Annotated in this window: 45 protein-coding genes, 1 tRNA gene and 1 pseudogene (2 of these 47 only partly in view); 21 read left to right on the top strand and 26 right to left on the bottom strand. The window is 67.2% G+C overall.

Annotated features, from left to right (window positions below; translation table 11 throughout):
- The 3 genes in view from AC1DOQ_RS15580 to AC1DOQ_RS15570 are tightly spaced (at most 35 nt apart) and all read right to left on the bottom strand, a layout consistent with a single transcriptional unit that may run on beyond the window.
- Window positions 1-1,644: the 5' portion of a DUF885 domain-containing protein gene (locus AC1DOQ_RS15580; protein WP_477365814.1), read on the bottom strand. The gene continues 195 nt to the left of window position 1, outside the view; only the first 1,644 of its 1,839 coding nucleotides appear in the window; its start codon is at window positions 1,642-1,644; its stop codon lies off the left edge, out of view.
- Between the two features lie 35 nt (window positions 1,645-1,679).
- The gene (locus tag AC1DOQ_RS15575; RefSeq protein WP_477365811.1) at window positions 1,680-3,068 is read right to left on the bottom strand and encodes a heavy metal sensor histidine kinase; all 1,389 of its coding nucleotides are present in this window, start codon (window positions 3,066-3,068) and stop codon (window positions 1,680-1,682) included.
- Window positions 3,065-3,733, bottom strand: a complete 669-nt coding sequence (locus AC1DOQ_RS15570; protein WP_477365808.1) for a heavy metal response regulator transcription factor — start codon at window positions 3,731-3,733, stop codon at window positions 3,065-3,067. The genes AC1DOQ_RS15575 and AC1DOQ_RS15570 overlap by 4 nt, the downstream gene beginning before the upstream one ends.
- A gap of 120 nt (window positions 3,734-3,853) precedes the next feature.
- Here AC1DOQ_RS15570 and uraH point away from each other — a divergent pair, with 120 nt between their 5' ends.
- Window positions 3,854-4,258: a hydroxyisourate hydrolase gene (gene uraH / locus AC1DOQ_RS15565; RefSeq protein ID WP_477365805.1), complete on the top strand. Its 405-nt coding sequence runs from the start codon at window positions 3,854-3,856 to the stop codon at window positions 4,256-4,258.
- 3 nt (window positions 4,259-4,261) lie between these two features.
- Here uraH and AC1DOQ_RS15560 read toward each other — a convergent pair whose 3' ends face one another.
- The 6 genes from AC1DOQ_RS15560 to ccoN are packed head-to-tail and all read right to left on the bottom strand — an operon-like array spanning window position 4,262 to window position 9,400.
- Complete coding sequence (locus AC1DOQ_RS15560) at window positions 4,262-4,774, bottom strand: FixH family protein (protein WP_477365802.1); 513 nt, start codon at window positions 4,772-4,774, stop codon at window positions 4,262-4,264.
- A gap of 11 nt (window positions 4,775-4,785) precedes the next feature.
- The gene (gene ccoG / locus AC1DOQ_RS15555; protein ID WP_477365799.1) at window positions 4,786-6,174 is read right to left on the bottom strand and encodes a cytochrome c oxidase accessory protein CcoG; all 1,389 of its coding nucleotides are present in this window, start codon (window positions 6,172-6,174) and stop codon (window positions 4,786-4,788) included.
- Entirely contained in the window at window positions 6,171-7,115 is a 945-nt protein-coding gene (gene ccoP / locus AC1DOQ_RS15550; RefSeq protein WP_477365795.1) for a cytochrome-c oxidase, cbb3-type subunit III, read from the bottom strand. Before ccoP ends, ccoG begins: the two co-directional genes overlap by 4 nt.
- Complete coding sequence (locus tag AC1DOQ_RS15545; protein WP_477365792.1) at window positions 7,108-7,293, bottom strand: cbb3-type cytochrome oxidase subunit 3; 186 nt, start codon at window positions 7,291-7,293, stop codon at window positions 7,108-7,110. The genes ccoP and AC1DOQ_RS15545 overlap by 8 nt, the downstream gene beginning before the upstream one ends.
- Window positions 7,294-7,306: 13 nt before the next feature.
- A complete protein-coding gene (ccoO, locus tag AC1DOQ_RS15540) occupies window positions 7,307-7,921 on the bottom strand; it encodes a cytochrome-c oxidase, cbb3-type subunit II (RefSeq protein ID WP_477365789.1) in 615 nt (204 codons plus the stop codon).
- Window positions 7,922-7,939: 18 nt separating this feature from the next.
- Window positions 7,940-9,400 carry a cytochrome-c oxidase, cbb3-type subunit I gene (gene ccoN / locus AC1DOQ_RS15535; protein ID WP_477365786.1) on the bottom strand — a complete coding sequence of 487 codons (1,461 nt, stop codon included), beginning with the start codon at window positions 9,398-9,400 and terminating at the stop codon, window positions 7,940-7,942.
- A gap of 133 nt (window positions 9,401-9,533) precedes the next feature.
- Between ccoN and AC1DOQ_RS15530 the strand changes: the two genes are divergently transcribed.
- Window positions 9,534-9,932 (top strand): TraR/DksA family transcriptional regulator, encoded by a 399-nt coding sequence (locus tag AC1DOQ_RS15530; protein WP_477365783.1) that lies wholly within the window; start codon window positions 9,534-9,536, stop codon window positions 9,930-9,932.
- A gap of 16 nt (window positions 9,933-9,948) precedes the next feature.
- Here AC1DOQ_RS15530 and ccoS read toward each other — a convergent pair whose 3' ends face one another.
- From ccoS to AC1DOQ_RS15505, 5 genes are all read right to left on the bottom strand, one after another.
- Window positions 9,949-10,089 (bottom strand): cbb3-type cytochrome oxidase assembly protein CcoS, encoded by a 141-nt coding sequence (gene ccoS, locus AC1DOQ_RS15525; RefSeq protein WP_477365780.1) that lies wholly within the window; start codon window positions 10,087-10,089, stop codon window positions 9,949-9,951.
- Window positions 10,089-12,506, bottom strand: coding sequence for a heavy metal translocating P-type ATPase (locus AC1DOQ_RS15520; protein WP_477365777.1), 2,418 nt, complete (start codon window positions 12,504-12,506; stop codon window positions 10,089-10,091). The genes ccoS and AC1DOQ_RS15520 overlap by 1 nt, the downstream gene beginning before the upstream one ends.
- Window positions 12,503-13,267 (bottom strand): sulfite exporter TauE/SafE family protein, encoded by a 765-nt coding sequence (locus AC1DOQ_RS15515; protein ID WP_477365774.1) that lies wholly within the window; start codon window positions 13,265-13,267, stop codon window positions 12,503-12,505. Before AC1DOQ_RS15515 ends, AC1DOQ_RS15520 begins: the two co-directional genes overlap by 4 nt.
- A gap of 1 nt (window position 13,268) precedes the next feature.
- A complete protein-coding gene (gene hemN, locus AC1DOQ_RS15510; RefSeq protein ID WP_477365771.1) occupies window positions 13,269-14,702 on the bottom strand; it encodes an oxygen-independent coproporphyrinogen III oxidase in 1,434 nt (477 codons plus the stop codon).
- An 87-nt stretch (window positions 14,703-14,789) separates the two neighbouring features.
- Entirely contained in the window at window positions 14,790-16,340 is a 1,551-nt protein-coding gene (locus tag AC1DOQ_RS15505) for a methyl-accepting chemotaxis protein (protein ID WP_477365768.1), read from the bottom strand.
- 214 nt (window positions 16,341-16,554) lie between these two features.
- Between AC1DOQ_RS15505 and AC1DOQ_RS15500 the strand changes: the two genes are divergently transcribed.
- The 7 genes from AC1DOQ_RS15500 to AC1DOQ_RS15470 all read left to right on the top strand — a co-directional run bounded on the left by AC1DOQ_RS15500 (window position 16,555) and on the right by AC1DOQ_RS15470 (window position 30,536).
- On the top strand, window positions 16,555-20,580 hold the full coding sequence (locus AC1DOQ_RS15500) for a Pls/PosA family non-ribosomal peptide synthetase (RefSeq protein WP_477365765.1): 4,026 nt from the start codon (window positions 16,555-16,557) through the stop codon (window positions 20,578-20,580).
- A gap of 54 nt (window positions 20,581-20,634) precedes the next feature.
- Window positions 20,635-21,258 carry a 4'-phosphopantetheinyl transferase family protein gene (locus AC1DOQ_RS15495; protein ID WP_477365762.1) on the top strand — a complete coding sequence of 208 codons (624 nt, stop codon included), beginning with the start codon at window positions 20,635-20,637 and terminating at the stop codon, window positions 21,256-21,258.
- A 34-nt stretch (window positions 21,259-21,292) separates the two neighbouring features.
- Window positions 21,293-22,552, top strand: a complete 1,260-nt coding sequence (locus AC1DOQ_RS15490; RefSeq protein WP_477365759.1) for a metal-dependent hydrolase — start codon at window positions 21,293-21,295, stop codon at window positions 22,550-22,552.
- Between the two features lie 159 nt (window positions 22,553-22,711).
- Window positions 22,712-24,961 carry a TonB-dependent receptor gene (locus tag AC1DOQ_RS15485; RefSeq protein ID WP_477365757.1) on the top strand — a complete coding sequence of 750 codons (2,250 nt, stop codon included), beginning with the start codon at window positions 22,712-22,714 and terminating at the stop codon, window positions 24,959-24,961.
- A 14-nt stretch (window positions 24,962-24,975) separates the two neighbouring features.
- Entirely contained in the window at window positions 24,976-28,425 is a 3,450-nt protein-coding gene (locus AC1DOQ_RS15480) for a hybrid sensor histidine kinase/response regulator (protein WP_477365754.1), read from the top strand.
- The gene (locus tag AC1DOQ_RS15475) at window positions 28,422-29,345 is read left to right on the top strand and encodes a diguanylate cyclase (protein ID WP_477365751.1); all 924 of its coding nucleotides are present in this window, start codon (window positions 28,422-28,424) and stop codon (window positions 29,343-29,345) included. The genes AC1DOQ_RS15480 and AC1DOQ_RS15475 overlap by 4 nt, the downstream gene beginning before the upstream one ends.
- Before the next feature lie 174 nt (window positions 29,346-29,519).
- Entirely contained in the window at window positions 29,520-30,536 is a 1,017-nt protein-coding gene (locus AC1DOQ_RS15470) for an acyltransferase family protein (RefSeq protein ID WP_477365748.1), read from the top strand.
- Window positions 30,537-30,661: 125 nt separating this feature from the next.
- Here the strand turns inward: AC1DOQ_RS15470 and AC1DOQ_RS15465 are convergent.
- Window positions 30,662-31,614, bottom strand: a pseudogene (locus AC1DOQ_RS15465) (reverse transcriptase domain-containing protein); the annotation flags it as partial.
- A 98-nt stretch (window positions 31,615-31,712) separates the two neighbouring features.
- Window positions 31,713-31,783: transfer RNA gene (locus AC1DOQ_RS15460), tRNA-Cys, on the bottom strand.
- Window positions 31,784-31,908: 125 nt separating this feature from the next.
- On the opposite strand from AC1DOQ_RS15460, the gene AC1DOQ_RS15455 reads away from it, so the two are divergent.
- Window positions 31,909-32,310, top strand: a complete 402-nt coding sequence (locus tag AC1DOQ_RS15455; RefSeq protein WP_477365745.1) for a hypothetical protein — start codon at window positions 31,909-31,911, stop codon at window positions 32,308-32,310.
- Here AC1DOQ_RS15455 and AC1DOQ_RS15450 read toward each other — a convergent pair.
- On the bottom strand, window positions 32,300-32,554 hold the full coding sequence (locus AC1DOQ_RS15450) for a hypothetical protein (protein WP_477365742.1): 255 nt from the start codon (window positions 32,552-32,554) through the stop codon (window positions 32,300-32,302). The two genes, AC1DOQ_RS15455 and AC1DOQ_RS15450, sit on opposite strands and share 11 nt — an antisense overlap.
- A 57-nt stretch (window positions 32,555-32,611) precedes the next feature.
- Window positions 32,612-33,499, bottom strand: a complete 888-nt coding sequence (locus AC1DOQ_RS15445) for a LysR family transcriptional regulator (protein WP_477365739.1) — start codon at window positions 33,497-33,499, stop codon at window positions 32,612-32,614.
- Between the two features lie 96 nt (window positions 33,500-33,595).
- On the opposite strand from AC1DOQ_RS15445, the gene metE reads away from it, so the two are divergent.
- Window positions 33,596-35,896, top strand: a complete 2,301-nt coding sequence (gene metE, locus AC1DOQ_RS15440) for a 5-methyltetrahydropteroyltriglutamate--homocysteine S-methyltransferase (protein WP_477365736.1) — start codon at window positions 33,596-33,598, stop codon at window positions 35,894-35,896.
- Window positions 35,897-35,905: 9 nt separating this feature from the next.
- On the opposite strand, the gene paeA is transcribed toward metE, so the two are convergent.
- Both paeA and AC1DOQ_RS15430 read right to left on the bottom strand, forming a co-directional pair.
- The gene (gene paeA / locus AC1DOQ_RS15435; protein WP_477365733.1) at window positions 35,906-37,237 is read right to left on the bottom strand and encodes a polyamine export protein PaeA; all 1,332 of its coding nucleotides are present in this window, start codon (window positions 37,235-37,237) and stop codon (window positions 35,906-35,908) included.
- 64 nt (window positions 37,238-37,301) lie between these two features.
- Window positions 37,302-38,105 (bottom strand): TOBE domain-containing protein, encoded by an 804-nt coding sequence (locus AC1DOQ_RS15430; protein ID WP_477365730.1) that lies wholly within the window; start codon window positions 38,103-38,105, stop codon window positions 37,302-37,304.
- 88 nt (window positions 38,106-38,193) lie between these two features.
- Between AC1DOQ_RS15430 and modA the strand changes: the two genes are divergently transcribed.
- The 7 genes from modA (at window position 38,194) to AC1DOQ_RS15395 (ending at window position 43,441) form a co-directional block, all read left to right on the top strand.
- The gene (gene modA, locus AC1DOQ_RS15425) at window positions 38,194-38,937 is read left to right on the top strand and encodes a molybdate ABC transporter substrate-binding protein (protein WP_477365727.1); all 744 of its coding nucleotides are present in this window, start codon (window positions 38,194-38,196) and stop codon (window positions 38,935-38,937) included.
- Window positions 38,938-38,943: 6 nt separating this feature from the next.
- On the top strand, window positions 38,944-39,621 hold the full coding sequence (modB, locus tag AC1DOQ_RS15420) for a molybdate ABC transporter permease subunit (RefSeq protein WP_477365724.1): 678 nt from the start codon (window positions 38,944-38,946) through the stop codon (window positions 39,619-39,621).
- Complete coding sequence (gene modC / locus AC1DOQ_RS15415; protein WP_477365721.1) at window positions 39,621-40,697, top strand: molybdenum ABC transporter ATP-binding protein; 1,077 nt, start codon at window positions 39,621-39,623, stop codon at window positions 40,695-40,697. The genes modB and modC overlap by 1 nt, the downstream gene beginning before the upstream one ends.
- 143 nt (window positions 40,698-40,840) lie before the next feature.
- Window positions 40,841-41,404, top strand: coding sequence for a group I truncated hemoglobin (locus AC1DOQ_RS15410; RefSeq protein WP_477365718.1), 564 nt, complete (start codon window positions 40,841-40,843; stop codon window positions 41,402-41,404).
- Complete coding sequence (locus tag AC1DOQ_RS15405; RefSeq protein ID WP_477365715.1) at window positions 41,401-42,099, top strand: hypothetical protein; 699 nt, start codon at window positions 41,401-41,403, stop codon at window positions 42,097-42,099. The genes AC1DOQ_RS15410 and AC1DOQ_RS15405 overlap by 4 nt, the downstream gene beginning before the upstream one ends.
- A 65-nt stretch (window positions 42,100-42,164) precedes the next feature.
- On the top strand, window positions 42,165-42,749 hold the full coding sequence (locus tag AC1DOQ_RS15400; RefSeq protein WP_477365712.1) for a sigma-70 family RNA polymerase sigma factor: 585 nt from the start codon (window positions 42,165-42,167) through the stop codon (window positions 42,747-42,749).
- Entirely contained in the window at window positions 42,746-43,441 is a 696-nt protein-coding gene (locus AC1DOQ_RS15395; RefSeq protein WP_477365709.1) for an anti-sigma factor, read from the top strand. Before AC1DOQ_RS15400 ends, AC1DOQ_RS15395 begins: the two co-directional genes overlap by 4 nt.
- 145 nt (window positions 43,442-43,586) lie before the next feature.
- On the opposite strand, the gene AC1DOQ_RS15390 is transcribed toward AC1DOQ_RS15395, so the two are convergent.
- Window positions 43,587-44,747, bottom strand: coding sequence for a DUF418 domain-containing protein (locus AC1DOQ_RS15390; protein ID WP_477365706.1), 1,161 nt, complete (start codon window positions 44,745-44,747; stop codon window positions 43,587-43,589).
- Window positions 44,748-44,803: 56 nt separating this feature from the next.
- On the bottom strand, window positions 44,804-49,846 hold the full coding sequence (locus AC1DOQ_RS15385; protein WP_477365703.1) for a diguanylate cyclase: 5,043 nt from the start codon (window positions 49,844-49,846) through the stop codon (window positions 44,804-44,806).
- A gap of 147 nt (window positions 49,847-49,993) precedes the next feature.
- Here AC1DOQ_RS15385 and AC1DOQ_RS15380 point away from each other — a divergent pair, with 147 nt between their 5' ends.
- The gene (locus tag AC1DOQ_RS15380; protein WP_477365700.1) at window positions 49,994-51,199 is read left to right on the top strand and encodes an aminotransferase class V-fold PLP-dependent enzyme; all 1,206 of its coding nucleotides are present in this window, start codon (window positions 49,994-49,996) and stop codon (window positions 51,197-51,199) included.
- Here AC1DOQ_RS15380 and AC1DOQ_RS15375 read toward each other — a convergent pair.
- Window positions 51,193-51,804 carry an NAD(P)-dependent oxidoreductase gene (locus AC1DOQ_RS15375; protein ID WP_477365696.1) on the bottom strand — a complete coding sequence of 204 codons (612 nt, stop codon included), beginning with the start codon at window positions 51,802-51,804 and terminating at the stop codon, window positions 51,193-51,195. The genes AC1DOQ_RS15380 and AC1DOQ_RS15375 overlap by 7 nt on opposite strands.
- Window positions 51,805-51,917: 113 nt before the next feature.
- Here AC1DOQ_RS15375 and AC1DOQ_RS15370 point away from each other — a divergent pair, with 113 nt between their 5' ends.
- Entirely contained in the window at window positions 51,918-52,301 is a 384-nt protein-coding gene (locus AC1DOQ_RS15370; RefSeq protein WP_477365693.1) for a winged helix-turn-helix transcriptional regulator, read from the top strand.
- Between the two features lie 103 nt (window positions 52,302-52,404).
- On the opposite strand, the gene AC1DOQ_RS15365 is transcribed toward AC1DOQ_RS15370, so the two are convergent.
- The 3 genes from AC1DOQ_RS15365 to AC1DOQ_RS15355 all read right to left on the bottom strand — a co-directional run bounded on the left by AC1DOQ_RS15365 (window position 52,405) and on the right by AC1DOQ_RS15355 (window position 56,558).
- Window positions 52,405-53,172, bottom strand: coding sequence for a PEP-CTERM sorting domain-containing protein (locus AC1DOQ_RS15365; RefSeq protein ID WP_477365690.1), 768 nt, complete (start codon window positions 53,170-53,172; stop codon window positions 52,405-52,407).
- Between the two features lie 273 nt (window positions 53,173-53,445).
- Window positions 53,446-55,569: a sensor domain-containing protein gene (locus tag AC1DOQ_RS15360; protein WP_477365687.1), complete on the bottom strand. Its 2,124-nt coding sequence runs from the start codon at window positions 55,567-55,569 to the stop codon at window positions 53,446-53,448.
- A gap of 134 nt (window positions 55,570-55,703) precedes the next feature.
- Window positions 55,704-56,558, bottom strand: a complete 855-nt coding sequence (locus AC1DOQ_RS15355) for a helix-turn-helix domain-containing protein (RefSeq protein WP_477365684.1) — start codon at window positions 56,556-56,558, stop codon at window positions 55,704-55,706.
- Between the two features lie 226 nt (window positions 56,559-56,784).
- Here AC1DOQ_RS15355 and AC1DOQ_RS15350 point away from each other — a divergent pair, with 226 nt between their 5' ends.
- Window positions 56,785-56,856 carry the beginning of a fumarylacetoacetate hydrolase family protein gene (locus tag AC1DOQ_RS15350; protein ID WP_477365681.1) on the top strand. It continues 801 nt past the right edge of the window, so only the first 72 of its 873 coding nucleotides appear in the window; it begins with the start codon at window positions 56,785-56,787; the stop codon falls past the right edge of the window.

Genomic DNA, 56,856 nt, shown 5'->3' with positions numbered 1-56,856 from the left:
GGCGATGTAGCGCTCTACTTCCTGGGCGCCGATGCCGTAGTCGATCGCCTGCTGGCGGGTCCAGCCCTTGGTATGCAGGCCGGTGTCGACCACCAGGCGGCGGGCGCGGAACAGTTCGGAGCCGAGGGCGCCGAGCAGGCCCGGGACGTCGCCCTCATACCAGCCCTGCTCCACCGCCAGGCGCTCGGCGTACAGGCCCCAGCCCTCGCTGTGGGCGCTGCCGCCGCCGAAGATGCGCTGGGCGCGGAATTTCGGCAGGCCGGTCTGTTCCTGCTGGATCGCCAGCTGGAAGTGGTGGCCCGGCACCGCCTCGTGGTAGGACAGGCTGCGCATGCGGATCATGTCGAAAGTGGGGCCGCGCATCGGCACCCAGAAGATGCCGGGACGGCTGCCGTCCGGCGCCGGCAGCGAGTAGTGGGCCGAGGCCGAAGGCTCGGTCAGCGGCGGCTCGCGGCGCACCTCGACCGGGGCACGCGGCTTCAGCTTGAACAGGGTGTTGCTGCGCTGTTCGGCGTCCGCCACCATCGCCGCGTACTTCTGCAGGATCTCGGGACGCGGATCCCCTTCTCCCTTCGGCTGGAAGCTGGCATCCAGCTGCTTCATGCGCTGCTCGATGGTGCCGTCGGTATAGCCGAGCGAACGCAGGTGGCGGTCCATCTCGGCTTCGATGCGGGCGACTTCGCGCAGGCCGATCTCGTGGATCTGTTCCGCCGTCAGGTTGGTGCTGGTGTAGGTTTTCAGGGCTTGCTGGTAGGCCGCGAGCCCGCCCGGCAGGCGCGAGATGCCGGCGCTGTCGTTGGTCCGTGGATGGATCTCGGCCAGGAAGGCCTGGATGCGCTGGTAGGCCGGGCGGATCTTCGCGTCGACGATGCGCGCGGCATCCGCCACCGCCTTGCTGCGCGCCGCTTCCGGCACGTCCGGCAGCTTCGCCAGTCGCTGGTCGAGGGTGGTCACCAGCACGTTCTGGCCGGCTTCCGGCTTGAGGAAGAGGTCGACCTGGTACTGGCCGCGTTCGAGGATGAAGCGCGGCGGCAGCATGCCTTTCGCGGCCGCCTCCTTCGCGCGCACCAGGGCTTCGTCGAGGCGCGGACCCACCTGCTCCAGGCGCGCCATATAGCTGGCCAGGTCGGATGCGCGGCGCAGCGGATGCGTGGTGGTCATGAAGTTGACCAGGCCGACCTGGGCGCCGAACTGGCTGAACACGAAGTTGTAGTCTTCGTAGGGTTCGCTGTCGACGGTGTTGGCCAGGCTCCAGCGCATCACCGAGGCCGAGGTGCGCTGTTCCTCGCTCAGCGGGCCGGCCAGGAACTTGTCGAGGCGCGCCACGCCGGTCTTGGCCAGCGCGATCCGCTTCTGGCGCTGGGCGCGCGTCAGCGGGGTCAGCTGGCGGTCGAGGGCGTCCTGTTCGGCGCCCGTGAAATACTGGGTCGAGGTCGCCTCTTGCGGATTGGCGCGCACCCAGTCTTCGGCAAAGCGGTCGGCCCAGGCGTCGAAGGCCTTGTTCGGCTTGACGGCGGGCGCCGCGGCGGCGGCCTTGGCCGGCTTGCCGGCGGCAATGGCTTGCGGCATGGCGGTGGCCAGGGCCAGCGGGAGGAACAGCGAAGCGATGGTGGTGCGCAGGATGCGCTGGCGGGTCTGGGTCATGTCTCTCTTCCGTGTTTTTATTGACTAACGGAAATTTAACATGAAGCCCCTACGCTTGGAAACGTCAATACGAAACGGGTTCCTTCGGGGCCGCTCTCCGCGCGCACGCTGCCGCCATGCAGCTGCATGATGGAGCGCACGATGGCGAGGCCGAGGCCGCCCGATTCGCCGGGTCCGTGCCGCGCCGGATCGCAGCGGTAGAAGCGCTCGAACAGATGCGGCAGGTGTTCGGCCGCGATCGGCGCGCCGAGGTTGTGGACCGACAGTTCGATGCCGCCTCCCGTGACGCCGGCGGCGAGCGTGATCGCGGTGCCGGCCTCGCCATAGCGAAGGGCATTGGCCAGCAGGTTGGCCAGGGCGCGGCGCAGCAGCTCGCGGTCGGCCGCGAGGCTGCCCTGCATGCGGTTCAGCAGCGCCATGCCGCGTTCCTCGGCCATGCCTTCGAAGTAGTCGCACAGCTGGGCGGCCAGTTCGTGCAGGTCGACGGCTTCGCGCGCGATCGCGGACGAGGCTTCGGTGCGGGCCAGGAACAGCATGCTGTCGATCATGCGCGCCAGGCGCTCGTACTCCTCCTGGTTCGACACCAGCACGTCCTGGTAATCCGCGGCGGAGCGGGCCCGGCTCAGGGCTTGCTGGGTCTGTCCCATCAGGTTGTTCAGGGGCGTGCGCATCTCGTGCGCCAGGTCTTCGGAAAAGCGCGCCAGCTGGGCGAAGCCGGCTTCCAGGCGCTCCAGCATCTGGTTCAGCGCCGCGCGCAAGGCCCGCAGCTCGCTCAATTCGCTGGCGTCGACCAGGCGCAGCGACAGGTGCTGGACATCGATCGCGGCGGCGCGTGCGGCCAGCTCGCGCACCGGCCGCAAGCCACGGGTGGCGACCGCCAGTCCGAGCAGGTAGGCGAGGCCGGAACCGGCGGCCAGCGCCAGCCACAGCTTGAGGCGGTAGGCGCCCAGCATCTGTTCGCGCTCGGCCAGCAGCTTGCCGGCGATGAGGGTCAGGCTGCCGTCCGGGCCCGGCACCCGCATCCAGGCCAGGCGCACCGGCTGCCTGCCCTCGATGGTGCGCAGTACGAGCTTGCCGTCGCCGGGCGCCAGGGTGGAGAGCGATGAGGGCAAGGCCACGCCGGCCGGGTCGACCGCGATGCGTACCTGGCCGGCGGCATCGACGATCCACAGCGCGCTGTCGCGGTTGCCGAGCATATTGTCGTACAGGCGCGGACGGCGCCGCAGGACCTCGAGGTCGGCGCTGTCTTCGATCAGGGAACGCGTCCGCTCGATGCGCCCGGCCAGGGCCTGGTCGTCGCGCCAGGCGATCTCGCGTTCCAGCGCGCCGTACAGGAAGATGCAGATGGCGCCGAGCAGCAGCGCGCTGCCGAGCGCGAACAGCAGGGCCAGGCGCTGGCTGAGCGCGCGCGGCCAGCCGCTCAAGCGCGCGCCTCCAGCACGTAGCCGACCCCGCGCACGGCGTGGATCAGTTTCAGGGCATGGCCGTCGTCGATCTTGGCGCGCAGGCGGCGGATGGCGACGTCGACGACGTTGGTGTCGCTGTCGAAGTTCATGCGCCAGACCTGGGACGCAATATAGGTGCGCGACAGCACCTCCCCTTCGCGGCTGAGCAGCAGGTGCAGCAGCGCGAATTCCTTGTTGGTGAGCTCGACGCGCTCGCCGGCGCGGATGGCCTGGCGGCGCAGCAGGTCGAGTTCGAGGTCGGCGGTCTGCAGGCGTTCGGCGTCGCGCGCGGTGCGCCGCAGCAGCGTGCGCACGCGCGCCAGGAACTCGGCATACGAAAAGGGTTTGACGAGGTAGTCGTCGGCGCCCAGCTCGAGTCCCTTGACCCGGTCTTCGACGGCATCGCGCGCGGTCAGGAACATCACCGGCACCTCGGATTCGCGGCGCAGCAGGCGCAGCAGCTCCCAGCCGTCGAGGCCGGGCAGCATCACGTCCAGCACCACCAGGTCATAGCGTTCGCTTTCGATCAGCCTGCGTCCTTCGAACCCGGTGGCCGCCACCTGCACCAGGTAGCCGGACTCCTGCAGGCCCTTGCGCAGGTAGTCCGCGGTCTTCGCTTCGTCTTCCACAATCAGGATCGTCATGCCGCATAGCTTACCGCGCGCGCGCCACCGCTGGCTTACAAATTTGTAATCGAAGCGTCATCCATGCCTGCGACGCGGCTGGCTACCATGGCGCCATCGATACGACTGAAGAGGATTGCGATGAAGAGAATGGCCTGTCTGCTGGCCGCCGGCGCCCTGGCGGGCGCCGCCCATGCGGCCGCACCGAACCCGCTGAGCGTGCACGTGCTGAACCTGCAGGATGGACGGCCGGCGCCCGGCGTGGAAGTGGTGCTGGAAAAGCAGGAGGATGGTCGCTGGACCACGCTGAATACCGCTGCTACCGACGAACAGGGCCGGATCGGCGCCCTCTTCCCGGACGGCCGCGCATGGAGCGCGGGCACCTACAAGGTCACCTTCAAGACCGGCAAGTGGTTCGCCGGGCACCAGGCCGAGACCTTCTTCCCGGAGGTGCCGGTGATCTTCAGGGCGGACGGCAAGCTGCCGCACTACCACATCCCGCTGCTGCTCAGCCCCTACGGCTTCTCGACCTACCGCGGCAACTAGGGATCACGAACGGTCGGCCTCGATCGCCAGTTCCTGCTGGCGCGGCCAGGACCAGCTCTTCGCCAGCCGCCAGTCGCGCCGATTCCCTTCGATGACCACCTGCCAGTGGGTCTGCTCCAGCACCGGCAGCGGCACCGAGAACACGCCGTCGGCATCCGGCTTCACCAGCAGGCTCAGGTCGCGCTCCGGAAGGGTCGGATGCGCAAGCCGGATCGTGAAGGGCGCCGCCAGCGGCCGGCCGAGGCTTTCGATCCGCCCCGTCAGGCGCCCGCCCGCGTAGCGCATGTCCAGGACGATGCGCATCGCGCTGGCCACGCGGTCGCGGCGCAGGTCCTGGTTGATGGCCTTGCCCTGCTTGTAGTAGTCGTCGACCACCATGGCGTCCGGGTGGCCGAGCGCCAGCCAGGTGGCGAAGGAGCCGGCCACCACCACCGTGGCGGGGCCCAGCATCAGGAACCAGGGCCAGCGGTGCGTGTACCAGGGCGCGGCCTGGGCGGTATCGGGCGTGACGTGCATGTCGCTTCCTCTCATTTCGGAATGATGAAAACCGCCTTCTCGCTCACCTGCAGCGAGGGGTCGTCGAGGGCGCTGACCGTGAAGCGGATCGGGTGCGAGCCGCCGGCCGCCTTGCCCGGCTGGACTCTTACCCGCACCGGCACCGCGCGCGTCGAGGCGCCGGCCAGTTCGACCAGGTCCTCGTCGGCGATGCCGGCGGTGGCGATGCCGTCCACGTGGATGCGGTACAGGTGCTCGCGCTCGGCCGTATTCATGATCTGCAGGCGGTAGACGTTCTCGATCATGCCGTCCTCGACTTCGCGCCCCATCGCGCCGCGGTCGCGGATCACGTCCAGCTTGAGCGGGGTGCGCAGGGCCAGCGCGCCGGAGAAGGCGGCGGCGATGGCAAAGAACACCAGGCCGTAGCCGATCACGCGCGGGCGCAGCAGGCGGCGCCTGACCTGGGCCGCGGACCAGCCGCCGGCCAGCGCATTCTCGGTCGCGTAGCGGATCAGGCCGTGCGGCTTGCCCACCTTGTCCATCACGCTGTCGCAGGCGTCGATGCAGGCCGCGCAGCCGATGCATTCGTACTGCAGGCCCTTGCGGATGTCGATGCCGGTCGGGCAAACCTGCACGCACATGCCGCAGTCGATGCAGTCGCCCTTCTGCTCCGTCCTGGAGAGGCCGCGCGGTTCGCCGCGTGCCGCGTCGTAGCTGACGATCAGGGTGTCGCGGTCGAACATCGCACTCTGGAAGCGCGCATAGGGGCACATGTACTTGCAGACCTGCTCGCGCATCCAGCCGGCGTTGCCGTAGGTGGCGAAGGCATAGAACAGCACCCAGAAGGCTTCCCAGGGGCCGAGCGAGAAGCCCAGCGCTTCGTGGCCGAGCTGGGCTACCTCCGTGAAGTAGCCGACGAAGCTGAAACCCGTCCACAGGGCGACGATGCCCCAGGCCAGGTGCTTGGCGCCGCGCTTGCCCAGCTTTTCCGCCGTCCACGGCTGGCGGTCGAGGCGGATGCGCGCGCTGCGGTTGCCCTCGATGCGGCGCTCGATCCACAGGAAGATCTCGGTGTACACCGTCTGCGGGCAGGCATAGCCGCACCACACGCGGCCGGCGACGGTCGTCACCAGGAACAGGCCATAGGCGCAGATGATCAGGAGGCCGGCCAGGTAGATGAAGTCCTGGGGCCACAGCACCAGGCCGAACAGGTGGAACTTGCGGGCGCCGAGGTCGAACAGCACGGCCTGGCGTCCGTTCCATTGCACCCAGGGCAGGCCGTAGAACAGGATCTGCGTGAGCCACACGCAGGCCCAGCGCAAGGTGGCATAGCGGCCCTTCACCTCGCGCGGATGGATCTCCTCGCGCGCGGCGTACATCTTGACGACCGCTTCCTTCACCACGGGCTCCCGCGCATTCATTTTGCCGCCTCCGGCGCGTTCGGATCGTTCGGATCGTTCGACAGGCTCCAGACATAGGCCGCCAGCACGTGCGCCTTGCCCTCGCCGAGGAATTCGCCCCAGGCCGGCATGGTGTTGTTGCGGCCCTTGCGGATGGTCTCCATGATGGTTTCCGCACTGCCGCCGTAGAGCCAGACCTTGTCCGTCAGGTTCGGGGCGCCCAGCGCCGGGTTGCCGTGGGCGTCGGCGCCATGGCAGGCGGCGCAGGCGCCGAACTTCGGCTTGCCGAAGGCGACCTTGACCGGGTCCGCGGTCAGGCCGGACAGGCTGCGCACGTAATGGGCCACGTTCTCGACGTCGCTGTCGGCGCCGAGGGCCGCGCCCATCGGCGGCATCTGGCCGTTACGGCCCTTCATGATGGTTTCCTTGATGACGGAGGGTTCGCCGCCGTACAGCCAGTCCTTGTCCGTCAGGTTCGGATAACCCTTGTTGCCGCGCGCGTCCGAGCCGTGGCATTGGGCGCAGTAGTTCAGGAACAGGCGCTCGCCGATCGCATGGGCCTGCGGGTCGCGCGCCACCATCCTGATGTCCTGCTTCAGGTATTTGTCGAACAGCGGACCGTAGTCGGCATTCGCCTGCTTCACTTCGAGCTGGTAGGCGCCGCTGGACTTCCAGCCCAGCTTGCCCGCGTAGCTGCCCAGGCCCGGATACAGCACCAGGTAGACGACCGCGAACACGATGGTCAGGTAGAACAGCCCCATCCACCAGCGCGGCATCGGGGTGTTCAGCTCCGTCAGGTCTTCATCCCAGACGTGGCCGGTCGTTTTTTCCGGCTGGCCGTCCTCGCCGATCCTGACCTTGTGCTTGGACTGGGACCACAACAGGATCGCGCAGCCGGCGATACCCAGGACCGTGATCAGCACGATGTACCAGTTCCAGAAGCCGCTGGTGAAGTCAGACATAGTCTTCTCCCGGCTCGTTGTCCGCGTCCTTGTCGTCGGCGAACGGCAGCGCGGCGGCCTGGGCGAAATCCTGCTCCTTGCGCAGCACATAGGTCCAGGCCAGGATGCCGGCGAAGGTGGCGAAGCTGATCACGGTCATGATGCGGCTCGCGTCGTCGAAAATGTGTTGGAGTGCCATCTCGGTTCCTTGCTCAATTCCTCGTTTTGATTTGCGTGCCCAGGCCCTGCAGGTAGGCGATCAGGGCGTCCTGCTCGCTCTTGCCTTCCAGTTCGGCGGGAGCATCCTTGACCTCCTGCTCCGAGTACGGCACGTTCAGGCGCTGCATCGCGCGCATCTTCGGCACGATGGATTGCGGATCGAGCTTGTTGTTGGCCAGCCAGGGATAGCCGGGCATATTCGATTCCGGGACCACGTCGCGCGGGTTGTCCAGGTGGGTGCGGTGCCACTCGTCCGAGTAGCGGCCGCCCACGCGCGCCAGGTCCGGGCCGGTGCGCTTGCTGCCCCACTGGAACGGGTGGTCATAGACGAATTCGCCGGCCACGGAATAGTGGCCATAGCGCTCGGTCTCGGCGCGGAAGGGACGGATCATCTGCGAGTGGCAGTTGTAGCAGCCTTCGCGGATGTAGATGTCGCGGCCGGCCAGGCGCAGTGCGGAATACGGTTTCAGGCCGGCGACCGGCTCGGTGGTCGACTTCTGGAAGAACAGCGGCACGATCTCGACCAGGCCGCCGAAGGAGATCACGACCAGCACCAGGCCGATCAGCAGCCAGGGGTTCTTCTCGATCCACTCGTGGGTGAATTTCATGATGGTTCCTTGCTTTGTTTATGCGTGTTCGGGGGCGTGGTTCGAGGCCGGTGCCGGCTGGTGCGGCCGCAGGTCCGGGATGCGCGCATCGACGGAACGGGTGCCGCGCATCGTCAGCCAGGTGTTGTAAGCCATCAGGCACATGCCGCTCAGGTACATCAGGCCGCCGCCGAAGCGGATCACGTAATAGGGATAGGTCGCCTTGACGCCTTCGACGAAGGTATAGGTCAGGGTGCCGTCCGGGTTCACCGCGCGCCACATCAGGCCCTGCATCACGCCGGCGATCCACATCGCGGCGATGTACAGCACGATGCCGATGGTGCCGAGCCAGAAGTGGGCCTCGATCAGGGCCACGCTTTCCATCTGCTTCTTGCCGGCCAGGCGCGGGATCAGGTAATACAGCGACCCCATGGTGATGAAGCCGACCCAGCCCAGCGCGCCGCCGTGGACGTGGGCGATGCCCCAGTCGGTGTAGTGGGACAGCGAGTTGATGGTCTTGATCGACATCATCGGGCCCTCGAAGGTGGCCATGCCGTAGAAGGACAGCGAGACGATCATGAACTTCAGGATCGGATCCGAGCGCAGCTTGTGCCAGGCGCCCGACAGGGTCATCATCCCGTTGATCATGCCGCCCCAGGACGGCGCCAGCAGGATCAGCGAGAACACCATGCCGAGCGACTGGGTCCAGTCGGGCAGCGCGGTGTAGTGCAGGTGGTGGGGGCCGGCCCACATATAGGTGAAGATCAGGGCCCAGAAGTGCACGATCGACAGGCGGTAGGAATACACCGGGCGCTCGGCCTGCTTGGGGATGAAGTAGTACACCATGCCGAGGTAGCCCGCGGTGAGGATGAAGCCGACCGCGTTATGGCCGTACCACCACTGGATCATCGCATCCTGCACCCCGGCGTACATCGAGTAGGACTTCCACAGCGAGGCCGGCATCGACATGCCGTTCACGATGTGCAGCACCGCCACGGCGATGATGTAGCCGCCGAAGAACCAGTTGGCGACGTAGATGTGCTGCACGCGGCGCTTGACGATGGTGCCGAAGAAGACCACCGCATAGGCCACCCAGACGATGGCGATCAGGATCGCGATCGGCCATTCCAGCTCGGCGTACTCCTTGCCGCGCGTAAAACCCATCGGCAGCGTGATCGCGGCCGAGACCAGCACCGCCTGCCAGCCCCAGAAGGTGAAGGCGGCCAGCTTGTCCGAGAACAACCGCACCTGGCAGGTTCGCTGCACCACGTAGTAGGAGGTGGCGAACAGGCCGCAGATGCCGAAGGCGAAGATGACGGCATTCGTGTGCAGCGGACGCAGGCGGCCGTAGGTCAGCCATGGGATGTCGAAGTTCAGCGCCGGCCAGGCCAGCTGGGCCGCGATCCAGACGCCGGCGAGCATGCCGATCACGCCCCAGGCCACGGTGGCGATGGCAAACTGGCGCACGATCTTATAGTTGTAGTTTAGACTGGTGCTCAAGATGCACTCCCTAGAATAAATAAAGGACGACATCAGAAGCGTAAGTTTCTGAACGTGGAAAATCCTTGATGTGAATCAAAATGTCCGGAACGGGCCGTGGTAGGAGACAAAAACCCACACTTGAGGACTTCCCATGCCACCCATCTCACCGACACTGCACGAAGAAATCGGCAAGCGTCTGCGCCAGAGCCGCGAAGACATGCTGGCCACCGTCCGCACCCGCACCGACGGCGACACCGACGACCGCCCGGCGATCTCGCCGATGGCCCACATGGGCTCGAACGACGACGCCCCGGCCGGCGAAATGCTGAGCCACAACGAAGAGCACCTGGCCGAGCACGAAACCAAGCTGCTGCACGACATCGACGCCGCGCTCGGGCGACTGGCGTCGGGCGGCTACGGCATCTGCCTGTCCTGCGGACGCGACATTCCCGAGGAGCGGCTGCTGGCGACGCCTACGGTGCAGACTTGTGTCGAGTGCCAGGAGCGGATCGAGAAGGAACAGCGGACCGGGCGCGGGCCGAGCATGTAACGGAGCGGCCCCATCGCTAGTCATCATCATTCAAAATCCGCAAGGCCGGCCCATCCAGATCCTCGAACTGCCCGCTCTCGGCCGCCCCGAAGAAGACCCACAGCGCAAACGCCACCAGGATCAGGCTCAGCGGAATCAAGAGATACAAGGCTTCCATCAGCCCACCCTCCTCAGCCGCAAGGCATTCAGCACCACCAGCGCCGAGCTGCCGGCCATGCCGAGGCCGGACAGCCAGGGGTTCAGCAGGCCGCTGGCCGCGGCCGGTATCGCCACCAGGTTGTAGAGCATCGCCCAGCCCAGGTTCTGGCGGATGATGCGCACGCAGGCGCCGGCCGTGCGCACCGCTTCGCCGAGCGGCTCGAGGCCGGCGTCGCCGGTGTCCAGCAGCACGCAGTCGGCATGCAGCTGGGCCAGCTGGGCGCCCTGCCCCATCGCGAACGAGACGTCGGCGCCGCCCAGCACGGCGGCGTCGTTGATGCCGTCGCCCACCATCGCCACCACCGCCCCCTCGGCCTGCAGGGCGCGTACCACCTCCAATTTATCCTGCGGCAGCTGGCGGCCGCGCGCATCGCGGATACCGAGCTGGCTGGCCACCGCCTGCACCGCTTCCTCGTCGTCGCCGGACAGCAGCAGCACGGTCTTGCCGCGTGCCCGCAGCTGGCGCACCAGGGCCGGTACTTCGGGCCGCAAGGCGTCGACCAGGTCGAAGCGGGCCAGCCAGCGGTCGCTGCTGCCCAGCCAGACCGCGCTGGCGCCGGCCGGTGCGCCCAGCGGCGCCACGCCGCCGGCCAGGGCGGCCACGAAATCGGCGCTGCCCAGGCGGTAGCGCAGGCCGGCCACTTCGCCCTCGATGCCCTGCCCGACCACGTTCTCGATACTGTCCGCCTCCAGCGCCACCGCATCGGATGCCGCCTGGGCCTCGCGCAGGGCTTGCGCCAGCGGATGCGCGTTGCCCGCTTCGAGCGCCGCCGCGATGCGCAGGCAGTCGGCGCTTTCGGCCATGCCGAGGGTTACGGTATCGCGCAGCACGGGACGGCCGCGGGTCACGGTGCCGGTCTTGTCGAACACCACGTGGGTGGCGCGCTCCAGGGTTTCGAGCACGTGCGGCTTCACGGCCAGCACGCCGTGGCGCAGCAGGCGTTCCAGCGCCGCCGCCAATGCGGTCGGCGTCGCCAGCGACAGCGCGCAGGGGCAGGACACCACCAGCACCGCGATCGCCGCCGGCCAGGCGCGCGCCGGGTCCAGCGCATGCCAGAACGCGAACACGGCCGCCGTCAGCACCAGCAGCACCACCACGAACCAGGCGCCGACGCGGTCGGCCCACCGGGCGAGTTCCGGCTTGTCCTGGCCGGCGCGTTCGCTCAGCCGCACCAGGGTCGCCAGGGTGCTGGCGGCGGCGCTGCTGCTCACCCGCACCGTCACCGCCTGGGCCACGTTGACGGCCCCGCCGGGCAGCTGGTCGCCGGGCGCCATCGGCCGCGTGCGGCTCTCGCCGGTCAGCAGCGACAGGTCGACTTCCGTGCGGCCGTCGAGGATGATGCCGTCCGCCGCCACCGTCTGCCCGGGCGGGACCAGGATCACGTCACCCGGCGCCAGCTTGCCGGCGGCAACGGTTTCGGGTTCGATCGACGCCGGCCAGTGCGGCAGGCGCAGCGCGGTGGCGGGTGCGGCATGCTGCAGGCTTTCCAGCGCGCGCGCGGCCTTGCGGCGGGCGTCGAGTTCCAGCCAGCGGCTGCCCAGCAGCAGGAACACGAACATGGTGATCGAGTCGAAATAGACCGCGCCGCTGCCGCGTACCAGCGACACCGCGCTGCCCGCGAAGGCGGCCAGGATGCCCAGCGCCACCGGGACGTCCATGCCGGGCAGGCCGCGCCGCAGGTCGCTCCAGGCGCCGCGCAGGAAGGGCCAGGCGCAGTAGCTCACCGCGGGCAGCGTGAGCAGGAAGGAAGCCCAGCCCATCAGGGCCGTCATGTCGGCGTCCATGGTGCCGTCGGTGGCCATGTAGACCGGGACGGCGTACATCATCACCTGCATCATCGACAATCCGGCCACGAACAGGCGCCGCATCAGCGCCTTGCGGGCGCGTTCGAGCTGGGCGCCGTGGCGGGTGGCGTCATAGGGATAGGCCGCATAGCCGATGGCGCGCAAGGCCGCGATGATGGCGCTGGGACGGCAGATCGATGCATCCCAGCGCACCTGCAGGCGCTCGGTAGCGACGTTCAGCACGCAGGACCGCACGCCGGGCAGCGCGGCCACGCGGCGTTCGATCAGCCAGACGCAGGCAGCGCAGCGCAGGCCCTCGACGGTGAACACGGCGTCGCCGTCCAGGCCCATCTCGTCGTAGAGCCGTAGGGCGGCATCGCTGCTCTCGTCTTCGTTGGGCGGCGCGGCGAAGGCGGTGCGGCTGTCGTAGTAGCCGTGCAGGCCGGCGTCCGCGATCGCCTGGGCGGCGGCCGCGCAGCCGGGGCAGCACATGGTGCGCGCCTGGCCGCCGATGCTGGCCTGCCAGCGCCCGCCCTCGACGGCCGGCTGGCCGCAGTGATAGCAGGCGGCAAAGTCGGCAATCGCATTCATGCGCCGCCTCCCGGCGCCAGGCAGACGCTTTCCAGCCAGCTGTGCGGCAGGCCCCCCGCCGCGCGCGCCAGGCCGAGCAGGCCGAAACCCAGCACCAGCGCGCCGCAGGCCAGGCGCACCGCGCGCCGGCGCAGGGAAGCGCGCAGGCGTGCGCCCAGCAGGCCGAGGCCGAGCAGCATCGGCAGCGTGCCGAGGCCGAAGGCCAGCATCACCAGCGCGCCGCCGGTGGCGGAGCCGGACAGCATGGCCGTCACCAGCACGCTGTAGACCATCCCGCAGGGCAGCCAGCCCCACAGGAGTCCGGCGGCCAGCATGCGGCCCGGGCCGAAGCCTGCTCCCGGCCCTGGACTCACACGGCGCAGCAGCGGCTGCACGCGGCGCCAGACGATCTGGCCGCCCTGCTCCAGCCGCGCCAGGCCGCGCCAGGCATCCATCAGGTACAGGCCCAGCATGGCCAGCATCAGGTTGGCCATCCAGTAGGCGCCCGTCTGCAGGGCCGGCAGCCGCGCCAGCGCGCCGGCGCCCTGGCCGATCCCGCCGGCCAGCGCACCCGCCAGCATGTAGCTGCCGATGCGGCCGGCGTTATACGCCAGGCCATTCGCCAGCGGCGGAGGGGCCGGGCGCGACCTGTGTACCGTCACCGGCGCCACCGACAGCGCGCCGACGATCCCGCCGCACATGCCGGCGCAATGCACGCTGCCGAGCAGCCCGACCACGAACACCGGCAACAGCCCGATCCCGCCGATACCGCCGATACCCATCTCACACCGTCTTCGAATAGCGTGCCCCGGCGCCGCGGGCGGCCAGGTAGCGGTCGAACACCATGCACACGTTGCGGATCAGGAGGCGGCCGCGGCTAGCGACGCTGATCCAGTCGCCGTTCACGACCACCAGCCCATCCGCTTCCATCGCCGCCAGCTGCGCCAGTTCGGCCGCGAAGTACTGGCGGAACACGACGGGGAAGGCCTGCTCGATGGTGGAGATCGACAGCTCGAACTGGCACATCAGTTTCTGGATCACGGTGCGGCGCAGGACGTCGTCCATGCCCAGGCGGGTACCGCGCGCCACCGGCAGCTCGTTGCGGTCCAGCGCATCGTAATAGGCGTCCAGGGTCTTGACGTTCTGGCTGTAGGTCGCGCCCACCGCGCCGATGGCGGAGACGCCGCAGGACACCAGGTCCGTGTCCGCATGGGTCGAGTAGCCCTGGAAGTTGCGGTGCAGGCGGCCCTGGCGCTGGGCGATGGCGAGGTCGTCTTCCGGCTTGGCGAAATGGTCCATGCCGATGTAGACGTAGCCGGCGGCGGTGAGGCGCTCGATGCACAGCTGGAGCATGCGCAGCTTGGCGTCGCTGTCCGGCATGTCCTGTTCCAGGATCCGCCGCTGCGGCTTGAACAGGTGCGGCAGGTGGGCGTAGTGATACACGGCGATGCGGTCCGGATCCGCGGCCACCACCTTCTCGAGGGTGGCGATCATGGTGTCCGGGGTCTGCTTCGGCAGGCCGTAGATCAGGTCGATGCTGACCGAACGGAAGCCGGCGGCGCGCGCGGCGGCGATCACGGCGCGCGTCTCCTGCTCCGGCTGGATGCGGTTGACGGCCTTCTGGACGTCGGCGTCGAAGTCCTGCACGCCCAGGCTGATGCGGTTGAAGCCTTGCGCGCGCAGGCTGTGCACCCGCTCCACGGACACGGTGCGCGGATCGACTTCGATCGAATACTCGCCGATCGCATCCGGAGCGAAGCGGAAGCAGCGCCGCAGGTGGTCCATCAACTCGCCCATCTGCGCATCCGACAGGTAGGTCGGGGTGCCGCCGCCGAAGTGCAGCTGCTCGACTTCATTCATCCCGGCGAACAGCGCGCCCTGCATCGCGACTTCGCGCTTCAGGTAAGCCAGGTAGGTGGCCGCCTTCTCGCGGTTTTTGGTGACGATCTTGTTGCAGGCGCAGTAGTAGCAAACCGTGTCGCAGAACGGAATGTGCAGGTACAGCGACAGCGGCCGCGCATTGCCGCGCGTGCGGCGGTCGGCCACGGCATGCAGGTAGTCGCGGTAGCCGAAGCTATCCGTGAAGCGGTCGGCGGTCGGGTAAGAGGTGTAGCGCGGGCCGGACTTGCTGAGGCGGGAGATCAGCCCGGCGTCGAAATCGACAGTGGGCTGGAAGGCCAGGATCTTGGCGGGTACTGCTTGCAACTGCTGCGTCATGAGGAACTCCTTGCGGGCGCCACCGATGGGTAGCGCACTGTATGCAAGGAGTCTATTGATTCAGATCAGGAAAATCCTTGACCTGCATCAAAAACGGCCGACCTTAAACACGGACAACGCCTGCGACAGGTGGCTTGCCTGCTCCGCCACATTCGCCGAGGCCGCCGCCGCTTCCTCGACCAGGGCCGCGTTCTCGCGCGTGATGCCGTCCAGGTCGCGCATGGCGGCGTTGACCTGGGCGATGCCGCCGTGCTGCTCGCGCGAGGCGACCGTGATGCCGTGCATAATCCTTGCCGCTTCCTGCACCGAGGCGACCACTTCGCGCATGGTCTGGCCGGCGGCGCCCACCAGTTCGTCGCCCTGCCCGATCTGCTCGACCGAATCCTCGATCAGGCGCTTGATCTCCTTGGCCGCGCCGGCCGAGCGCTGGGCCAGCGAGCGCACCTCGCCGGCGACCACCGCGAAGCCGCGGCCCTGCTCGCCCGCGCGGGCCGCCTCGACGGCCGCGTTCAGGGCCAGGATATTGGTCTGGAAGGCGATGCCGTCGATCAGGCCGATGATGTCGACGATGCGGGTCGCCGATCCGCTGATCTGGCCCATCGTCGCGCCGACCTGCTGGACCGACACGCCGGCGCGGTCGGCCACGCTGGACGCCGTGTCCACCAGGCCGTCGGCGCGCACCGCGCTGTCGGTGTTGTTGCCGGCCGCGGCGGCCACCTGGGCCAGGCTGGCGGCAGTCTGCTCGAGGCTGGCGGCCTGGGATTCGGTGCGGCGCGCCAGGTCCTGGTTGCCGGCGGCGATGCCGCGCGTGGCGGACTCGATCGAGGCGACGTTGGCGCGCACGTCGCCGACGATGGCGGTCAGGTTGACGTTCAGCTGGCGCAGCGCCAGCAGCAGGCGTCCGACTTCGTCGTCGCGGCCCGCCGGCGGCAGGTGCGAGAGGTCGCCGCCGGCCAGCGCGTAGACCGCGTCCTGGGCCTGCTGCAGCGGGCCGACGATGGAGCGCTGCAGCTCGGCCCAGGCCAGCAGCGTGAGCAGCGCGCCGGCGCCGGCCAGCGCGCGCCAGACGGTGCCGTCGGCGCCCGCCGCCAGCGCCGCCAGCAGCGCCGACTGGCTGCCCAGCATCAGACCGAGGCGCCGGCCCAGCGGCAGGTTGCGCAGGGCACGCAGGCGGCCCGGCAGGCCGGCACGGACCACGGCGCCGCGGCGGATCGCCAGGCCCTGCGCTTCCCCGTTGCGGAAGCGGCGGTACAGCGCTTCGGCGGCCTTCACCTGTTCGCGTTCGGGACGGGTACGCACCGACATGTAGCCGACCGTGACGCCGTTCTCCTTGACCGGCACCACGTTCGCGACCACCCAGTAGTAATCGCCGTTCTTGCGGCGGTTCTTGACCATGCCGGTCCAGGGCAGGCCGGCCTTCAGCGTCTGCCACAGGTCGGCAAAAGCCTCGGGCGGCATGTCGGGATGGCGGACGACGTTATGGGCCTTGCCGATCAGTTCTTCGGGTTCGAAGCCGCTGACCTCGATGAAGCTGGGGTTGACGTAGGTGATGCGTCCCTTGGTGTCGGTTTTGGAGACGATGGACTGGCCATCCTTGAGGATGTATTCGATGCCGGTGACCGGCAGGTTGGTGCGCACGACAAACTCCCTTGTTTCTGTACGGCAATACTTCTAACACGCGAAGTGTACAGACGTCAAACAAGTCAATTCCTTGATCTACATCAAAAACATTGGAGAAACATTTTGTAATCCCCAAAGTTCGACAGCTAACCATGGGACAGGCGAAAATACGGTACCCTGCCCTCATGTGCTCGCTCATGCTTTTTTCGATAGATCCCATCCTCCGCCGTCGATGAACGATATTTCCTCCCTGACACGGCATCCCGATGTGCTGTACGGTCCGCACCAGCCCGAGCTGCTGCGTGACGAAATCCTCGCCGACCTGCTGGAAGCCAGTGCCCGCCGCGCGCCGGGGCAGACCGCCCTGATCGCCGGCGACCACCGGCTCAGCTACCGCGAACTCGACGAACTGGCCGACCTGGCCGCCTCGCGCCTGATCGAGGCCGGCATCAAGCCCGGCGACATCGTCGGCCTGTGGATGCCGCGCGGGATCGACCTGCTGCTGATGCAGGCCGCGATCGCCAAGGCCGGCGCCGCCTGGCTGCCGGTCGACGAGGACACGCCGGTCGAACGCCTGCTGGTGTGCATGGAGGACGCCGGTTCGCCGGCCCTGGTGAGCAGCGAACGCATGGGCGAGCGCCTGGCCACGGTCGACCGCCCCATCCACACCGCGGAAAGCCTGCTGGCGCCCGCCCCCGCCGGCTACGAGCTCAAACGCCGCGGCAAGGTGAGCGGCAGCGCTCCCGCCTACGTCATCTACACCTCGGGGTCGACCGGCAAGCCGAAGGGCATCCTGATCGACCAGCGCAGCATCTGCCACTTCCTGCGCAGCGAAAACGAAGTGCTGGGCGTGCGGGCCGACGACACGGTCTACCAGGGCTTCTCGGTCGCCTTCGACATGTCCTTCGAGGAGATCTGGATCTCCTACCTGGTCGGCGCCACCCTGTGGCTGGGACCCAAGGAGACGGCCGGCGATCCCGAAGCCCTGCCGCGCCTGCTGCAGGAAAACGGCGTCACGGTGCTGCACGCGGTGCCGACCCTGCTGGCCCTGTTTGCCGACGACGTGCCCGGCCTGCGCATCATCAACCTGGGCGGCGAGATGTGCCCGGAGACCGTGGTCGAACGCTTTTCGAAGCCCGGCCGCCAGATGTTCAACACCTACGGTCCGACCGAAGCCACGGTCTCGGCCAGCCTGGCCTCCCTCCATCCGGGGCGCCTGATCACGATCGGCAAGCCGCTGCCCAATTACGGGCTGCTGGTGATCTCCACCGAGTCCGAGAAGGGCCTGCAGATCCTGCCGCGCGGCGACACCGGCGAGCTGTGCATCATTGGCCCGGGCCTGTCCGCCGGCTACCTGGGCCGCCCCGACCTGACCGCCGAAAAATTCCAGGCCAATCCCTGGAGCGCCAGCGCCGACGACACCCGCCTGTACCGCACCGGCGACCTGGCGCGCATCGAGCCGGACGGCGAAGTGGTCTGCCTGGGCCGCACCGACGACCAGGTCAAGATCCGCGGTTTCCGCGTCGAGCTGGGCGAAATCGAAGCCGTGCTGGCACAGCAGGACGGTATCGGCACCACCGCGGTGCTCTTGCGCCGCGACGACGGCATCGACCGCCTGGTGGCCTACCTGGTGCCGGCGCTTGGCGCCACCGGCGAGCAGCTGGCCGCCGCCACCTTGCGCAAGGCGCTGGCCGGCCGCCTGCCGCCGTACATGGTGCCGAGCCGCTTCGAAGTCCTGAACGTGATGCCGCGCCTGACCTCGGGCAAGATCGACCGCAAGGCGCTGAAGGCGATGGCATTGAGCGCGCCGCTGCCCAGCGACGCCGCCGAATCGGACGTCGCCGAAACCCCGGCCGAGGAAGCCCTGTTCGCCGCGCTCGCCCAGCTGTTCCCGGGCCAGCCGATCCGCCGCGAGCTCGATTTCTTCAGCGATCTCGGTGGCCACTCCTTCTTCGCCGCGCGGCTGGCCACGGCCCTGCGCAACGATCCGCGCTTCGCCCACATGACGGTGCGCGACATCTACCAGCATCGCCAGGTCGGCGCGATCGCCTCCAGCCTCGACCAGGCCGCCGGCACCGCCCAGGCCGAAGAGGATTGGACCCCGCCGCCGGAAGCGCGGCGCTGGGCCTGCGGCTTGGCCCAGCTGGCCGCGGTGCCGGTGCTGGTGACCCTGCGCATGGCGCAGTGGCTGGCGCCCTTCTTCACCTACCACTTCATGACCGGCGACCCGGGCGACTCGACCCCGCGCGCGGTCGCGGCCTCGATCGGCGTGTTCCTGCTGGCGACCCTGATGGAATTCGTGTTCGCCGCCGCCGGCAAATGGCTGGTGGCCGGCCGCCTCAAGCCCGGCAGCTATCCGCTGTGGGGCGTGACCTATTACCGCTGGTGGCTGTCCGACCGCCTGGTCGAAGCCGCGCCCACCTATCTGCTGGCCGGCTCCTCGCTGTACGCCTGGTGGCTGCGGGTGCTGGGCGCCAAGGTCGGCAAGGACGTCGTGATCGGCTCGATGACATTGCGCTCGCCGGACCTGTTCACCCTCGGCGACAACGTCAGCATCGGCAACGGCGTGAACTTCGAGAACGCGCGCGTCGAACGCGGGCGCCTGCTGCTCGGCCACATCACCCTCGACGACGACGCCTGCGTCTCGTCCTACGCCATCCTCGAAGGGAATACGCGGGTCGGCCGGCGCGGCCACGTGGAAGGCCAGTCGGCCCTCAGCGACGGCGCCATGGTGCCGGACGGCCGCGTGTGGGCCGGCTCGCCGGCGCGCGACGCCGGCGCCTTCGATCCCTCCATCCTGCCGCCGCGGCCGCGCGCTTCCCGCCTGCGGCTGGCCGGCGAAGCCCTGTTCTTCGTATTCGGCATCCTGCTGGTGGCGACCCTGTTCTTCATGCCGGTCTTCCCGAGCTTCGTGCTGATCGACTGGTTCGACGAACGCGGCACCCTGGCCTGGATGCAGGCCAACACCATCCACGGACAACTGATCCGCTACTTCGTGCTGGCGCTGCCGGCCAGCGCGGTGCTGATCTTCCTGACCATGCTGGTGTCGGCGGCGATCCGCTGGGGCTTCCTGCCGCGCATGCAGCCGGGCCGCTCGGCCGTCCACTCGAACACCTATTGCAAGAAGTGGCTGGTCAGCCACATCCAGGAATCGAGCCTGAACGTCCTGCACGGCATCTATGCCACCGTGTTCGCGCCCTTCTGGTACCGCCTGCTGGGCGCCAAGGTGGGCCGCGATGCCGAGATCTCGACCGCATTGGGCGTGGTGCCCGACATGCTGACCCTCGGCGACGAGACCTTCATCGCCGACGCCGTGATGCTGGGCGACGAGCAGATCGACGGCGGCTGGATGACGATGGAACCGACCGTCGTCTCGAACCGCAGCTTCGTCGGCAACGGCAGCTATATCCCGGACGGCACCGTGCTGCCGGAAGGCGTGCTGGTGGGCGTGCACACCCACGCCCCGGTCAACGAACGCATGACCAGCGGCGACACCTGGCTCGGCTCGCCGCCGATCCACCTGCCGGCGCGCGAACAGGTCAGCGGCTATCCGGAACACCTGACCTACCGCCCCTCGTGGGCGCGGCGCCTGGGCCGCACCCTGGTGGAAGCCTTCCGCATCGTCGCGCCGCACGCGGTGGTGATCGCGGTAGGCTATACCGTGGTGCTGGACCTGATGCCGCTGGCCGGCGCCGGCCGCTGGGGCGAAGTGATCTGGTACCTGGCCCTGATCGGCCTCGCCTACGGCATCGGCAACTACGTATTCGTGCTGGCCTTCAAATGGCTGCTGCTGGGCCGCTACAAGAAGCGCGCGGACCCGATGTGGACGCCCTTCGTCTGGCTGTCCGAGGGCGTGACCAATATGTACGAGGGCATCGCCGTGCCCAACTTCATGCGCTACCTGCGCGGCACGCCCTGGCTGCCGCTGGCCTTCAACATGCTCGGCTGCCGCATCGGCAAGGGCGTCTACATGGACACCACCGACATCACGGAATTCGATTGCGTGACGATCGGCGACCACAGCGAACTGAACGCCCTGTCCTGCCCGCAGACCCACCTGTTCGAAGACCGCGTGATGAAGATCGACCGGGTCGAGATCGGCAGCAAGGTGTACGTGGGCCCGCGCAGCGCGGTGCTGTACAGCGCCCGGGTCGGCAACAATGCCCGCCTCGGTCCGCTGACCCTGGTGATGAAGGGCGAGCACATTCCGGATGCGACCGCCTGGTCCGGCCTGCCCGCCGCGCCGCTTCGGACCTGAGGAGAACCTGGGGAGAGATTGATGGAGGATGCCGCTGCCGTTCCGGTTCAATGGATGCTGCTCCCCCCGGCCGCCGCTGCTGGCGGCCGGGGGTTTCTCGCCGACGCTGCCGGCCTTCGTCGGTTAGTTGCAGATTTTGAGGTCAGCGTCATCGGCATCCAGGGCGATGCCGACCGCGACCACGCCCGCCATGCGATCCGCGAAGCCATCGTCGCCGCGCTCGCCCAGCTGAGCGGACTGCCGCCCGAGCGCATCGTCCTGCATGCCGAACCGGGGACGTCGCCCTATGCGGTGCTGGATGCGCCCTCGGGCCTGCGCCGCGCCTGGCTGGCGATCAGCCACGACGGCGCGCTGTCGGTGGCCGCGATCTCGCTGCAGGGCGAGGTCGGCATCGACGTCACGCAGGTCGCCGATGCCGCCGCCTTCCCCGACTGGGAAGCGGTGGCGCGCGACTTCCTCGGCCCCGATGTGGCGGCGGCGCTGGCGCCGCTGCCGCCTCACGAACGCATGCTGGCCTTCGCGCGCGCCTGGACCGAACGCGAGGCGCGCCTGAAATACCTGGGCCGCGAGCTGGTCGAATGGAGCGAGGAAGGCGATGCGCCCTTGGGCGCCAGCCGCTGCCTTTCGCTTGCCCTGCCCGCTGGATATGTGGGCGCACTGGTGCTGCCCCCCAGCTGAGCCATTCCCCATGTATTCCGGGTAAGATTGCAGAATGGACAATCTTACCCACTCCGTCGTCGGTCTCGGCATCGGCGCCCTGATCGATCGCAGCCTGCCCACCGAAGCGCATGTGGAACGCCGCCGCGTGCGCTCGCGCATGCTGCTCACCATCGGCTGCCTTGCCAGCAATTTCCCCGACCTCGACCTGGTGCTGACCGGCCTGCTCGAACCGCCGCTCGGGTATCTGCTGCACCACCGCGGCCACACGCACACGCTCGTGGCCGCCCTCGCCGAGGCTGCCCTGCTGCTGGCCCTGGTATGGCTGCTGTGGCCATCCGCCCGGCGCCTGCTGCGCGAAAGCCCGACGGCGCGGCTCGGCGCCCTGCTGGCCTCCGGCGCCGGCCTGCTGCTGCACATCGGCATGGACAGCCTGAACGTCTACGGCGTGCATCCGTTCTGGCCCTTCGACCCGAACTGGTATTACGGCGACCTGGTCTTCATCGTCGAACCGGTGTTCTGGATTGCCTTCGGCGTGCCGCTGGCGGAGATGATCCGCAGCCGTCCGCTGCGCCGGCTATGGCTGGCCGTGATCGCCCTGGTGCCGCTGGGGGCGGCCCTGCTGGGCTTCATGCAATGGGGTTCGCTGGCGGGCCTGGCGGCGCTGGGCCTGCTGCTGGCCTGGGTCCAGCACAGGAACGATGAACACCGCGGCGAGACCCGCGCCGAACGCGGACGCATGGCGCTCGGCGCCGGACTGGCCGCCGCCCTGCTCTTCGTCGGCGTGCAAGCGCTGGCCTTGCAGCAGGCGCGCGCCATCGTCGTCGCCGAACTGGAACGGATCGATGCCGGCGAGCGCCTGCTGGACACGGCGCTGTCGGCCTATCCGGCCAATCCGCTGTGCTGGTCCTTCGTCACCGTGGCCCGCACCGGTAGCGACGACGCCGGCACCGTCCACCTGCGGCGCGGCATGCTGAGCATCGCGCCTGGCTTGACGCCGGTGTCGCACTGCCCCGCACGCATCGCCGGTCCCGCGCTGGAGGATGCGCCGCCGCGGATTGCCTGGCAGGCCGAGGACCGCCAGCCGGTGGCGGCGCTGCGCCGCCTTGCGTCCACCAACTGCCATGTGAATGCCTGGATGCGGTTTGCGCGCGCGCCTTCGCTGGCCGATGGGGTGGCGACCGATGTGCGCTGGGGTGAGCCGGGTAGCCGGAATTTCTCGACCATGGCGTATGCGGGTTTGGTGCAGGCGCCCTGCCCGGCGCCGGTGCCGGGTTGGGCTTATCCGCGGGCGGATTTGTTGCGGGGGCGTTGAGTTGGTCCGTGCCAGCTCAGGATTCCGGACGGCTTCCCGTTTACGACACCCATTTGTGCGCGGAAGTCACAAACCGTTGCGTTCAGGTAACCTGAGACTATTGCGCATAAGCACTAACTGCTAGACTCTCAGGCTATCCTTTTAGCATCAGGAAAGTCCATGAAGACGTACCGGCTTCGCCCGAACCCCAGCCTGCTGGCCGCCGCTCTGGCCGGCATCGCCTGGCATGCCGCCGGCGCCCAGACCGTAACGCCAGGCGCCGCCGGCGACGGCATCCAGGAAGTGATCGTCACCGCGCAACGCAGCGCCGCCCCCGAATCCCGGACCCCGGTGGCGATGAGCGTGCTGACCGGCGAGCAGCTCGGCAAGCTCGGCCTCGACGATCCGATGGCGATCGGCGACCGCCTGCCGAACACTTATTTCCAATACGGCAACGACGGCCTGCGCATCACGATCCGCGGCGTCTCGAGTGCCGACAATACCGAAAAAGGCGATCCCTCGGCCGCCTTCATGCTCGACGGCGTCTACATCGCGCGTCCGCAGAGCCAGACCGTGTCCTTCTTCGACGTCGACCGCATCGAAGTGCTGCGCGGCCCGCAAGGCACGCTGTACGGCCGCAATACCACGGCCGGCGTGGTCCACGTGATCAGCAAGACGCCGGTGCCCTGGTTCGAGGGCGAGGCGCATGCGGAAATCGGCAGCTACGACAGCCGCAAGCTGGGCGCCACCGTCAACGTGCCGGTGAGCGAGATCCTCGCGCTGCGCGCCGCGGTCGCCGCCAACCGGCGCGATTCCTTCCTGCGCAATGCCCAGGGCACGCCCTACCACCTGGGCCTGGACCGCGACGACTGGGCCGCGCGCCTGTCGGCGAAACTGGCCCTGGGCCGGGACGGCTCGCTGCTGCTGCGCTACGAGCACACGCGGAACGACGCCAGCAACGACGACAGCCTGCCCGACACGAATTTCTACCGTGGCGCCGCGCAGGGTAATCCGGTCTGGTTCGACGCTCCCGCCTCCCAGCGCCTGACGAATTCCTTCATCGCGCCGAACATGCGCCCCGAACAGGGCTACACGCACAAGACCACCTCGGCGCTGTCGGCGGAGCTGAACTGGGACCTGGGCGGGTTCACCGCCACCTGGCTGGGCTCGCACCGCGATTTTTCGAACAACTACCTGTACAACTATTACTACCGGGTGGTGCCCAGCTTCGCGATCGGCCTGCGCCATGACTTCAAGGGCGACTACAACCAGGACTCGCACGAGCTGCGCTTCGCCACCAAGCCGGGCGGCCGCCTGAATGCCCAGGGCGGCCTGTACTGGTTCCGCGAAGACGCCAGCAACCACTACGTCTACCGCGACATGGAGCCGATCGGCCTGACGCCCTACTACGTCTGGGACATCATCCCGTCGGTGTCGCGCAGCCGCGCCGTGTTCGGCCAGGCCACCTACTCGGTGACGGACAGCCTGCGCCTGACCGCCGGCGCCCGCTACAACATGGACGGCAAATCGCGGGTCGGCACCATCGGCTACCAGCAGGCGCGCGTCTTCAATCCGGCCACCGACCTGCGCGCCCTCGACCACGGCGAGCTGTCGATCCACAAGACCACCTGGCGCCTGGGTACGGAGCTCGACCTTGCGCCGGGCAGCATGCTGTACGGGACCGTTGCCACCGGCTTCAAGGCCGGCGGCTTCAACGACGGCTGCGTGGCCGGCGACGAACAGCTCGGCGTGCGCTGCAATGCGCTGAGCCAGGTCCCGGCAGCGGACCTGACCTACGCACCGGAGACGGTGCGCTCTTACGAGGCCGGTGCCAAGACCCGCTTCTGGGGCAATCGCGCCAGCCTGAACGTGGCGGCCTTCCATTACGACTACCGCAACCTGCAACTGTCGGCGGTGGCCTTCCACAACGGCTCGCCGGTCTATGTGACCAGCAATGCCGGCCAGGCCGTGGTCAACGGCCTCGAAGCCGAAGGCCAGCTGCGCCCGACCGCGGCCGACCGCGTCGACTATGCGCTGACGCTCACGGACGCCCATTACATCAGCTACTCGCCGGACGGCAAGCATTCCTGGGCCGGCGTGAAGCTGGACCGCACGCCCACCCGCACCCTGTCGCTGGGCTGGGAACACCGCGTCAAGCTGCCCGGCGGCGCGCTGGTGGCCGGCGTCCACACGCGCGCCAGCAGCCGCGCCCTGCTGACGGTGCCGTCCCAGGCCCTGAAGTACTGGGTCCCTGGCCACACCGAGTCCGATCTGCGCCTGGCCTGGGAACCGCTGGGCGCGCCGTGGACCGTGCAGGCACGCGTGCGCAACCTCGAGAATGAAGTGCGCCCGACCACCGTGAACAGCTTCGGCATGGCGCTGCCGGGCGAGCCGCGCACCGCCGACCTGCGCGTCGACTACCGCTTCTGAGCAAGGAACCCGCCATGCGAACCTGGATCGTCCCGCTCTTCCTGGCCATGCTGGCCCTGCTGCTGCCGGCATCGAAGGCCGCGGCGCCGGCCGCAAGCCAGGCCGCGCTGCTGCTCGACGGCCGCCAGCCCGAGGTCGATCCATGGCCGGCGGTGAGGGTGCTGGTCGATCCCGGCCACCGGCTGGACGTCGGCATCCTGGCGGACGCGCCGGAGCGTTTCAAGGATCCGGGTTCGCCGTTCGCCAGCATCGGCGTGCAGAAGGGGACGGCGTGGCTGCGCTTTCCGGTGCAGGCGACGATGACCGACGACGGCGACTGGGTGCTCGACATCGCCTATGGCCTGATCACCCGCACCGACCTCTGGCTGCTGCGCGACGGCCGCATCGTGCGTCACGCGGCGGGCGGTTCCGGGATCGATCCGGAGGGCGCCCTCGGGCACGGCAATCCCGCCTTCCGGCTGGCGCTGGAGCCCGGGGTGCACTATGAGGTGCTGTTGAAGGTCCAGACCGAGGCGCCGAAGATCCTGCCGGTCATGCTGCGCAAGCCGGAAGCCTCCTACAAAGCGGCGATGGACGAGCAACTCCTGCAAGGCCTGCTGTCCGGCCTCAGCCTGTTCCTGGTGATCTACAGCCTGGCGCAATGGGCCCACCTGCGCGAATCGCTGTACGCCAAGTACGCGCTGTACATCGGCAGCCTGGCCATCTATTCGGCCGCGGTGTACGGCGTCGGCGGCCGCTACCTGTGGCCGGGGAATATGTGGGCGGCGCTGCACGCGAGCGGCATCGCCGCCATGCTGTGTTCCTGCAGCGCCTACCTGTTCGTCGAACACGTGCTGGCCCGTCCCGGCCGCGACCGCATCTTCTCGATCGTGATGAAGTCCTGCGCCGTGCTGTGCCTGCTGAACGCGGCCGCCTTCGGCCTCGACCTGATCCACGACGAGTTCCTGATCATGATGGTCAGCACCCTCGGCATCTTCCCCACCCTGTTCGGCCTGCCGGGCGCCTTCCGCCTGGCACGCCGCCGCGACCCGGTCGGCATCTGGCTGCTGGTCGGCTGGACGATCAGCTTCACCGGCGCCGCCGTGATGACCAAGGTGTGCCACGCCGGCGCCGCCCCGGACTTCTGGAACATGCACGCAGTGCAGTTCGGCGCCGCCCTCGACATGCTGGCCTTCCTGCGCATCGTCGGCCTGCGCAGCCGCGCGACCCGCGACGCCACCCTGCGCGCGGAAGCCGCGACCCGCATGAAGTCGGAGTTCCTGGCGAACATGAGCCACGAGATCCGCACGCCGATGAACGCCATCCTCGGCATGAGCCGGCTGGCCCTGATGACCGAGCCGAATCCGAAGCTGCGCAACTACCTCGGCAAGATCCTCGGCGCTGGCGAGCACCTGCTGGGCATCATCAACGACATCCTCGACTTTTCCAAAATCGAGGCCGGCCGCATGAGCGTCGAGGCGACCCCGTTCACCCTCGACGGCCTGCTCGAGCACCTGGCCGGCATCGCCGGCGTCAAGTCGGACGCCAGGCAGCTCGAACTGGTGTTCCGGGTGGCGCCGGACGTGCCGCCGCACCTGGTGGGCGATCCGCTGCGCCTGGGCCAGGTGCTGATCAACCTGACCAACAATGCCGTCAAGTTCACCGAACGCGGCGAGGTCGTGGTGGCGGTCGAGCTGGCGGCGCCGGTCGACCGCGTGGCCGGCCAGACGCGCCTGCGCTTCACGGTCAGCGACACCGGCATCGGCATGAGCGGCGAACAGCTGGCCGGCCTGTTCCAGGCCTTCGCCCAGGCCGACGGCTCGATCACCCGCAAGTACGGCGGCACCGGCCTTGGCCTGACGATCTCGAAGCAGCTGGTCGAGCTGATGGGCGGCGCGATCAGCGTCACCAGCACGCCGGGCGCCGGCAGCCGCTTCAGCTTCACCGTCACGCTCGGCGTCGGCAGTGCCGACGACCTGCCGTCGACCGCCCTGGGCCAGGCCCGCGTGATGGTGGTAGATGACTGCGCCAGCGCGCGCGACGCCCTGGCCGAGATGCTCGGCGCCTACGGCATCCGCGCCAGCGTGGCCGCCTCCGGCGAGGATGCCCTCGAACTGCTGGCCCAGGCCACCGACGCCGGCACACCCTACGAGCTGGTGCTGATGGATTACCGCATGCCGGGCTGGGACGGCATCGAGACCATCCGCCGCATCCGCCTCGATGCCCGCGTCAAGGCGCCGCCGGCGATCCTGATGGTCAGCGCCTGCACCCGCGAAGGCGTGCTGCAGGAACAAGGCGACCTGCCGCTGGACGGCTTCCTGACCAAGCCGGTGAGCCCGGCCCTGCTCCATCACAGCGTGCTGCAGGCCCTGCATCCGGAACTGGTGCTGCCGCCCGCCGCCGGTCCCGGCACCCTGCCCGACCTGGCCCGCCTGGACGGCGCCCGCATCCTGCTGGTCGACGACAACGCCAACAACCGCGAGGTCGCGCTCGACTTCCTGGCGGCCGCCCGCATGCGGGTCGACACCGCCGCCGACGGCCTGGAAGCCGTGGCGATGGTGAAGGCAGGCGACTACGACCTGGTGCTGATGGACATCCAGATGCCGGTGCTGGACGGCCTGAGCGCCGCGCGCGCGATCCGCGCCCTGCCCGGCCGCGGCACCCTGCCGATCGTCGCCATGACCGCCAACGCGATGTCCGGCGACCGCGAACGGAGCCTGGCGGCAGGCATGAACGACCACGTGGTCAAGCCGATCGAAGCGGAGCTGCTGTTCCACGCGCTGCTGCGCTGGATCGAGCCGGCCCGCCTGCTGGGACGCGCGCTGCCGGAGCCCCTGGACGCTTCGCCCGGCGCCGATGGCGGCGTCGATGGCGCGGCGCTGCCGCCGCTGGCTGGGGTCGACTGGAGCCTGGCGCTGGCCAGCGCCGGCGGCCAACCGGCCCGCCTGCGCCGCCGCCTCGCCAGCTTTGCCCGCGAATATGGCAAGGCGCCGGAACTGATCCGCGGCGCCCTGTCCAGCGGCGCCGACGAGGTCCTGCTCGGGCTGGCGCACAACCTGCGCTCGGGCGCGACCTATATCGGCGCCGCCGCCCTGGCACGCATCGCCGGCGACCTCGAACAGGAATTGCGCGCCGGCCGCCGCGAGCGCCTGCCGCTGCTGGCACCGGAACTCTCGCTGACCCTCGACGCCGTGCTGGAGGGCCTGGCGCGCAGTCAGGCCGCCGGCGGCGACGGAGACGGCCGCGCGGCGCAGGCGCCCGTACCAGGCACCGGCGTGGCGGCGCTGGTGCGGCGCCTGGCCGGCTACCTGCGCGCCGCCGATGCGCGCGCCGACGACACCCTCGCCGAACTGCGGGCCGCCCTGCCCGCGGGCAGCCACGCGGCCCTGCTGGCGGCGCTGCGCAAGGCGGTCGACGAGATCGAATACGACAGTGCGCTGGCCCTGCTCGCGGAACTGGAACAGCTGGAGGAAGCGCAGGCATGAATCCGCTCGAGCCGCAGAAAGTCCTGATCGCCGACGACGATGCGATCAACCGCCAGGTGCTGGCCGACCTGCTCAAGCCCGAGTACACGGTGCTGCTGGCGAAGAACGGCGAACAGGCGCTGGAGCGCACCCAGCGCCACGCGCCCGACCTGGTGCTGCTGGACGTGATGATGCCGGACATGGACGGCTACGAAGTGCTGCGCCGGCTGCGCGCCGATCCGCAGACGGCCCACGCCACGGTCATCTTCATCTCCGGCATGAACCGTCCCGAAGACGAGGCCAACGGCCTCAAGATGGGCGCCGCCGACTACATCGCCAAGCCCTTCAACGCCACCGTGGTGATGGCGCGCGTGGCCCTGCACCTGCAGCTGGTGAGGCAGCGCCGCATGCTGGAGCGCCTGGCCAACGTCGACGGCCTGACCGAGCTGGCCAACCGCCGCCGCTTCGACGAGCTGTACGAGGTCGAATGGCAGCGCGCCCAGCGCAACGGCAGGCCGCTGTCGCTGGCCCTGCTCGACATCGACGCCTTCAAGCAGTACAACGACCACTACGGCCACCCGGCCGGCGACCGCGCCCTGCGCGCGGTGGCGCGCGCCGCCGGCGCCGGCCTGCGCCGCCCCGCCGACCTCGCGGCCCGCTACGGCGGCGAGGAAGTGGTACTGCTGCTGCCCGACACCGACGCCACCCAGGCCAGGCACGTGGTGGACGGCATCCTCAAGGCCATCTTCGAACTGCAGCTGGCGCACGCGGCGTCCGGCGTGGCGCCCTGGCTGACCGTCAGCGTGGGCGGCGCCACGCTGGGTGAACACGGGACCGTACAGCGGCCGGAAACGGCGGCCGAGCTGTTCGAGGCGGCTGATGTTCAGTTGTACCGGGCCAAGCATGGGGGGCGGAATCGGGTGGCGTGGCGGGGGGATTAGCCTCAGTATGAGCTCAGTATAAGTTTACGCTGACATCAAATGGCCAAGTCCACCTTGTAGGAGCGCTTTGTCGCGGGTAGGTTTCCGCACGAATTGGCTGGAGGACGCAAAAAACAACTTTCACCCATCATTATTTGCAATTATTATTATAACGGCGAATAAATGGGGACAGAAATGGAAAAAAATATTCCTTATCTTGATGGTTGGCGCGGCACAGCAATCAGCTGCCTGCTCACAGGTCATTTCTTCGCAGTTCCGGGAATAAACTTGGGTTCTGTCGGGGTGGGTCTGTTTTTCGTTCTCTCGGGTCTCTTGATGGCGAATCTTCTTTTCGTCAAGCAAGTAACGTTTGGAACGTTCTATCGAAGGCGGGTTGCACGGGTTTTCCCATCTGTCGCCGTTTACCTTGGCGTCATCATCGCCATTTGGGCCCTTACCGACCAGCCGATCTCGGCTACGGAATTTTTGTCCGCTCTCACGTTCACGAATAACTATTTTGCGGTCGACCGATGGGTGATGCCTCTTGGGCATATTTGGTCGCTTAGTGTCGAAGAGCATTCATATGTCGTTCTTTCGCTCGCCGCATTGTGGTGTCGTATCCATGCGACTCGCGGCACCTCGGCAATTGGACTTATCTTGGCAGTGATCTTGGCTGCCATCGGGGTCTATACACTGATCCCCTTTGCAAAAGTCAGCGGGTACCACCTCCATACTGAGGTAGCGTCGCTGGGTATTTTTGCGGCTGGCTTTATTTTTTTGAGGAGGACCATGGGCAGCGTCCGCTTGACCCGCCATTGGGTTACACCAATCGCGCTAATGATCGGCGTCGCAACCTATTGGTGGTCGGTGCCGTCATGGATACGATTGATTGCCGGCCCTATTGCGTTTGCTGTAGCTATCAACGCCATGGCCCATGCGCCAGACTGGTATCGTTCGATCTTCGAGTTTGCATGGCTGCGCAGGCTCGGAACCTATTCGTTCTCCCTGTATCTGTGGCAACAACCCTTCTATCAGCTCTACCACCACCATGGGATGTCGCCCTTCCTGTGCCTCACCCTGGCGTTGGCTGCTGGGTGGGCAGCTTTCCACCTGGTCGAGCAGCCAGCGCGCCTGTATTTAAATAAGCACTGGGGCGCTAAACCGAGCTTGGTAATCGATCGGGAACCCGGTACCGTCCAAACTGAAATTTAGTCGATATGCAAGCCGTCTAAAGTAAAGGCGTTCGATCGGGGTAGGGACCGCTAGGTTAACTGACGGCTCCCTCCCACACCACCCGGCAGCGGGTCCGTACCGGGCGCTTCGAGAAGTTGAGGTCGTGAAAGCCTTAGCATGCCGAGGCGGTCAAAGTAGGCAATGGTGAGTATGCTGTTGAGCAGACAGCAGCTGTTGCGTTGCCATCTGCGGCTGTTCGCCGCCACTTGACGGGCTACAGCAGCCGGGGCCCTCATGGCCAGCAATTCACGGTAGATTGTCGGTCCGCGCCGCCATTGTTTGAGTCGGATTGTCCGCATCCGATGACGCATCCATTCGTTCAGCGTGTGCTAGACTTTAGGAGTTTGCACCGGTCCGAAGCAGGCTTTCCATCCTAGTATATACGAGGGTAGACCTTCGACTTGCTGTTCGGTACTGCGGCCGCCGGATCGCCGGATCAGTTCCTGGATGCGCTGCTCGAACGTTTCAAACGCCTGACTTACCGCTTTGCGTTTCACCTCGTCTTTCGGAGCTGCCCAGAAGGCATTGCCCAGAAACTTGCGGCCCAACGCGCTGGCGACCGCACTTTTCGATTCATTGATCTTCAAGCGCAGCTTGTCGTAGTTGCGTCGGAGCAGAGCCATCACCCGCTCGCCAGCTTTCCGGCTGCGCACGTACACGTTGCAGTCGTCGGCATAGCGGACAAAACGATGCCCTCGTCGTTCAAGCTCACGATTCACCTCGTCGAGCAGCACATTGACCAATAATGGAGACGGTGGCCCGCCGTGCTGTCCTTCCCATCCTCTCGGCCACCACGCCGCCATCATTGACTCCCGCATTCAGATAGGCACGAACCAGCCGGATCACTCCAGCGTCGTTCACTCGTCTCCTTAGGCGGTCGATCAGGATGTCATGATTGACGCGGTCGAAGAACTTCGGCAGGTCCACGTCCACCACGATGCGGCGGCCTTCCTGCACATACTGTTGTGCAGCGAGCACGGCATCGTGGGCTCGTCGGCTGGGCCGGAACCCCGTAGCTGTGTTCACTGAAAGTGGGATCGATCAGCGGTTGCAGCACTTAGAGCTTGCGGCGGGACTTTCACCTACAAGAATGCGCTCATGCTGAGCGCACAAGAAAAAGCCGACTATCGAGTGGGCTTGGTTATGAATCGGTTCAGGCGAGGACAGGAATCGAACCTGTCTGGGCGGCGTTGCAAGCCGCTGCATAACCTCTTTGCTACCTCGCCGAAGAGAATCCTACGTCCCTGCCCGATGCACTCCATGCGCTGGCTCAAAGCTCGATCATTGCAGCCACCGGTCGGCAGACTGCCGCGCGCAATGGCATACTGGCTGGCCCGACTCCAGGACCACCATGAATACAGATAAACAATTAAGTTTCGAGGAACTGACGCAGCTGGCGGCGGCATCGGCAGCCGTCACCCAGGACTGCACTTGCGCCATCGACTCCTTCCGCGAATGGACGCGCATCCCGGCAGCCTTCCCGGAGCAGCAGGTGCGCGCCGTCGGCACGCTGGTCGAGGATCCCTACGCCGAAGCGAGCTACGACGAATACCATCCGGACAAGACCAACTACTGGTCGGCGGCGGCGCCGGTCGCCTGGCGCCACTATCCCTACAACCGCTGCGGCGTGTTCCAGTGCAGCGTATGCGGACGCTGCTGCCTGAAGTATGTGGAAGCCGGCGGCTACTACGTCGAGCCGCGCATCCGCGCCCTCGATCCGGCACTGCTGGTGGACGCGCCGCTCAGCGCATGAAGGGCCAGGCCAGCACGCGCTTCATGTGCAGCAGCGGGCGCGCGGTCAGGTAGGCGCCCGCCGCAGCGAAGGCCAGCAGGCAGCGCAGGTCGCCCATGACGGCGAGCCAGACGCCGGCGACGGTGACGAAGGACAGCATCACCATCAGCAGCAGCTCGATGCTGAGGAAAAAAGGCGAGGCCTGGCGCCAGGCGCGCAGGACCAGGGCGCCGGCTTCTTTGATGTTCTTGATCTCTTGACTCATGATCATTGGGCCGGCAAGCGGCGGTGGGCAACCGGCGATTATAGAGCAATCCGCCGACTACTGCCCGGTCTGCCGCGCCAGCGCCACGAAGGCGTGCAGGTAATCGGTGTCCCAGTCCGCCTCGCGCGCGCCGAGGTGGATGTGCTTCTGCATGCCATTCTGCCCGAGCCGCAATGTGTGCAGGCGCAGCTGCGGCGCGTAATCGGTCACCAGCCATTTCGGCAGCGCCGTCACGCCGCGGCCGCTGGCCACCATCTGCAGCATGATGTCGGTGGTCTCGATGGTCTTGTGCCGACGCGGCCTGCAGTTGGCCGGCAGCAGGAACATGGTGTAGATGTCGAGGCGGTCGATCGGCACCGGATAGGTGATCAGGGTCTCTTCGACCAGCTGCTCCGGCCTCACCTCTTCCTGCCCGGCCCAGGGATGGTGTTCGTGCACCACCAGCACCTGCTCGTAGCCGAACACCGGCTCGAAGCGCAGGCCCGGACGCAGCACCGGATCGGGTGTGACCACCAGGTCGATCTCGTAGCCCAGCAAGGCCGCGATGCCGCCGAACTGGAACTTCTGCTTGACGTCGACGTCGACCAGCGGCCACGCTTCCAGATAAGGCGTCACCACTTTCAGCAGCCACTGGTAGCAGGGATGGCACTCCATGCCGATGCGCAGCGTGCCGCGCTCTCCTTGCGCGAACTGGGCCAGCTGCTGCTCCGCCAGCACCAGCTGCGGCAGCAGGCGCTGGGCCACCGCCAGCAGGTAGTCGCCGGCCTGGGTCAGGCGCAGCGAGCGGCCTTCGCGGATCCAGATCTCGGTGCCGGCATGCTGCTCCAGCTTGCGCATGCTGTGGCTCAGCGCCGACTGGGTCAGGTGCAGCACCTCGGCGGCGGCCGTGACCGATCCCCGGCGTTTCACTTCGAGGAGGATTTCCAGATGGGCGCGCTCGAGCATATATGAATGAAATCGATGGATACGTGAAAAATGACCATTTTACTTCATGACTAAGCGCCAATAACATGAATTAAATAAATCATTCATGGAGTTGGCATGACCACCATTCATAATCTGGGATTCCCGCGCATCGGCGCCAAGCGCGAGCTGAAATTCGCGCTAGAGGCCTACTGGAAGGGCCAATCCTCGCGCGAGACGCTCGAGCAACTGGGTGCCGGACTGCGCGCGCGCCACTGGCAAGACCAGGACGGTCTCGACCTCGTGCCGGTGGGCGATTTCTCCTTCTACGACCAGGTGCTCGACATGAGCTTCACCCTCGGCAACCTGCCCGAGCGCGTGCAGGGCTTCCACGGCGACGCGCTCGACAACTACTTCCGCGTGGCGCGCGGCCGCTCGGCGCAATCGGCGCAGTCGGCCGAGGAGCATGCCGGCTGCTGCTGCGGGGTCGCGGCCGGCGAGATGACCAAGTGGTTCGACACCAACTACCACTACATCGTGCCGGAGTTCTCGGCCGCGACCGAATTCAGGCTGGACGCCTCGCGCCTGCTCGCCCAGTTGGCGGAAGCCAGGGCCCAGGGCGTGAAGGCCAAGCCGGTGATCCTCGGTCCCGTCAGTTATCTGGCGCTGGGCAAGGCGAAGGATGGCGCCGACAAGCTGGCCCTGCTGCCGGCACTCCTCGGCGTCTACGCCCAACTGCTGTGCGCCCTCGCCGAACAGGGCGTGACATGGGTACAGGTGGACGAACCGATCCTGGTGACGGAGCTCGACGCCGACTGGCAGCACGCCTTCAATACCGCCTACCACCACCTCAAGGCCTGCCCGGTCAAGCTGCTGCTGGCGACCTACTTCGGCCAGTTGCAGGAAAACCTCTACCTGGCCGCCAACCTGCCGGTGGCCGGCCTGCACGTCGACGCCATCCGCGGCCGCGAGGACGTCCGTCCGCTGCTAAATCTCCTGCCCAACCACAAGGTGCTGTCGCTGGGCGTGATCGACGGCCGCAATATCTGGAAGACCGACCTGAACGCGCTGCTGGACTGGCTGGAGCCGATTGCAAGCAGCCTGGGCGAGCGCCTGTGGATCGCACCTTCCTGCTCGCTGCTGCACGTGCCGGTGGACCTGGGCAGCGAACGGAAGCTCGATGCGGAGATCAAGTCGTGGCTCGCCTTCGCCCTGCAGAAGCTCGACGAGTTGCGGGTGCTGGCCCAGGCCCTGCGCGGCGGCCGCGAGTCCGTGAAGGAGGCGCTGGCGGACAATGCCGCCGCCCTGGCCGCGCGCCGCGCTTCGCCGCGCGTGAACGATCCGGTGGTGCGGGCCGCGGTCAAGGCGGTCGATCCCGCCGTCGGCTGCCGCGACAGCGCCTACGCCGAACGGGCCGCGCTGCAGGCCGCCCTGCTCCGCCTGCCGGCCTACCCGACCACCACCATCGGCTCCTTCCCGCAGACGCCTGAGATCCGCCAGGCGCGCAGCAGCCACAAGGCCGGCCTGCTGGACGATGCCGGCTACCGGGCGGCGATGCGCGCCGAGATCGAGCGCAGCGTGCGCGAACAGGAAGCCCTCGGCCTGGACGTGCTGGTGCACGGCGAGGCCGAGCGCAACGACATGGTCGAGTACTTCGGCGAGCAGCTCGACGGCTACGCCTTCAGCCAGTACGGCTGGGTCCAGTCCTACGGTTCGCGCTGCGTCAAGCCGCCCATCCTGTTCGGCGACATCAAGCGCCCGCGCGCGATGACGGTCGACTGGATCGCCTACGCCCAGTCGCTGACGGACAAGCCGATGAAGGGCATGCTGACCGGCCCGGTGACCATCCTGAACTGGTCCTTCGTGCGCGACGACCAGCCGCGCGCCGAGTCCTGCCGCCAGCTGGCGCTGGCGATCCGCGCGGAAGTGCTGGACCTGGAGCGGGCCGGTGTGCGCGTGATCCAGATCGACGAAGCCGCCCTGCGCGAAGGCCTGCCGCTGCGCCGCGCGCAATGGCAGGACTACCTGGACTGGGCGATCGAGTCCTTCCGCATCGCCGCCAACGGCGTGCGGGACACGACCCAGATCCACACCCATATGTGCTATTCGGAGTTCAACGACATCATCGCGGCGATCGCCGGCATGGATGCGGACGTGATCACCATCGAGACCTCGCGCTCCAGCATGGAGCTGCTGGACGCCTTCGATCACTTCCGCTATCCGAACGAGATCGGCCCGGGCGTCTACGACATCCACTCGCCGAACATCCCGACCACCGAACACATCGTGCAGCTGATGAAGAAGGCGGCCGAGCGCATTCCGGCCGAGCGCCTGTGGGTCAATCCGGATTGCGGCCTGAAGACGCGCCAGTGGGCCGAGGTGATCCCGGCGCTGAGCAATATGGTGGCCGCGGCCAGGGAACTGCGCGCCGCGGCGTAACAGGTCCGTTCAGTCGCTGTTGGAAGCGGCGAAGGCCGAAGCAGCCTCCCCGCGCCCGACCCGCTTCACCAGCAGCTGGTCGACGCGGTAATGGTCGACGTCCAGCACCTCGAAGCGCATGCCCTCGTATTCCACGCTGTCGGTGGGCTTGGGCACCTTGCGCAGCATGTACATCATGAAGCCGGCCGCGGTTTCGTAGTGCTCTTCCTCGGGCAGGGCTTCGATCTCGAGCACCCGCTTCATGTCCGCCACCGGCGTGCTGCCGTCGATCAGCCAGGAGCCGTCCTCGCGCTGCAGGGCCTGCTGGTTGGCTTCCATCGGGCTGCCCCACTTGCCCATCACCGTCACCATGATGTCGCTGAGGGTGATCACGCCGACCACCAGCGCGTACTCGTTGATCACCACCGCGAAGGTCTCCTTGGTGGCGCGGAAGCGGTCCAGCAGCTCGGACAGGGTCAGGGTATCGGGAATCATCAGCACCGTGCGGATGCTCGATTCGTTCAGCTGGAAGCCGGTACGCTTGTTCAGCAGGCTCACCAGGATGTCGCGCGTGTCGACGTAGCCGATCACATGGTCGATCACGCCGTCGCAGACGGGGAATTTCGACAGCGCGTGGGTCGCGATCTTCTGGCGGATGCTGTCTTCCGGTTCGCTCAGGTTGAAGAACACCACGTTCTCGCGGGTCGTCATGGTGGACGTCACCGCGCGCGACTCCAGCTCGAAGACGTTCTCGATGAAGTGCTGTTCCTGCTTCTGCAGCACGCCGGCCTGGGCGCCCGCTTCCACCACCGCCGAGATCTCGTCGAAGGTGATGCGGTCTTCGCGCGTGGTGTCGACGCCGAAGACGCGGAACAGCATGTTCGCGACCTTGTTCAGCGCCCACGAGAAGGGCTTGAAGAAGCGGATGATGAACAGGACCGGGCGAATGACCGCCATCGCCGTGCTCTCCGGCGCGATCATCGCCAGGCGCTTGGGCATCAGGTCGGCGAACAGCACGAACAGGGTCGTGACGAACACGAAGGACAGGGCGAAGGCCACGTTCTCGCGTCCCGGTCCCATGTAGACGACCGACAGCCAGTCGAGGAAGAAGGGTCGCAGCGCCCCCTCGCCGAGGATACCGCCGAGGATGGCGATCGCATTCAGGCCGATCTGCGAGGCCGCGAAGAAGTCGGCCGACTGCGCCTGCAGCGACATGACCTTCTGGGCGCGCTCGTCGCCCGCCTCCGCCAGCAGCTTGAGTTTGATTTTGCGTGCGCCGGCCAGCGAGATCTCCGTCAGGGACAGGAAGCCGGCGGCAAGCACCAGTACGGCCAGCAAGGCCAAATGTTCGAACAAATTCATGGGACACCCGGGACTTTGTTATCACTCTAGCATATGCCCGGGCCGGGACGGCCAGCTCGGTGGGCTAGCCGACCGTGCCCACGATCACGCTCGAGGCCTTGAACATCGCCATCGCCGCCGATCCTTCCGCCAGTTCGAGCGATTCCGCGCTGTCGTTGGTGATCACCGCCGCCACCGTGCCGCCGCCCGGCAGGTCCAGCACCACCTCGGTGTTCACCGCCCCCGGGGTCAGGCGGGAGATCGTCCCCTGCAGGCGGTTGCGGGCCGAGAAGCGCGCGCCATCCGCTTGCGTCACCAGGATCACCGAGGACGACTTGATGAGGGCGAAGGCCTGGCGGCCCGGCTGCAGGCCCAGCGTCTCGGTGCTCTCGCGGGTGACGATGGCGACCAGCTTGTGGCCGCCGGCGATGTCGAGTTCGATCTCGTCGTTGACGGCGCCCGGCTTGACGCCGGTGACGGTGCCGAAGAACTGGTTGCGTGCGCTGGTCTTCATGTTCAGCCTGCTGATCAGGTTCAGGTCGTCGGCCACGCCGGCCGCCTGGCGGTTGAGTTGTTCGACAAAATCGCGGTGCACTTGTTCGAGCCGGCGGAAGTTCTTCACCAGCTGTTCGCCGCGTGCGGTCAGGCGGGTGCCGCCGCCGCCCTTGCCGCCGGTCTGGCGTTCGACCAGGGCTTCGCCGGCCAGGTTGTTCATGGCGTCGATGGCGTCCCAGGCCGCCTTGTAGCTCATCCTGATGGCCTTGGCGGCCTGGCTGATCGATCCGGTCTCGGCCACCTTGGCCAGCAGGTCGACCCGGCCGGGGCCGCCGAAGTTCTCGCCGCCCACCGTCATCCACACCATGCCCTGCAATGCAAATTCCTTGTCCATCGCTCCTCCGGATCCAGCCGGCACGATAACAGATGCCAGGATGAAAATTACGCTATATACTAGAAAATATAACGCTTCGGAGCCATCGATGAAACGACTTGCCGGCCTGCTGGCCACCTTATTGACGACCGCCGGCGCCCATGCCGGCGAGGTGCAGGTGGCCGTCGCCGCGAATTTCACCGCGCCCATGCAGAAGATCGCCGGCGCCTTCGCCCAGGACACCGGCCACAAGGCGGTGCTGGCCTTCGGCGCCACCGGCAAGTTCTATGCGCAGATCACCAACGGCGCGCCGTTCGAGGTCCTGCTGGCAGCCGACGACGACACCCCGGCGAAACTCGAGGCCGAAAAGCAGGCCGTGCCCGGCACCCGCTTCACCTACGCCACCGGCAAGCTGGTGCTGTGGTCGGCCAGGGAAGGCTATGTCGACAGCCAGGGCAAGGTGCTGCAGGACGGGCACTTCGCCCACCTGTCGATCGCCAATCCCAAGGCCGCCCCCTACGGCGCCGCCGCGGTCGAAACGCTCACCAGGCTGAACCTCTACCAGCGCCTGCAGCCCAGGATTGTCCAGGGCGAAAACATCTCCCAGGCCCACCAGTTCGTCAGCACCGGTAACGCGGAACTCGGTTTCGTCGCCCTGTCCCAGGTGTCGCGCGACGGCAGGTTCACGTCCGGCTCGGGCTGGATCGTCCCCGAGTCCATGCACAGCCCGATCCGCCAGGACGCCGTCATCCTGCTCAAGGGCGCCGCCAATCCGGCCGCCAGGGCCCTCGCCGACTATCTCAAATCCGACAAGGCCAAGGCCATCATCCGCGCCTACGGCTACGACATCTGACGCCGGATGGACGCCGCCGACCTCGCCGCCATCTGGCTGACCCTGAAGCTCGCCACCGTCGTCACCCTGCTGCTGCTGGTGCTCGGCACGCCCGTCGCCTGGTGGCTGGCGCGCACCCGCTCGTGCCTGAAGAATGCGGTGGTGGCGGTGGTGGCGCTGCCGCTGGTGCTGCCGCCCACCGTGATCGGCTTCTACCTCCTGATCGTGATGGGGCCGAACGGCTTCCTCGGCAAGCTCACCAGCGCGCTCGGCCTGGGACTGCTGCCCTTCACCTTCACGGGCCTGGTGCTGGCCTCGGTGCTGTATTCGATGCCCTTCGTGGTGCAGCCGCTGCAGAATGCCTTCGAGGCGATCGGCGAGCGTCCGCTGGAAGTGGCGGCGACCCTGCGCGCCAGTCCCTGGGACAGCTTCTGGAGCGTGGCGGTGCCGCTGGCGCGTCCCGGTTTCCTGACCGCGGCCGTGCTGGGCTTCGCGCACACGGTGGGCGAATTCGGCGTCGTGCTCATGATCGGCGGGAACATCCCCGACCGCACGCGCGTGGTCTCGGTGCAGATCTACGACCACGTCGAAGCGCTCGAATACTCGCAGGCGCACTGGCTGTCGGCCGCCATGCTGGCGTTCAGCTTCGCGGTGCTGCTGGCCCTGTACACCTTCAATCCGCCATCGCTGAAGGGACGCCGCTAATGGATGGCATACGTTTGCGCCTGAACCTCAAGCGCGATGCCTTCGCGCTCGATGTCGACCTAGACCTGCCGGACCGTGGCATCACGGCCCTGTTCGGCCCCTCGGGCTCGGGCAAGACCACCTGCCTGCGCGCCATCGCGGGCCTGGAGCGCACGCCGGGCGGCTATGTGGCGGTGGGCGGCGAGGTCTGGCAGGACGAGGCGGCCGGCATCTTCGTCCCGGTGCACAGGCGCGCCCTCGGCGTGGTGTTCCAGGAAGCCAGCCTGTTCGCCCACCTGAGCGTGCGCGCCAACCTGGAATTCGGCCGCAAGCGGGTGCCGCCGGCCGAACGCCGCTTCGAACCGGAAGCGGTGGCCGCCCTGCTCGGCATCGACCAGCTGCTCGAGCGCCGCCCGGACCGCCTGTCCGGCGGCGAGCGCCAGCGCGTGGCGATCGCGCGCGCCCTGCTGGCCTCCCCTCGCCTGCTGCTGATGGACGAGCCGCTGGCCGCCCTCGACTTGCGCCGCAAGCAGGAGATCCTGCCCTACCTGGAACGCCTGCACGACGAGCTGTCGGTGCCGATCGTCTACGTCAGCCACGCACCGGACGAGGTGGCGCGCCTGGCCGACCACCTGGTGCTGCTGGATGCCGGCAAGGTGGTCGCCAGCGGCCCGCTGGGCCCGACCCTGGCGCGCGCCGACCTGCCCCCCAGCTTTGCCGACGATGCCGGCGTGGTGCTCGACACCGTCCTCGAAGGCCACGAGGACGACGCCCTGTCGCGCCTGGCCTTCGCCGGCGGCGTGCTGCGCGTCGGCCGCCGCCATGAAGCGATCGGCAGCCGCCTGCGCTGCCGCATCCATGCGCGCGACGTCAGCCTGGCGCTGTCGCGCCCCCTTGACTCGAGCATCGTCAACCTGCTGCCGGCCGTGGTGACGGCGACCACGGCCACCGATACGCCCGGCCACGTGCTGGTGCAGCTGCGGATGGGCGAAACGCCGCTGCTGGCGCGCATCACCGAGCGTTCGCGGCGCGAGCTGGACATCGCCGCCGGGCGCGCGCTGTGGGTGCAGATCAAGGGCGTGGCGCTGCTGCGCTAAAAAATTTGGCGTCGCATTGAATCCAAAACCGAATCCGCGACGTATATGGGTCAAAGCGCCTGACGGCTGAAGAGCGACGCTCGGAGCTGCAGCGCTTCCACGCGGGGACCATTCCCCGGATCGACCACTTTCTGGAGACCCATATGAAGCGCACCCTCTTCCTGTCCTCGGCATGCCTGTGCGCCGTCTTGTCCGCCTGCGGCGGCGGCAATGACGACAAGCCGATGGCACAATTCCCTCAGAACAATGACATCTGGCTGGCCCTGGGCGGCGACGCCAAGGCCCCGGCGGCGGTCGGCAAGGTCGTCGACGACGCCGTCGCCGGCCTGCTCGCCGATCCGAAGGAAGCGCCCTATTTCGCCGTCGTCGGCAAACCGGGCCACGACTCGCCCGACCGCCTGAAAGCCTGCCTGCGCCTGCAGTTCAACGCCGTACTCGGCGGCCCCTACTCCTATCCCGGCCCCGTCACCGCGGACGGCAGCACCCAGACCTGCGAAGACATGGTCACGGCCCACAAGGACCTCGGCATTCCCGGCTGCGTGTTCGACCAGTTCATCGTCGACCTGGCAGCGGTCATGAAACAGGATGGCGTGCCGGACGCTTACATCAACCGGGTGGCGCCGACCCTGGTCGGACTGAAGGGAGCGATCGTTTCCAGCGCGCCGGTCTACCTTGGCCCGAATACCGCGGCCAACTGCCAGTCATGAACACGCTCGGCCGTCCCCTCAGGCTGGGCGCCGGCATCGGCGCTGCCGTGCTGCTGGCGCTCGGCGCGATCGGCTGGATGCACACGCCTTCCGGCCTGCGCTTCCTCGCCGCCGCCGGCGTTCCCTGCCCGGTGAACACGGTGACGCCGGAACGGGTCGGGCGATTGCGCAGCGTCGGATTGGCCTCGATCCGCGGCGGCGCACCGGCACCGGTTCGTCCGGCGCCGGCGGGCATGCAGCTCGACCGGACCACCGAAGCCGAGGCCCTGGCCCTGCTCGGGCGCGCGCATGCGCAATGCGAGGCGCAAGTGCGCGGCTACCGCCACCTGCGCTGCCGCGGCATCGATGCCGATGCGCTGGCGCTGGACGGGCCGCCGGTCAGCGAACTATGGCTGAGCTTCGGCCCGGCCGGCCGCCTGGTCGGCGTCGACGTCTACCGGCGCGGCATGGATGCCGCCTCGCTGCGCACGGTATGGTCGTCGGCCGCCGCCCGCCTGCGCAGCGCCCTCGGCGCGCCCACCGTGACGCTGGGCGATCCGGCGCCGGAAGCGCTGGCCGCGCTGCCGATCCAGACCGCCCGGCTGCAATACCGCTATGCGGACTATCTCGCGACCGTGACGGCTTCCCACCTGCCACAGAGCGGCCTGTCGGTACGCGAGCAGTACCTGTCCGCGAAGGAGGACACTATCAATTGATGAATTTGACGCAAGCCTGAGATGAAACGCTACAATGGTTTCATAACTTCAATCACAAGGCCGCCGTGAGCAGGGAATTCGACGAAAACGAGGATCTGCGCCGGCTGCTTGCCGCGGTGGCGCTCGGGGACAGGAAGGCCTTCCGCACGCTGTACGACGCGACGTCGGCCAGGCTGTTCGGCTTTGCCCTGCGCATCCTGAGGAAGGATGAGCTGGCGGAAGAAGCGCTGCAGGACGCCTTCGTGTCGATCTGGCACGCGGCTTCGAGCTACCAGCTGCATCTGTCGGCGCCGCTGACCTGGATGGCGGCCATCGTGCGCAACAAGGCCCTGGACGCTCATCGCCGCCTGCGGGCCAGCGGGGAAACCGCTTTCGCGCCGGGCGACTGCGACCCCGTCGAAGCGCTGCAGGACAGCGCCGCCGGACCGCAGGAACGCGCCCAGCTCTCGCGCGAAGCGCTGGCGCTGGCCGCCTGCATGGAAAGGCTGGCCGGCCGCCAGCGCCAGGCGATCGGCATGGCCTACCTGCACGAGCTGTCGCACAGCGAAGTGGCGGCCCGGCTCAGTCTTCCTCTCGGCACCGTGAAGACCTGGATCCGCCGCGGTCTCGATCGCCTGCGCGCCTGTTTGACGAAGGGAGAGACTGCATGAACATCCGGGACAACGCCGTGCTGCGGGAAAGGCTGGCGGCCGAATACGCGCTCGGCACCCTGCGCGGTCCGGCACGGCGCCGCTTCGAGACCTGGCTGTGCGGCGACGCCGCCCTGCGCGCCGCCGTCTCCAGCTGGCAGGGACGGCTGGCCGCGATGGCGGAGATGGGCCGGCCGGTCGCGCCGCCGGCACGCGTCTGGAGCGGCATCGAACGCCGCCTGCAGCTGTCGCCGGCGCCGTGGTGGCGGTTCTGGCGCGTGGACGCGGCAAGGCCCTGGGCCGGGCTGGCTTTCTTCGCCAGCGCCGCCGCCGTCGTCCTGGCCGTGCTGCTGGCCGGGCGCGGCGAAGCGCCGCTGCCGCGGCAGGTCGCGGCCCTCGCCGACGCGCAGGCGCGCACCGCCCTCGTCGTCACCGCGGATCCGGCACACCGGCGCCTGCACGTCCAGGTCGCACAAGACGTACGCGTACCGGACGACCGTACCCTGCAGCTGTGGGCGATTGCCCGCGACGGCAAGCCGCGCTCGCTCGGCATCCTGCCCGACAACCGCAGCGCCGAGCTGGCGCTCGACCAGCGCGCCATCGGTCCGGACGTGATGCTGCTGGCGATCAGCCTGGAGCCGAAAGGCGGTTCGCCGAACCCGGATGCGCCGACCGGACCGGTGCTGTACAAGGGAGGCTGGACGCGGCTTTGAACTGCTGGGGCGGGCGGCGTGTCAGGTTCGAGACAAATGTGCTTGGGCCATGGCGTCGGTCCGGCTGCCGGCATGGACAGCGCAATAATGGTTGGGCTGTGGTCGTCGCCGTCCGTTTTCGGGTCCCATTACGGACCTGGAGACCTTATTGCTTCATTGCTTGCAGCCGACCATACATCAGCGTGCGCCAACACCATTCAATCGGACCAAACCGAAAATGACACAGCCAGAACTTGCTCAGATGCACCTGTGTCAAGTACACGGCAATGCCTAAAGCGAACACTGGCGCCGGGCGCAAGCCGCCGAACTGGCCGAGACCATAGCCAAAAAACACGAAGCCGAAAATGAGCGACTGGGCAATATAGTTAGTAAAAGCCATACGACCGATTGCGGTGAATATGCGCAGGAAGGCACGGGCGGGCGTAAATTCAACCGCGTACAAAACGACCGCGGCAAACGCCAGGGAAAGACAGACAGGCGTCAGATTCGAAAGTATTTCCGACGCGTTCGCAAGGGTGAGGGCAACGCCGATAGTCCCGAGTAAGCATCCCAGGCCGAGTATTTTCGCCTTGTGTTCCGCGGGCCTGGAGAATACTCCGCTGCGCCAGGCCAGCATCCCGAGGGCGAACAATCCCAGGGTTCGGGGAAAAATGTAGACGTGCAGGGGTAACAAGGCAGGAAGCTCATGCAGGCTGAATCGCAGCACCTGAGACCAATGCCCGGCACGATAAAGCTCGTTCGCCTGCTCAACATGGTTTGTCATCCAGGCCAGGGCCGGCCAGGCGACGGGAACGGGAAGTGCTGGTAGCGCAAGATACAGAGCAAGCAGCGCAGCTGCAGTCAATCCTAAAACCATGCGCGACGCGTATAACAGCGGCAACACGACTAGCCCCGCCACAGCATATTCGGTCAGGATGTCGCCATTCCAGATCAGCAGCAGATGAATCAGGCCGAATGAGAGCAGAACAGCCAGCCGTCGCGTCAGCCAGTAGAGCGGCCTTCCCGTATTGGACAGGCGCTCGAACTGCATCGCCAGCCCGACGCCAAACAGGAAAGAGAACAACGCAAAGGCCTTGAGTTCCAAGGCGTAGTGTACGAACTGGATAACGGCACGATTGATCAGGTCCGGTTCGCTCGGCCGCGTCAAGAATTGCTCGAAGATCGAAACCCGAAACTCGGTGACGAGATTGACTGTAAGGACACCGAATAGTGCGAGTCCGCGCATAATGTCAATTGAATCCAAGCGCCGATGATTGACAGTAGCAGCTGGAGCCGGATTCAGGTCGCTGATGTCATCTTCTTTCATTCAGTGCCACTCGCATCGATTGCAATGACGACGAGACCAGGTTTTGTAAGACACGGTCATTCACTGAGCACCACGCAATTCCGCCCAGCCGCCTTGGCGCGGTACAGCGCCGCATCGGCCAGCCGCATCAAGGTATCCGGGCCTCCTGCTTCCCGCCCCGGCTGGACCGCGATGCCGACGCTGATCGTCACCTGGCCCGCGGCCGCGCCCGCGTGGTCGAGGCGCAGGGATTCGATCGCCGCGCGCAGCGCTTCGCCGATGTCGCGCGCTTCGTCCGCGCCGGTGTTGGGCAGCACGATCGAAAACTCTTCGCCGCCGTAGCGCGCGGTCAGGTCGCCCGCGCGCCGGGTACCGGCGGCCAGCGCATGCGCGACCCGCACCAGGCAGGCGTCGCCGGCCTGGTGGCCGTAGCGGTCGTTGAATTTCTTGAAGTGGTCGACGTCGAGCATGACGACGGCCAGCGGCTGGCCGAGACGGGCCACGCGCGCGCATTCGGCGCGCAGCACTTCGTCGAAATGGCGGCGGTTGGCGAGGCCGGTCAAGCCGTCGGTGATGGACAGCGTCGCCAGCTTGCGGTTGGCTTCCTCCAGCTGGGCGGTGCGTTCGGCCACGCGCTGTTCGAGGCTGTCGTGCAGCCTGGCGCTGGCGATCGAGATCATCGCCTGGGCGCCGAGCATGCGCAGGAATTCCACGCGCTCCTCGGTGAAGGAGGCCTCGGCCAGGCGGTTCTCGAAATACAGCACGCCGTCGATGCGGCCGCCGTGGCGGATCGGCAGGCACATCACGGCGCGCGGCTGCAGGCGCTGCACGTAGGGGTCGGCGGCAAAGCGCGAGGCCCCTGCGATATTGTCTTCGATGACTTCCTGGCCGCTGCGGATCACGTAGCGCAGCACCGACAGCGGGAACTGCGGATCGGCGGCGGCGTCCAGGTCGATCGGGCGCGACTGCAGCACCGTGACGCCTTCGCCATCCTTCTCCTCGTCGATGCTGGCTTCCAGCCGGCAGACGCCGTCGGTCAGCAGCAGCAGGCGTGCCACCTGGCCGCCGGAATTCTCCAGCACGATGGAGAGCAGGCGCTGAAGCACATTGCGCAACCCGACCTCGTTCGACAGGATCCGGGTCGCCTTCAGCAGCGAGACCAGGTCGAGGGCGCTGGCGCCGTTGGCGTGGGCCTGCGTGTGGGTACCGGCATGCGGGAGCGTGCTACGTCCGTCCACCTTCGACAGCAGGCTGCCGTGACGGGCGCGCAGCTGTGCGATCTTGCCCTCGGCGCCCCACTGGCCGTAACGCGCGATGGCATCCCGGATGAAGACCGCGGCCACGCGCGGCTGCCCCTGCTCCAGCCAGCATTCGCCGCACAATTCGTTCGCCAGCGCCTGTACGTTGACGTAGCCGGCCAGGCCGGCGGCGTCGATCGCCTGCTGGTAGCAGCGGGTGGCCAGCGGCAGGTCCTGGCGCAGGCGCGCCAGCTCGGCCTGCACCAGCAGGTCTTTCGCGCCGAGGCTCTCCGCGCCGATGCCGGCCCAGCGGGCGAGGCTGGAGCGCAGTGTCTCGATCCGCTCCAGCAGCTCACCCGCATCCGGCCGCGCCGGCTCGCGGCGCAAGGCGCGGATCAGGATCAGCACCGTGTAAAAGGTCGATTCCGGCACCTTGGCCTGGCCGCGCATGATGGCGGTGACGATGCCGAGCTGGCCGGCCAGCGCCTCGGCATCGGCGGCGTCGAACAGGTAGGCGTTGCGGATCTTCCCCTGCAGGAAATAGGCGTGGTAGAGGCGCGAGGCGCCGTACTGCTCGAGGAAGCGCGCCTCGCTGAAGCCTGCGTCGTCGTAGCTGTCGCTGCGCGCCGTCAGGCCCATCAGGGATTTGATCGGCTGGAGGGCGCCGGCGGCGCAGCAGTCGGCCATCGCCTGCTGGCCGTTGGCGCGCATCAGTTCCAGGTCACGCTCGATGGCCTGCATCAGGTCCGGCAGGTAGTCGCCGAGGACGAGCCTGTCGGTCGCGCGCACGGCCGCGACCACACCGACCTGCACGAAATCGCCGATCTCCAGCGCCCAGCCGAAGGCTTCCTCGTACAGGGCGTCGGAACTGCGCAGCGGCCGTGTCCAGTGATTGATCATGGCGGCAAACATCAGGGCGGTCTGGATGCGGATCTGTGGGTTGGTGCGGCTCCTGGACAGCGCCAGCGCCATCGCGCCGAAACGGTAGCTGCGCTCGTAGTCGCCGGTCTGCAGTGTCAAATGCATGGCGTAGGCGACGTAGCCAGCGGCGCTGAAATCGCTGTTCCCCTGCTGTATGGAGAGGTGTGTCATCACCAGTGGCATCAGCCCGCTTACACCCTGGTCTCCCGCGTAATAGGCGGCCATCCACAGGCCGTGCATCATCTGCAGCGCCGCCACCGCATGCGGATCGTCCATCTCATCGGCCGCCAGCAGATCCTCGGGGTCGCGTGCGCCAAGCAGCCGTCCGATGTCGGCCAGGAGTTCGTCGGACCGCGCCTTCTGCTGCCCGGCGTGCCGCGGAATGTCGACGCCCAGCAGCGCCAAGCCGTCGCGCAGCACGGCAATGGCATCCTGCAGGCGGCCCTGCAACTGGTACTGGTGGGCCTGGACGGCAATGCAGCGCACCTGCTCGAGCGGCGTGCGGCTGTGCGCGCGCACCAGCGGGTAGATCGCCTCGGCGGCGTCGAATTGGCCGCACAGGTAACAGGCTTCGGCGGCGCCGAGCTGGAGGTCGAGCCAGAGGCCGGCGTGCTGTTGCCAGGCATCCGCCGGCAGCAGCTCGAGGCCGATGCGCATGTGCTCCAGCGTGGCCTGGAAGGCGGCGGAACGGCGCGCCCTGGCGCCGGCACGCAGGTTCAGCCCGGCCAGCTGCAGGCGCTCGGCGGCGTCCGGGATCAAGCCGCGGCCGGCATTCAGCTGCTCGACGATCTCGAACAGTTTGCCGTCCTGCCGCTCGGGCGCCGTGTCCCGCAGCAGCAGCAGGCGGCCGATGCGCAGGTGGTTGGCGCCGCGCGCGCCGGCGTCGAGCAGCTGGTAGGCCGCCTGCTGCACGCGGTCGTGCTGGAAGCGGTAGCCGATGCCGCTGCTGCCGCCGGCCGCGGGGCCGGCATCGGCAAAGAGGTATTTGTAGCGTTCGTCGAGCGGCTGGATCAGTCCCGCATCGAGCGCCGGCCACAAGTCCTTTTGCGTGCGCCAGGCGGCGCGTTCGACCACCAGGGCGAGCGTGTCGAGCGTGAAGCGGTTGCCGATCGAGGCGGCCAGCTGCAGCAGGTGCTGGGTGGCCGGCGGCAGGCGGCGGATCTTGTCGAGCAGCAGATCGACCACGTTGTCAGTGTATGCGGCCTGCTCGATCGCGGCCAGGTCCCAGTCCCAGCAATCGTCCGCCGCGCGGTAGCGCAGGTGGCCGGCCTCATGGATCGAGCCCAGGAACTGGTTGAGGAAGAAGGGATTGCCGGCGGTCTTGCGGAAGCACAGCCGGCTGAGCGGCGTACAGTCGGCGAGCGGCACCCTCACGGTGGCCGAGACGATGCGCGCCACCTGCTGCTCGGTCAGGGGCCCCAGCACCAGGGTCGTCACCTTGACGCCCTCCGCGAGCAGCTTGTCGCGCAGCCCGACCAGCGGACGGGTGGCTTCGGCTTCGTTGTCGCGGTAGGCGCCGATGACCAGCAGGTGGCGCGAGCGCATGAACAGCTCGACCATCCGCAAGGTCGGCGCGTCGGCCCATTGCAGGTCGTCGAGGAACAGCACCAGCGGATGGGCGGCATCGGCGAATACCTGGGCAAAACGCGGGAATACCCGGCTCAGGCGGAGCTGGGCCTGTTCCGGCGCCAGCAGGGGCACCGCTTCCACCGCACCGACGATCAGTGCCAGCTGGGGGATCAGTTCGGTCATCACGCCAAGCCCGCTGCCCAGGGCCTCACGCAGCTTGTCCGCCCATTGCCGCAGCACGTCGTCGGGCTCGGCGAGCAGCTGGCGCACCAGGCCCTGGAAGGCCTGGATCAGCGAAGCGTAAGGGAGGTCGCGCTGGAACTGGTCGAATTTACCGGACAGGAAGCAGCCGCGCCGGGCGACGATCGGCTTCTGCACTTCGTTCACCACCGCCGACTTGCCGATGCCGGAATAGCCGGCCACCAGCAGCATCTCGCTGCCGCCTTCGGCGCTGCGTTCGAAGGCCGCCAGCAGCGCGGCGATCGCCTTCTCGCGTCCATGCAGGGTCTGCGGCACCAGGAAGCGGCCGTCGTGGCCGGACAGCCGGAGCGGCTGCGCCGGTGTGGCCTGCCCTGCGCGGCAGGCTTCGAGGTCGCGGCGCAGGCCCTCCACACCCTGGTAGCGCTGGTCGGCGTTCTTTTCCAGCAGGCGCTGGACGATCGCCAGCAGCGCACCCGGCACGCCACCCAGCGCCGGGTTCAGCCAGTCCGGGCTGCGCGCGATGTGGCAATGCACCAGCTCCATGCCGTCGCGCGCATCGAAGGGCGGCTGGCCGGCCAGCAGTTCGTAGAAAGTGGCGCCGAGCGCATAGAAGTCGGCGCGGTAGTCGACCCGCCGGTTCATGCGCCCGGTCTGCTCCGGCGCCATGTAGCGCAGCGTGCCTTCCAGCGCATGCGGATGGACGATGCCCTGGCTTTCCTGCGGCAGCTCGCAGGCGATGCCGAAGTCGATCAACTGCAGCAGGCGCCGTTCGGCATTCCACACCAGGTTGGAGGGATTGATGTCCTTGTGGATCACGCCCTGGCGGTGGACCTCTTCCAGCGCCCCGCACAGCTGCAGCGCGATCTCGAAGAAGTCGTCCAGCGCGAGGATGCCCTGGGGCTGGGCGCGCAGGAACTTGTCCAAGGCGAGGCCGCCGGCATCTTCCTGGATCATGGTCCAGCGCCCGCCATGCAGCTCCAGCGCGAGCGGACGCACCACGCCCGGATGGCGGCAGCGGCGCGCGATCGCGTACTCACGCTTGAACTGGGCCAGCTGCTGGAAGGACGGGAACTGCTGGTTCGGCTGCTTGACGATCAGCGCCGTTCCATCACGCGCGCGGGCACGATAGACCAGCGAGCGGGTACTGTCGTGCAGCTGTTCGATGATCTCGTGGTCGAAAAGGGCGCTCATGGGATGAACTTGCAGTGTGGCAAATATTATATCAGCATGCCGCCGCCGGAACCCGTCGAAAATCCGATATCGATGCTCATAATCGGTCGTTTGCTTTCGTCGCGGACGCGGTTAAGGTGGGCTTCCCCATCATTGAACCATACCGCCATGACCGACACACTCTCGCCCAGCCGCACGGCGGCATCCTGTCGCAGCGCTGCCGACCTTCCGGCGCCGGCGGCGCTTCCCGTTTACCTGGACTATGCGGCAACGACGCCCGTCGATCCGCGAGTCGCGCAGAAAATGCTGGTCTACATGACCGAAAAATTCGGCAACCCGGCGAGCAGCTCCCACGCTTTCGGCATCGAGGGCGCTGGCGCGGTGCAGCGGGCGCGCGCCCAGGTCGCGGCCCTGATCGGCGCGGCCGCCGGCGACATCGTCTGGACCTCCGGCGCCACCGAATCGAACAACCTCGCCCTGAAAGGCGCGGCCCATGCGAACCGTGCAAAAGGGCGGCACCTGGTCACGGTGACGACCGAGCACAAGGCCGTGCTGGACACCATGCGCCGGCTGGAGAGCGAAGGCTACGACGTCACTTACCTGCAGCCGCAGCCGAACGGCCTGCTCGACCCGGCCGCCTTCGAAGCGGCGCTGCGGCCCGACACCATCCTGGCCTCGGTCATGATGGTCAATAACGAGATCGGCGTCATCCAGCCGATCGGCGAACTGGGACGCATCTGCCGCGCCCGCGGCGTCCTGCTGCACGTGGACGCAGCGCAGGCGGCCGGCAAGGTCGCGATCGACGTCGGCCGCCTGCAGGTCGACCTGCTGTCGCTGAGCGCCCACAAGGTCTACGGTCCCAAGGGCATCGGCGCCCTGTATGTGCGCAGCGATCCGCGGGTGCGCCTGGAAGCGCAGATGGATGGCGGCGGGCACGAGAAGGGCCTGCGTTCCGGCACCCTGCCCAGCCACCAGATCGTGGGGATGGGCGAGGCCTTCGAGCTGGCGCGCCTGGACATGGCGAACGAATCCGCGCGCATCGGCGCGCTGCGGGAGCGCCTGCGCAGCGGGCTCGCCGCCCTGCCCGGCGTCCGCTTCAACGGCGACATGGAACAGCGTATTCCGCACAACCTGAACATCAGTTTCAGCGGCGCCGGGGCCGATGCCCTGACGGACAAGCTGCCGGGGATCGCGGTGTCGGCCGGTTCCGCCTGCAACTCGGCCAGCGCCGCCCCCTCCCACGTCTTGCGCGCGCTCGGCCTGAGCGAGGCGCTGGCCCGCGGCGCGATGCGCATCACCCTGGGCCGCTACACCGGCGCCGCCGACGTCGACTATCTGCTGCTGCAACTCCGGCTGGCGCTGCGCCTTCAGTAACCGACGGTGAAGCGCTGGCGCGAATGGGCCGGCTTCTCGAGTTCGTCGACCATCGCGATGGCGAAGTCCTCGTAGGAGATCGAGCTGCCTTTTTCGCCCGTCAGCAGTTCGTCCTTGCCGAGCCGGAAGCGGCCCGTGCGTTCGCCGGGCACGAACATCGCCGACGGCGACAGAAAGGTCCAGTCCAGGTCCTGGACCTGCCGCAGGGCGTCGAGGAAAGCGGCGCCGCGCGTCGCCTCGGCCTTGTAGGCTTCCGGGAAATCCGGCTGGTCGAGCAGGCGCTTGCCGGGTGCCACCAGCAGGCTCGCGGCACCACCCACCACGAGGTAGCGCGGCACGCCGGCGCTGCGTACCGCCGCCAGCAGGACGTCGGGGTCGCTGTCCAGGAAGCGCACCGCGCTGATCACGGCATCGTGTCCGCGCAGTACGGCGGCGAGGCCGGCTTCGTCATTGATGTCCGCACGCGCGGCGCTGACACCAGGGCGCGCCGCGACCTTGGCGGGATCGCGGCCGATGGCGGTGACCTGGTGGCCGCGTGAAACGAGTTCGTCGAGCAGGCGGGAACCGACGTTGCCGGTGGCGCCGATGAGGGCAATACGTGCCATACAAAATTCTCCGTGTAGACCACGCGCCATCCTATGCTAGGCTGTCGTCCTTTACAAGAAGTCACCGCGGCGTGATCTGGTCAGTGCGGCCTGACCATGCCGGACCGATTCCCATGCGCGACACACCGATTTCCCATCCCTGCCTGGACGCCGACAGCGCGGACGGCTGCCCGATCCGCGACATCCTCGACCGCATCGGCGACCAGTGGACGCTGCTGGTCCTGCATTCCCTCGATGGCGGCACCCTGCGCTTCAATGAACTGATGCGTGCGATCGGCGACGTGTCGAAGCAGATGCTGTCGACCACGCTCAAGCGCCTCGAGGAAGACGGCTTCGTGCTGCGGACCGTGTATCCGGAAGTGCCGCCGCGGGTCGAATACGAACTCACGCCGCTCGCGCGTTCCTTCATGGTGCCGATGCGCGGCCTGGTGGAATGGGCCAACCGGCATCACGAAACGATTCGCGACGCCAGGCGCCAGTACCGCCTGCCTGGGTGAGTGATGATCGCCGGGTGCCCGGCCGGGATGGATGGACGAAAAAAAGCCCAGGCGCCGCTTCAAGTCTTGCCGAAGCGAACGCCCGAGCGCCGATCCGCCTGGTTTACTTCTTTGCGTTGAAGCGGCGGCGCATTGCGCCGAAGGCCATCGCGCCTACGCCCAGCAGGGCCAGCGAACCCGGTTCCGGCACCTCGTTGGGGCGCCTGAAGGCGCCGACGGACACGGTTTCCGGGGTCGCTTCGGTCGTGCCGTACGCGAACTGGATACCGCCGCCAACAATGCATTCGTGCAGGGTCTTGCAGAAGCCTGCCGCATCCGCAGCCTGGGCCTTGTCCAGAATGAAGCGGTTCAAGCCGGCCTGACCGGTACCGCCGGAATCGCCGAGCACCAGGGGCCCTCCCTCGTAGTTATAGTATCGCGTCGTACCGTCCGTCGTGTTGTACAGGCTGAGAAAGAGATTGGTCAGCGTTGCCGTGTTGCCCGGTCCGCCTTCGCTGACGTTCACTACGAAGCCTAGTTGGCCTGCGCTGGTAAGACCGGTGATGCTATCGAGGTAATAGGTACTGTTACCTGCGTTCCCGGAATGGTTATCGCCACCTTCGGGGGCAGTCGGCATTATCAGATCTGCTGCCGTCGGGCAAGTTTCCGCCGGAGTGGCCGGATTGCCTCCGGTATAGGTCACGCAACCAGACTCGATGCCGTTATCCTTTCCCCCTTTGTTATTGTCCTGGACCGTCACCACTGTGTTAACCGCTCCTAGACCAGTACCTGAATTCTGCACGCCATTGACATAAACCAGGCTTGCGAATGACGGTGCCGCGCCTGTCAAAACTGCCGTTGCCATTGCGATTTTCAGAACTTTAGATTTCATCATTTTCTCCCCAGAAGTTACTTTGTTTACGTCTAGAAAGCCCAAGTAATACAAATGTTAGTTACAGCAAAATGCATTCCAGCTCAAATTAATTCTTTAGAATCAATGGCTTAACTGAACATTAATTGTAACCTTAAGGAAATATATAAAATATACCGAAAGTTTCCACGCCGCCAGCTTTAGCTCGATCATAAAAAATGGCGCCCAAAAGGCGCCATTCCCTGAACCATGCAGGGGCCGGGCTGCTGAGACTGGAGCCCTGGACCCGGTGCCTCAAGCGTTGCCGACGCCGCCGCTGCCGTACATCCGTTCGAACTCGCCGATCGGCATCGGCCGGCCGAGCAGGTAGCCCTGCAGCGTGCCGCAGCCGCCATCGACCAGGAAGTTGCGCTGCGCTTCGTGTTCGACGCCCTCGGCAACGATGTCGAGCTTGAGCGTGCGCGCCAGCGCAATGATGGCCTTGACGATCGGCACTGCATCCGGATTGATGTGGACGTCGTGCACGAAGGAGCGGTCGATCTTCAGCGCGGTCAGCGGAAAGCGTTTCAGGTAGGCAAGCGAGGAATAGCCGGTACCGAAATCGTCCAGCGAGAAATGCAGGCCGTAGCTGCGCAGTGCGCGCATGCGCTCTATCGTGTCCGCGACATTTTCGGCGAGCACGCTTTCGGTCAGTTCCAGGCACAGCTTGCCGGGCGGCGCGCCGGTTTCCTCGAGGATGTCAACCATGTTGGATACGAAATCGGCGCTGCGCAGCTGATGCGCGCTGACGTTGACCGCCAGCTCGAGTTGGCCGAGTGCGCGGTCGCCGCGCCAGCGTGCCAGCGCACGGCAGCTTTCCTCCAGTACATGCTGGCCGAGCGGCACGATCATGCCCGAGGACTCGGCCAGGCCGATGAACTCGGTAGGGCCGAGCAGCGAGCCGTCGGCGCGGCGCCAGCGCAGCAGGACTTCGGCGCCGACCAGCTGGCCCTCCCTGTCGAACTGGGGCTGGCAGAACAGCACGAACTGGTGGTCCAGCAAGCCTTCCCGCAGGGCCCGCTCCAGCCTTGCCTGGTATTCGGCCGAGGCCTGCATGCGCGGATCGAAGAAGCGCGCGGTATTGCGTCCTTCCGCCTTGGCCCGGTACATGGCGAGGTCGGCCTGCTTGAGCAGGGTCTCGATCCCGGTTGCGGCGCCGTCGAATAAGGTGACGCCGATGCTGGGTGTGCTGACGAACAGGCGCCCATCCAGGTAATAAGGCTGGCCGAGCGTGAACAGCAGCTTTTCCAGGACGTGCTGGGCCTCGATCACCGACTCGCGCGGGTCGTCGCCCAGGTCTTCCAGCACCAGCACGAACTCGTCGCCGCCCAGCCTGGCCAGCTGGTCGCAGTGGCGCAAGGTATGGCGCAGGCGCTCGGCCACCTGGCGCAGCAACATGTCGCCGAAGTCGTGGCCCATCGTATCGTTGAGCAGCTTGAAATTGTCCAGGTCGAGAAAGACCACCGCACCGAGGCGCCCCGTGCGTTCGCTGCGCGCCAGCGCCTTGTCCAGTTCCTCGCCGAGCAGGCGGCGGTTCGGCAGGCCGGTGAGATGGTCGTAATACGCCAGTTCGTAGATGCGGCGCTCCGCCCGTTTGCGCTCGGTCAGGTCGGTATTCGTCCCCGAAACACGCAGGGCCTTGCCGGCCGCATCGCGCGTGACCAGGCCGCGCGACAGCACCGGCACGTAGTGGCCGTCGCGATGACGCAGGCGCCATTCGACACTGTAGGTGCCGCGCTGGCTGCCGAGCAGTTCGTCCCAGTAGCCGGCGACACGCGCCCTGTCGTCGGGGTGGGCAAGGTCCAGCCAGAGGCTGCTGTCGGTCCCCAGTTCGCCGGGACGATAGCCGAGCATTTCCCACCAGCGCTCCGAGTAATAGACCTCGTTCTTGACGAGATCGTAGTCCCACGGCGCATCGGTCGAGCCTTCCAGTATCAGCCGCAGCCGTTCTTCGGACTTCTGCAGTCCCTGCTCCGCCCGCTTCATCGCGGTACAGTCCGTGAAGCAGACGATGACACGGCAAAGTTCGCCCTTGGAATCGAATTCCGGATACGCGTTACAGATCAGCCAGCGCACCGATTCCGGCTGCGGGTCGGCAATACCGAGGATGACTTCCGAGACCTTGCTGCCGGTGCGCAGCACGACGTTGGCAGGAAGCTCGTCGGGCGGCAAGGGCGTGCCGTCGGCGCGCAGCAGGGGCCGGGCCTTCCCGCTGACCTTGTTCTTCAATTGCTCGACGCTCATGCCGATCAGTTCGCAGGCGAGCCGGTTGGCGTTCAGGATGCGGCCGTCGACGCCGTGGACGACGACGCCCGCGGGAATGTGTTCGAGCAGATCGTCGAGCTGGGGCTGGATTGCCTGGGCGTTGTCGGTAGCCATGATGTGACCTGCTCTGCGAAACCGGAAGTTACAGCCGATGGTAGCACGGGCCTGTCGATGGATGTGCAGGACTTTGCGATAAGTAAATTAGACCGTATCAACGCGCAAGATCGACACGGATCCGTCGCTGCCGTCTATGCTGCGAGCCCAGTCACCGTCGACGGCACCGAACCGGTGGCGGCTTTGCGAAATGTCGAGGGCGAGACACCGGTGTGCTCCTTGAAGAAGCGCGAAAAATTGCTCGGCGCCGAGAATCCGAGATCGAGTGCGACCGAGGTCAGGGAGACACGTTCGCGCACGAGGCGGCGCATCGCCTCCTCCACGCGGATTGCACTCCAGAAGACTTGCGGCGTGGTGTTGAGCTGGTCGCGGAATAGCGTAAAGAGATGGGCGCGCGAGAGGCCGGCCCGCGAGGCGATTTCGTCGACTGCGAATTTCTCGCTGACGTGCGTGCGCATGAGCCCGATCGCGGTCCGCAGCCGATGGTCGAGCAGGGGCGGGAGCAGCACCTTGGCATCGGCCGCCCGCGCCTTGCTGACGGCATCGATGGCGGCAATGATCAGCTGCTCGACCAGCCCGTCGAGGGTCTCGGGTGTTTCATTACTTGAAAAAATCAGGTCGAGAACCTGCCAGCATGCCTGGCGCAGGGTGGCGTCGATCGGAATCCGCGGCGAAGGGAAGACAAACGGACGTCCGGTCGCCCTGCGGCGTTCGTTCAGCCAGGGCCTCGAAATCATGAAGACCAGGAAGATCGCCGGCCCGCTATCGTCCAGCAGCACCATGTCGTGCGACTCGTTGGCATTCGTACCCAATCCGGTGTTTTCGCCGTAGCGCACGGTTTCGGTCCCGACGCTGGCTTGCGCCTTTGCCCCACCCAGCCAGAACACGATCTGCGACTCGGAATGGGAGTGCGCAACGAGATCGCTGCCGGCCTCCAGCACGATCGCCTGGCCGAACGCTCCTTCACGAAACGCGTATGCCTCTGCCATTGAATGTCTCCTCGCCGGTATGTTCCGGTCATCTTTAGGGCGATTTTAATCGCGGCCGCGATGATGGCGGGCATTCGTCGAAAATAGATCAGACGGATTGATAAGCGCTCCAACACATTGATAAGCCCCCTCACCGGGCGATAAGCAGCTTTCCCACCTCCTTCCTACACTCCCTACGGTCCTCGCTGCGCATGAGGCGGAGCAGAACACCCTTCGGAGAAATCATATGCAACTCGCAAGCTACCAAGTGGATGGACGCCGTTTTGTCGGGCTCGTCAGCGACGACCGGCAGTCCGTT

The sequence above is a fragment of the Massilia sp. 01N417 genome (assembly GCF_056399645.1).
The sequence above is the reverse complement of the archived record's forward strand: the minus strand, read 5'-3'. Positions and strand labels throughout refer to the sequence as shown.

Bases quoted from the DNA above. Each gene is read 5' to 3' on its own strand.
- AC1DOQ_RS15450 (WP_477365742.1), bottom strand. From the start codon at position 32,554: ATGAGTCAAGAGATCAAGAACATCAAAGAAGCCGGCGCCCTGGTCCTG.
- AC1DOQ_RS15360 (WP_477365687.1), bottom strand. From the start codon at position 55,569: ATGGCTACCGACAACGCCCAGGCAATCCAGCCCCAGCTCGACGATCTG.
- AC1DOQ_RS15390 (WP_477365706.1), bottom strand. From the start codon at position 44,747: ATGAAAGAAGATGACATCAGCGACCTGAATCCGGCTCCAGCTGCTACT.
- ccoS (WP_477365780.1), bottom strand. From the start codon at position 10,089: ATGGAAGCCTTGTATCTCTTGATTCCGCTGAGCCTGATCCTGGTGGCG.
- paeA (WP_477365733.1), bottom strand. From the start codon at position 37,237: ATGAATTTGTTCGAACATTTGGCCTTGCTGGCCGTACTGGTGCTTGCC.
- ccoO (WP_477365789.1), bottom strand. From the start codon at position 7,921: ATGAAATTCACCCACGAGTGGATCGAGAAGAACCCCTGGCTGCTGATC.
- AC1DOQ_RS15380 (WP_477365700.1), top strand. From the start codon at position 49,994: ATGACCGACACACTCTCGCCCAGCCGCACGGCGGCATCCTGTCGCAGC.
- AC1DOQ_RS15455 (WP_477365745.1), top strand. From the start codon at position 31,909: ATGAATACAGATAAACAATTAAGTTTCGAGGAACTGACGCAGCTGGCG.
- AC1DOQ_RS15470 (WP_477365748.1), top strand. From the start codon at position 29,520: ATGGAAAAAAATATTCCTTATCTTGATGGTTGGCGCGGCACAGCAATC.
- AC1DOQ_RS15355 (WP_477365684.1), bottom strand. From the start codon at position 56,558: ATGGCAGAGGCATACGCGTTTCGTGAAGGAGCGTTCGGCCAGGCGATC.
- AC1DOQ_RS15485 (WP_477365757.1), top strand. From the start codon at position 22,712: ATGAAGACGTACCGGCTTCGCCCGAACCCCAGCCTGCTGGCCGCCGCT.
- metE (WP_477365736.1), top strand. From the start codon at position 33,596: ATGACCACCATTCATAATCTGGGATTCCCGCGCATCGGCGCCAAGCGC.
- AC1DOQ_RS15375 (WP_477365696.1), bottom strand. From the start codon at position 51,804: ATGGCACGTATTGCCCTCATCGGCGCCACCGGCAACGTCGGTTCCCGC.
- AC1DOQ_RS15520 (WP_477365777.1), bottom strand. From the start codon at position 12,506: ATGAATGCGATTGCCGACTTTGCCGCCTGCTATCACTGCGGCCAGCCG.
- AC1DOQ_RS15570 (WP_477365808.1), bottom strand. From the start codon at position 3,733: ATGACGATCCTGATTGTGGAAGACGAAGCGAAGACCGCGGACTACCTG.
- AC1DOQ_RS15405 (WP_477365715.1), top strand. From the start codon at position 41,401: ATGAACACGCTCGGCCGTCCCCTCAGGCTGGGCGCCGGCATCGGCGCT.
- AC1DOQ_RS15495 (WP_477365762.1), top strand. From the start codon at position 20,635: ATGCTGCTCCCCCCGGCCGCCGCTGCTGGCGGCCGGGGGTTTCTCGCC.
- hemN (WP_477365771.1), bottom strand. From the start codon at position 14,702: ATGACGCAGCAGTTGCAAGCAGTACCCGCCAAGATCCTGGCCTTCCAG.
- AC1DOQ_RS15430 (WP_477365730.1), bottom strand. From the start codon at position 38,105: ATGGACAAGGAATTTGCATTGCAGGGCATGGTGTGGATGACGGTGGGC.
- AC1DOQ_RS15385 (WP_477365703.1), bottom strand. From the start codon at position 49,846: ATGAGCGCCCTTTTCGACCACGAGATCATCGAACAGCTGCACGACAGT.
- AC1DOQ_RS15475 (WP_477365751.1), top strand. From the start codon at position 28,422: ATGAATCCGCTCGAGCCGCAGAAAGTCCTGATCGCCGACGACGATGCG.
- AC1DOQ_RS15560 (WP_477365802.1), bottom strand. From the start codon at position 4,774: ATGCACGTCACGCCCGATACCGCCCAGGCCGCGCCCTGGTACACGCAC.
- uraH (WP_477365805.1), top strand. From the start codon at position 3,854: ATGAAGAGAATGGCCTGTCTGCTGGCCGCCGGCGCCCTGGCGGGCGCC.
- AC1DOQ_RS15545 (WP_477365792.1), bottom strand. From the start codon at position 7,293: ATGGCACTCCAACACATTTTCGACGACGCGAGCCGCATCATGACCGTG.
- modB (WP_477365724.1), top strand. From the start codon at position 38,944: ATGGACGCCGCCGACCTCGCCGCCATCTGGCTGACCCTGAAGCTCGCC.
- AC1DOQ_RS15530 (WP_477365783.1), top strand. From the start codon at position 9,534: ATGCCACCCATCTCACCGACACTGCACGAAGAAATCGGCAAGCGTCTG.
- ccoP (WP_477365795.1), bottom strand. From the start codon at position 7,115: ATGTCTGACTTCACCAGCGGCTTCTGGAACTGGTACATCGTGCTGATC.
- AC1DOQ_RS15370 (WP_477365693.1), top strand. From the start codon at position 51,918: ATGCGCGACACACCGATTTCCCATCCCTGCCTGGACGCCGACAGCGCG.
- AC1DOQ_RS15500 (WP_477365765.1), top strand. From the start codon at position 16,555: ATGAACGATATTTCCTCCCTGACACGGCATCCCGATGTGCTGTACGGT.
- AC1DOQ_RS15395 (WP_477365709.1), top strand. From the start codon at position 42,746: ATGAACATCCGGGACAACGCCGTGCTGCGGGAAAGGCTGGCGGCCGAA.
- AC1DOQ_RS15365 (WP_477365690.1), bottom strand. From the start codon at position 53,172: ATGAAATCTAAAGTTCTGAAAATCGCAATGGCAACGGCAGTTTTGACA.
- AC1DOQ_RS15410 (WP_477365718.1), top strand. From the start codon at position 40,841: ATGAAGCGCACCCTCTTCCTGTCCTCGGCATGCCTGTGCGCCGTCTTG.
- ccoG (WP_477365799.1), bottom strand. From the start codon at position 6,174: ATGAATGCGCGGGAGCCCGTGGTGAAGGAAGCGGTCGTCAAGATGTAC.
- AC1DOQ_RS15445 (WP_477365739.1), bottom strand. From the start codon at position 33,499: ATGCTCGAGCGCGCCCATCTGGAAATCCTCCTCGAAGTGAAACGCCGG.
- AC1DOQ_RS15515 (WP_477365774.1), bottom strand. From the start codon at position 13,267: ATGGGTATCGGCGGTATCGGCGGGATCGGGCTGTTGCCGGTGTTCGTG.
- modA (WP_477365727.1), top strand. From the start codon at position 38,194: ATGAAACGACTTGCCGGCCTGCTGGCCACCTTATTGACGACCGCCGGC.
- AC1DOQ_RS15480 (WP_477365754.1), top strand. From the start codon at position 24,976: ATGCGAACCTGGATCGTCCCGCTCTTCCTGGCCATGCTGGCCCTGCTG.
- modC (WP_477365721.1), top strand. From the start codon at position 39,621: ATGGATGGCATACGTTTGCGCCTGAACCTCAAGCGCGATGCCTTCGCG.
- AC1DOQ_RS15490 (WP_477365759.1), top strand. From the start codon at position 21,293: ATGGACAATCTTACCCACTCCGTCGTCGGTCTCGGCATCGGCGCCCTG.